Source organism: Terriglobia bacterium (assembly GCA_020073185.1).
GTDB lineage: Bacteria > Acidobacteriota > Terriglobia > Terriglobales > Acidobacteriaceae > JAIQGF01.
Window position 1 is genome coordinate 1 of sequence record JAIQFT010000019.1, and the last position, 57,671, is coordinate 57,671.

General features: G+C 62.2%; 38 protein-coding genes and 1 pseudogene (1 of these 39 running past the window's edge). 13 read left to right on the plus strand and 26 right to left on the minus strand.

From position 1 onward, the window contains the following. Positions 1-98, minus strand: a pseudogene (locus LAN64_08985) (DNA-directed RNA polymerase subunit alpha). A 120-nt stretch (positions 99-218) separates the two neighbouring features. On the opposite strand from LAN64_08985, the gene LAN64_08990 reads away from it, so the two are divergent. Then, positions 219-1,418 carry a prolyl oligopeptidase family serine peptidase gene (locus tag LAN64_08990; GenBank protein MBZ5567971.1) on the plus strand — a complete coding sequence of 400 codons (1,200 nt, stop codon included), beginning with the start codon at positions 219-221 and terminating at the stop codon, positions 1,416-1,418. Between the two features lie 50 nt (positions 1,419-1,468). On the opposite strand, the gene LAN64_08995 is transcribed toward LAN64_08990, so the two are convergent. From LAN64_08995 to LAN64_09010, 4 genes are all read right to left on the minus strand, one after another. Beyond that, entirely contained in the window at positions 1,469-4,780 is a 3,312-nt protein-coding gene (locus LAN64_08995; GenBank protein MBZ5567972.1) for an FG-GAP-like repeat-containing protein, read from the minus strand. A gap of 157 nt (positions 4,781-4,937) precedes the next feature. Further along, entirely contained in the window at positions 4,938-6,626 is a 1,689-nt protein-coding gene (locus tag LAN64_09000; protein MBZ5567973.1) for a CRTAC1 family protein, read from the minus strand. Beyond that, positions 6,626-9,475 (minus strand): tetratricopeptide repeat protein, encoded by a 2,850-nt coding sequence (locus LAN64_09005; GenBank protein MBZ5567974.1) that lies wholly within the window; start codon positions 9,473-9,475, stop codon positions 6,626-6,628. Before LAN64_09005 ends, LAN64_09000 begins: the two co-directional genes overlap by 1 nt. Before the next feature lie 105 nt (positions 9,476-9,580). Next, entirely contained in the window at positions 9,581-10,996 is a 1,416-nt protein-coding gene (locus tag LAN64_09010; protein ID MBZ5567975.1) for an amidase, read from the minus strand. Positions 10,997-11,226: 230 nt separating this feature from the next. Between LAN64_09010 and LAN64_09015 the strand changes: the two genes are divergently transcribed. The 4 genes from LAN64_09015 (at position 11,227) to LAN64_09030 (ending at position 19,207) form a co-directional block, all read left to right on the plus strand. After that, a complete protein-coding gene (locus LAN64_09015; GenBank protein ID MBZ5567976.1) occupies positions 11,227-12,255 on the plus strand; it encodes a tetratricopeptide repeat protein in 1,029 nt (342 codons plus the stop codon). After that, on the plus strand, positions 12,252-14,060 hold the full coding sequence (locus tag LAN64_09020; GenBank protein MBZ5567977.1) for a CRTAC1 family protein: 1,809 nt from the start codon (positions 12,252-12,254) through the stop codon (positions 14,058-14,060). The genes LAN64_09015 and LAN64_09020 overlap by 4 nt, the downstream gene beginning before the upstream one ends. Positions 14,061-14,450: 390 nt before the next feature. After that, on the plus strand, positions 14,451-18,116 hold the full coding sequence (locus LAN64_09025) for a carboxypeptidase regulatory-like domain-containing protein (protein MBZ5567978.1): 3,666 nt from the start codon (positions 14,451-14,453) through the stop codon (positions 18,114-18,116). A 107-nt stretch (positions 18,117-18,223) separates the two neighbouring features. Beyond that, positions 18,224-19,207 (plus strand): tetratricopeptide repeat protein, encoded by a 984-nt coding sequence (locus tag LAN64_09030; GenBank protein MBZ5567979.1) that lies wholly within the window; start codon positions 18,224-18,226, stop codon positions 19,205-19,207. A 121-nt stretch (positions 19,208-19,328) separates the two neighbouring features. Here the strand turns inward: LAN64_09030 and LAN64_09035 are convergent, their stop codons facing one another. The 3 genes from LAN64_09035 to LAN64_09045 all read right to left on the minus strand — a co-directional run bounded on the left by LAN64_09035 (position 19,329) and on the right by LAN64_09045 (position 24,296). Beyond that, the gene (locus LAN64_09035; GenBank protein ID MBZ5567980.1) at positions 19,329-21,293 is read right to left on the minus strand and encodes a sulfatase-like hydrolase/transferase; all 1,965 of its coding nucleotides are present in this window, start codon (positions 21,291-21,293) and stop codon (positions 19,329-19,331) included. 138 nt (positions 21,294-21,431) lie between these two features. Next, the gene (locus tag LAN64_09040; protein MBZ5567981.1) at positions 21,432-23,381 is read right to left on the minus strand and encodes a sulfatase-like hydrolase/transferase; all 1,950 of its coding nucleotides are present in this window, start codon (positions 23,379-23,381) and stop codon (positions 21,432-21,434) included. 75 nt (positions 23,382-23,456) lie between these two features. Next, positions 23,457-24,296, minus strand: a complete 840-nt coding sequence (locus LAN64_09045; GenBank protein ID MBZ5567982.1) for a DMT family transporter — start codon at positions 24,294-24,296, stop codon at positions 23,457-23,459. Between the two features lie 65 nt (positions 24,297-24,361). Here LAN64_09045 and LAN64_09050 point away from each other — a divergent pair, with 65 nt between their 5' ends. Next, a complete protein-coding gene (locus tag LAN64_09050) occupies positions 24,362-26,323 on the plus strand; it encodes a sulfatase-like hydrolase/transferase (protein ID MBZ5567983.1) in 1,962 nt (653 codons plus the stop codon). Positions 26,324-26,370: 47 nt separating this feature from the next. On the opposite strand, the gene LAN64_09055 is transcribed toward LAN64_09050, so the two are convergent. From LAN64_09055 to LAN64_09130, 16 genes are all read right to left on the minus strand, one after another. Further along, positions 26,371-27,633 carry an alkaline phosphatase family protein gene (locus tag LAN64_09055; GenBank protein MBZ5567984.1) on the minus strand — a complete coding sequence of 421 codons (1,263 nt, stop codon included), beginning with the start codon at positions 27,631-27,633 and terminating at the stop codon, positions 26,371-26,373. A gap of 175 nt (positions 27,634-27,808) precedes the next feature. Next, positions 27,809-28,531 (minus strand): phosphate uptake regulator PhoU, encoded by a 723-nt coding sequence (locus LAN64_09060; GenBank protein MBZ5567985.1) that lies wholly within the window; start codon positions 28,529-28,531, stop codon positions 27,809-27,811. A 161-nt stretch (positions 28,532-28,692) separates the two neighbouring features. Then, positions 28,693-29,334, minus strand: a complete 642-nt coding sequence (locus tag LAN64_09065; GenBank protein ID MBZ5567986.1) for a hypothetical protein — start codon at positions 29,332-29,334, stop codon at positions 28,693-28,695. 58 nt (positions 29,335-29,392) lie between these two features. Continuing rightward, positions 29,393-29,695 carry a cytochrome C oxidase subunit IV family protein gene (locus LAN64_09070; GenBank protein ID MBZ5567987.1) on the minus strand — a complete coding sequence of 101 codons (303 nt, stop codon included), beginning with the start codon at positions 29,693-29,695 and terminating at the stop codon, positions 29,393-29,395. Positions 29,696-29,701: 6 nt separating this feature from the next. Beyond that, entirely contained in the window at positions 29,702-30,388 is a 687-nt protein-coding gene (locus LAN64_09075) for a cytochrome c oxidase subunit 3 family protein (protein ID MBZ5567988.1), read from the minus strand. After that, complete coding sequence (ctaD, locus tag LAN64_09080) at positions 30,354-31,982, minus strand: cytochrome c oxidase subunit I (GenBank protein MBZ5567989.1); 1,629 nt, start codon at positions 31,980-31,982, stop codon at positions 30,354-30,356. Before ctaD ends, LAN64_09075 begins: the two co-directional genes overlap by 35 nt. Positions 31,983-31,996: 14 nt before the next feature. Further along, positions 31,997-32,998 (minus strand): cytochrome c oxidase subunit II, encoded by a 1,002-nt coding sequence (gene coxB, locus LAN64_09085; protein ID MBZ5567990.1) that lies wholly within the window; start codon positions 32,996-32,998, stop codon positions 31,997-31,999. 3 nt (positions 32,999-33,001) lie between these two features. After that, positions 33,002-33,829 carry an SCO family protein gene (locus LAN64_09090; protein ID MBZ5567991.1) on the minus strand — a complete coding sequence of 276 codons (828 nt, stop codon included), beginning with the start codon at positions 33,827-33,829 and terminating at the stop codon, positions 33,002-33,004. 290 nt (positions 33,830-34,119) lie between these two features. Beyond that, complete coding sequence (locus LAN64_09095) at positions 34,120-34,662, minus strand: hypothetical protein (GenBank protein ID MBZ5567992.1); 543 nt, start codon at positions 34,660-34,662, stop codon at positions 34,120-34,122. Further along, positions 34,655-35,863 (minus strand): hypothetical protein, encoded by a 1,209-nt coding sequence (locus tag LAN64_09100; protein ID MBZ5567993.1) that lies wholly within the window; start codon positions 35,861-35,863, stop codon positions 34,655-34,657. Before LAN64_09100 ends, LAN64_09095 begins: the two co-directional genes overlap by 8 nt. Next, on the minus strand, positions 35,860-36,477 hold the full coding sequence (locus tag LAN64_09105) for a cytochrome c (protein MBZ5567994.1): 618 nt from the start codon (positions 36,475-36,477) through the stop codon (positions 35,860-35,862). The genes LAN64_09100 and LAN64_09105 overlap by 4 nt, the downstream gene beginning before the upstream one ends. Positions 36,478-36,559: 82 nt before the next feature. After that, complete coding sequence (locus LAN64_09110; GenBank protein MBZ5567995.1) at positions 36,560-37,093, minus strand: DUF3341 domain-containing protein; 534 nt, start codon at positions 37,091-37,093, stop codon at positions 36,560-36,562. Then, positions 37,090-38,490: a polysulfide reductase NrfD gene (gene nrfD, locus LAN64_09115; protein ID MBZ5567996.1), complete on the minus strand. Its 1,401-nt coding sequence runs from the start codon at positions 38,488-38,490 to the stop codon at positions 37,090-37,092. Before nrfD ends, LAN64_09110 begins: the two co-directional genes overlap by 4 nt. Beyond that, positions 38,490-41,594, minus strand: coding sequence for a TAT-variant-translocated molybdopterin oxidoreductase (locus tag LAN64_09120; GenBank protein MBZ5567997.1), 3,105 nt, complete (start codon positions 41,592-41,594; stop codon positions 38,490-38,492). The genes nrfD and LAN64_09120 overlap by 1 nt, the downstream gene beginning before the upstream one ends. A gap of 122 nt (positions 41,595-41,716) precedes the next feature. Further along, positions 41,717-42,415 carry a cytochrome c family protein gene (locus LAN64_09125; protein MBZ5567998.1) on the minus strand — a complete coding sequence of 233 codons (699 nt, stop codon included), beginning with the start codon at positions 42,413-42,415 and terminating at the stop codon, positions 41,717-41,719. A 475-nt stretch (positions 42,416-42,890) separates the two neighbouring features. Further along, on the minus strand, positions 42,891-44,333 hold the full coding sequence (locus tag LAN64_09130) for an aldehyde dehydrogenase family protein (GenBank protein ID MBZ5567999.1): 1,443 nt from the start codon (positions 44,331-44,333) through the stop codon (positions 42,891-42,893). Positions 44,334-44,691: 358 nt separating this feature from the next. On the opposite strand from LAN64_09130, the gene LAN64_09135 reads away from it, so the two are divergent. Further along, positions 44,692-46,056, plus strand: a complete 1,365-nt coding sequence (locus LAN64_09135) for a carboxypeptidase regulatory-like domain-containing protein (protein ID MBZ5568000.1) — start codon at positions 44,692-44,694, stop codon at positions 46,054-46,056. A 112-nt stretch (positions 46,057-46,168) separates the two neighbouring features. On the opposite strand, the gene LAN64_09140 is transcribed toward LAN64_09135, so the two are convergent. Further along, positions 46,169-49,444, minus strand: a complete 3,276-nt coding sequence (locus LAN64_09140; protein ID MBZ5568001.1) for a DUF3857 domain-containing protein — start codon at positions 49,442-49,444, stop codon at positions 46,169-46,171. A 395-nt stretch (positions 49,445-49,839) separates the two neighbouring features. Here LAN64_09140 and LAN64_09145 point away from each other — a divergent pair, with 395 nt between their 5' ends. After that, entirely contained in the window at positions 49,840-50,658 is an 819-nt protein-coding gene (locus LAN64_09145; protein MBZ5568002.1) for a hypothetical protein, read from the plus strand. Positions 50,659-51,085: 427 nt separating this feature from the next. Here the strand turns inward: LAN64_09145 and LAN64_09150 are convergent, their stop codons facing one another. Further along, entirely contained in the window at positions 51,086-53,842 is a 2,757-nt protein-coding gene (locus LAN64_09150; protein MBZ5568003.1) for a bifunctional acetate--CoA ligase family protein/GNAT family N-acetyltransferase, read from the minus strand. Positions 53,843-54,297: 455 nt separating this feature from the next. Between LAN64_09150 and LAN64_09155 the strand changes: the two genes are divergently transcribed. From LAN64_09155 to tyrS, 5 genes are all read left to right on the plus strand, one after another. After that, the gene (locus tag LAN64_09155; GenBank protein ID MBZ5568004.1) at positions 54,298-54,453 is read left to right on the plus strand and encodes a hypothetical protein; all 156 of its coding nucleotides are present in this window, start codon (positions 54,298-54,300) and stop codon (positions 54,451-54,453) included. Positions 54,454-54,604: 151 nt separating this feature from the next. Further along, positions 54,605-55,657, plus strand: a complete 1,053-nt coding sequence (purM, locus tag LAN64_09160) for a phosphoribosylformylglycinamidine cyclo-ligase (protein ID MBZ5568005.1) — start codon at positions 54,605-54,607, stop codon at positions 55,655-55,657. A gap of 151 nt (positions 55,658-55,808) precedes the next feature. Then, a complete protein-coding gene (gene purN / locus LAN64_09165; protein MBZ5568006.1) occupies positions 55,809-56,438 on the plus strand; it encodes a phosphoribosylglycinamide formyltransferase in 630 nt (209 codons plus the stop codon). Between the two features lie 69 nt (positions 56,439-56,507). Beyond that, a complete protein-coding gene (gene dut, locus LAN64_09170; protein MBZ5568007.1) occupies positions 56,508-56,942 on the plus strand; it encodes a dUTP diphosphatase in 435 nt (144 codons plus the stop codon). A gap of 132 nt (positions 56,943-57,074) precedes the next feature. Further along, on the plus strand, positions 57,075-57,671 hold the 5' portion of the coding sequence (gene tyrS / locus LAN64_09175; protein ID MBZ5568008.1) for a tyrosine--tRNA ligase. It continues 729 nt past the right edge of the window; 597 of the gene's 1,326 nt are visible here — the first part of the coding sequence; the start codon lies at positions 57,075-57,077; the stop codon falls past the right edge of the window.

Sequence of the window (57,671 nt, forward strand, 5' to 3'; positions counted from 1 at the left end):
GCAGAGAGTTCCGCAAGAGACTTGCGGCCGAAATTTCGGAACTTCAATAGCTCCGATTCATTCCGCCGTACCAGATCGGCGAGGGTTTTGATGTTCGCTGGGTAGCCGACGCCGCCACGTGGAACGCCCGCGAAATCTGGCACAGCAACGACGACGCCAACGGATCATTCCCCAACCTCGTCGAGGAGGAGGCGTTTCGCTTCGCCGCCGGCGACCGCGTGATCTTCGCCAGCGAGCAGGACGGCTGGGCGCACCTGTACTCGATCTCCGCCAGCGGCGGCAAGGCAACGCTGCTCACGCCGGGCCAGTTCGAATTCGAAGATGTGGCGCTCAGCGCGGACAAGAAATCGGTGATCTACACTTCCAACCAGGACGACATCGATCGCCGTCACGTCTGGCGGGTGCCGGTCGCGGGCGGAACGCCGCGGCCAGTTTCGGGCGGGGAAACGATTGAATGGGCGCCCTTGGAGACGGGCGACGGGAAGTTCGTGGTCTGCCTCGGCTCGACCGCAACCTCGCCGGCCATGCCGTATTTCCTGACCGCGCAGGCCCGGCAGATGATCGCCAAAGAAGCGCTGCCCACGGATTTCCCCAGCGCCGAACTGGTCACGCCGAAGCAGGTGCTGTTCAAATCAGAAGACGGGCTGGAAATTCACGGCCAGCTTTTCGTCCCGCCGGGTCGCATAGCGCCTGGCCCCGCGCTCATCTTTACGCACGGCGGCTCGATGCGCCAGATGATGCTGGGCTTCCACAACATGGGTTACTACCACAACGCGTACGCCGAGAATCAGTACCTGGCGTCGCTCGGCTACGTGGTGCTCTCGGTGAACTACCGCACCGGGATCATGTACGGGCGCGCGTTTCGCATGGCGCCCAACACCGGCTGGCGCGGCGGAGCCGAATATCAGGATGTGGCCGCCGGGGCGAAATATCTGCGCTCGCTGGCCTACGTGGACGCGCAGAAGATTGGCTTGTGGGGCGGCTCCTACGGCGGGTATCTGACCGCGATGGGCCTGGCGCGCAACTCCGACCTGTTCGCCGCCGGGGTGGACATGCACGGCGTCCACGACTGGTTTTCGGAGGCGCGGCACTGGCACCCCACGCTGGGCGAAGACGCGCCTGACCTGGAGCAGGCCAAGAAGCTGGCGTTAGAGTCGTCGCCGATCTCGACGATTGCGCAGTGGCGCTCGCCGGTGTTGCTGATCCAAGGCGACGACGATCGCAACGTCCCGTTCGACCAAACCGTTGATCTGGTGCAGCGCCTGCGTGCCCAGAAGACGCCATTCGAAACCGTCGTCTTTCCCGACGAGATCCACGACTTCCTGCTGTGGCGAAGTTGGGTACGTGCCTACCAAGCGACGGCCGACTTTTTCGACCGCGTGCTGAAACGCGGCGAGAAAGTCGGAGTGCCGAACTAGATCGCCAGCAACTGCGCTGCGGGGTCTATTCGACCATTTGGCATATGGAGTCAGTGGGCCGACGCGCCGGGCTTGAGCGGATCGTGTGGCAAGGTCTGATACCGGAACCGGTATTCCGACTCCGCCGCTCCCCAGTAAAAACGCGTGTTGTATTCGAGCAGGTAATGGATGTAGGACGCGTCGCGGGGCGAGCTTGCCGGCGCGTAGGGATATTCCGGCATGGCGTGGAAGGGCAGCGGTTCGACCGTCTGCCCGTCAGCGGCGTAGAAATCCATGTCCTTCTCGAAGCCGTCGGCGAAGAAAAAGAAGTCGCGCTTCCAGCCGGGCGGTAGCACGGGAAGCTTGGCGGGATCAAACTCCAGTTGCACCTCATCGCCGGAACCGAAGACGACGTGGCGATCGTCCGCCGCCGACAGAAGTTCGCGCACCTCGCCCAGCCGAGTGTACGCGCCCGCCTGCCGCGCGTACGGTCCGGTGAGACTCACGTCTGCGTAGATATAGGAGAGGTCGCCGGGCGTGTTCCCTTCGATGGGACGCGGATAGCCGTGGAACGCAAGCTTCGCCTGCGCCAGCGGCACCTCCTCGGTGCGGACGGGAACGCCGGGCGCGGTGCGATCCACCAGGATCTGGTCCCAGTAAATCTGCAAGTTGGCGCCGATGCGAATGCGGCGCGTGCCAACGGGCAATTTGCCGGTGAGATCGGCCACCGTGGTACGCGAAAGACCGGCGGGGAAGCCCATGTCCTCGACGATTTTTTCCCAATGGCCTTCGGGATCGAGCGCTTCGACGTAGGGGGCCACCGGCGTGAGGCCCGCCTGGCCGGCGGCGTACATCGAGGTCGCCGTGAAGTATTCGATGTAGCCGTGCAGCAGCAGGCGCAGCGGACCGGATACATACGGCGCGCCCAAGTCCAGTTCCAGTGAATGCGGCTGAGTGAAGCCCTTGTAGGGAAGCAGTTCGAAGGCAGTGACGTAGCGGTGATCGCGTTCGCGCAACACGGGTAGCACATCGCGCCCGCGATCATCCCATGCGCCCGCCGGTGGCCGCGCATTGTGGCTGGCGATGACCTTGAACTCCGGAAACGGGGGATTCGAGGCGAAGTACTCGTTGGGATACACCTCGACGTCCGCGGGATGATCCACGGCGAGCAAGCGCACTTGGTCGAGGTACACCACTTCCTCCATCGGCTCCATCAGGCGGAAGCGCAGCCAGCCGCCGCGCGCGGCGACGTGGCCGACCTTGATGTACTCCGTCGGATCCGGCGCATTGCGCTGCCCCGGCCCGATCCAGTGGCCAACCACGCCCGCGCCGATCATGTCGGCGACGAAGCGGTACCGGCTGCCGTCCCAGGCAAACAGCAAAGGACACGAGCTGCCGCGGCGGTCAATCTCATCAATCTTCGCCACGCCCGCGGCGACATTGACTTCGTCCTGCACCACCCCGGTGGGCCAGAGCAGGCGCAGCATATCGACTTGCTTCTCCCGGCCGATGCCGATGTCCACCGTGGTGACGCTTTGGCCGAGGTAGCTCGATCCGGTCACCTCGCGCTTCTGCCACAGGGTTCCGGCAAACGCTTCGAGCTTGGTGCCGACGCCTGTCTTGTTGTCTGCCAAGCCTTTTAGCGCCACTCGCAGCGATGAATTCTTATTGCCGCCGCGGTTGCGAAACAACACCGGTGAAAATCCCCTGGCTTGCGTAACCAGGACGTCGTCAGCGCCATCACCGTTATAGTCCGCGATCACAATTGCGCGCGGGTTGGTGAGTTGAATTTTGTCAAGCCCGACCTGTGCGGTGACGTCGGTGAACCCGTTTGCTCCGATGTTGCGCAGCAGGCGGATTTCCCCACGACCGTCCGCGGTCTCGCCAACAGCGACCAAGTCAATCCAGCCGTCGTTGTCGTAGTCGAAAGCGGCAACACCCCAGGCGCGAGTCCAATGCATATCCGGGAGAGATACCGGCTCGAAGCGCTTACCCTCAACATTCCGCCACAGGGTCAACCCCGGCGCTGAGCGGTGCGTGAACGCCAGGTCCATCCAGCCGTCTTTGTTGAAGTCCAGTGCCGCCACGCCGACGACCGGCTCCACCGGCTGTGACCACGGCTCGACCGGCTTGAACTTCCCTTCCCGGGGATTGACCATCATGCGCGGCGGTTCGCCGTCGGTCGCAACCAACAGGTCAATCGCCCGATCGTTATTGAAGTCGGTGGCGACAACAGAAAAGCCTGGACCACCACCGAGTCCGGTTTGTTCCGTCCATTCAGTAAAGGTTCCGTTGCCATTGTTGCGCCAGAGCTGGCTGTTGGAAACTTTCCCGGCGCTGCCTGTAACCGGATTGCCGGAGACGTACAAGTCCACATCGCCGTCGTGGTCGTAATCAATCCACGCCAGACCGAATGGCGCGTGCGTGGCGCGAACGCCGCTGGTTTCGGTCACATCTTTGAAGGTACCGTTGTGCTGGTTGTGAAACAGGGCGAGGTGATCTTCGAAGCTGAGCGCAACATCGGTCCAGCCGTCGTTGTCGTAATCCGCAGCGGCGCAGCCAATCGCGTGAGCGCTCGGATCGAACCCCGCCGGGCGAGTCACGTCGGCGAAACGCCCTCGACCGAGATTGCGAAGCAGTGTTAGCCCGCCCTGCGGACCGTTGTCACCGAGCAGAAGATCGGGGAGGCCGTCTCCGTCGAAGTCGAGGAAGCAAGCGCCGGAGTCGAAAGGATTCGGCGAGACTGGTTTGGCCGGTTTTGCCGTTGTAGCCAGCCCCGCTTCGATGGTCACGTAAGCAAAGCGCACCGGAATCGCCGGCGGCGCGGACTGCAGCAGGGCCTTGACCGGTTCCGCCAGCGAAAGCGGACCCTGCTCACCGTAAGCCTGTCCGACAACCGAGCCCAGCTTGTTGCGCGTGAGGTCCTGGAAGCGCGCCAAGTGTGGCTTGGCTTCTTCGGTTTCGTTCACACGCAGATAGGCCCGCGCCAGTGCGAACTCGGCCGAGGCATGAAACGGATCCAGCGCCAGCGCTTGCTGCAGCGCCGCAATCGCTTCCTGCTCGCGATGCAACTGCGAGTAGATGGCACCGAGGAAATAAGCGGTGTCGGCGTCTGCGGGGGCCAGCTTGGCGGCGCGGCGGAAGTCCTCCAACGCGGCCACGTCCTGCCCTTGCGCGCGATCCAACAGGCCGAGGTTGTACCAGGCCTTGGCGTGGTTCGGATCGCGCTCGACGATCCCCCGTAGCAACCGCCGCGCTGGCGAGAAGCGCTGCAAATTCAGCAGCGCAATGCCTTCATTCAGCCGCGACAATTCCAACTTGGGATCAAGCTGCTGCGCGCGCCGGAACACGCGCAGCGCATCCTCCAACCGCTGCTGGCCCATGTAGGCCACGCCGATGTTGTTCAGGCGCAATGCTTCGGCCCGCGGATTCACCTTCGGCGCGGGTTTTCGAGACTGCGCTACGGCGCTGCCCACCGCCAAGGCGGCGGCCAGCACGCACGCCAGCCACTTCGAACCGGGCGTCCGTTCCAACAAGGTGCTATTCCGATCGCTTGGAGTACTTGCGAGAAGATATTACGCCGCGGCCTTGCTGGATAGTAACCGTCTGGTCGGCGGCGACGTTTTGCAGGCGGTCCACCTGCCCGCTGGGCCACTGCACTTCGACCTCGGAGGTTTGTGGATTGGCGCCCAGGCCGAAGGTCAGCACCAGCTCGCTTTGCGACAAGTAGCTGGAGCCGCTGCGCAGCATCTGCCACTGTTGGTCCTTGCCGGAATGCACGCGCACCACCGCGCCGATGCCGTCGCGATTGGATTTTGTTCCCACCAGTTTGACACGCAGGCTGTGGTTGGTGGCGCCGTCGTTGCGGAAGAGCACGGCGGGGCCGCCGTTGGTGGTGATCAGCAGGTCGAGGTCGCCGTCATTATCAATATCGGCGTAGGCGGCGCCGCGCGCAACCCGCGGCTTGTCAAAAGCGGCTCCCGCCGACGCCGCCACATCGGCAAACTTTCCGTTGCCGAGATTGCGGAACAGATGCGGCGGCTGGCGGTACTTGATGCGTTTCTGGATGCGCTCGATGTCGTTATCCAAGTGCCCGTTGGCAACGAACATGTCCAGCCAGCCGTCGAGATCGAAGTCGAAAAAGAAGCAGCCAAATCCCAGCGTCAGCAGGCTGGCGCGCCCGACCTCGGAGCGCGGCGCTTCGTCGACGAACAAGCCGTTGCCCTCGTTGTGATACAGCGCCATCATCTGGTTGGAAAAATTCGTGATGATGATGCTGGGCCGCCCGGAGCGGTCGTAATCGGCCGCATCCACGCCCATGCCGGAGCGCGCCACACCATCTTCGCTGAAGGCAATCCCCGCGGTGGTGCCGTGCTCGCTGAAGGTCCCGTTGCGGTTGTTCCGGTAGAGTTTGTTGGGCTGGGTATCGTTGGCCAGCAGCAGGTCAGGCCAGCCGTCCTGGTCGTAGTCGAGCACCGCGACGCCGAGCCCCTTGGAATTCGGGTCGTGCAAGCCCGCCTTGGCGGTCGCGTCCTCGAACTTTCCGTGACCCAGGTTGTGCCACAGCCGCAGCGACGCTCCCTTGTACGACTCCGGCGTGCAGTACGACTTGTGCGTCCCGTCCATCGTGCAGAACAGGTCCTTTTCGGGCGACCATTGCACGTAGTTGGCGACCACCAGGTCCAGCAGTCCGTCTTTGTCGTAATCCACCCAAGCCGCGCTGGTGCTGAATTCCTGGATGCCCCACAAGCCGGCGGCGCGCGTCACATCGGTGAAGGTCCCGTTGCCGTTGTTGTGAAACAGCCGACTCTGGCCCACCGCGGTGATGAAGATGTCGTCGTAGCCGTCGTTGTCGTAGTCGCCCACCGCCGCGCCCATGCCGTACATGCTGACCGCCAGCCCGGCCTTGGCGGTCACGTCGCTGAACGTGCCGTTGCGGTTATTGTGATACAGCTTCAGCGTGGTCGCGGCGCGCCCATGTCCCGGCCAGGCCGCGCCATTGACCAGCAGGATGTCGGGATAACCGTCGTTGTCGTAATCCAGGAATGCGCAGCCGGGGCCAAGCGTTTCCGGGAGATACTTTTTCCCGAAGGCGCCATTGTTGTGCACGAAGCGGATGCCCGCCTCTTGTGTGATGTCACGGAATTGAATTTGTCCCGGCTTGCTTTGCGCGACCGCCGAGGCCGCCAATGCCACTGCCGCCAGCACGCGCGCAGAAAGGATTTTCATCACTTGCCGCCGCCCCCATGCGCCGCATACCTCGCTACTTGCGCATGCTCGGCGTTGTAGGCGGACAGCACCGCAAGGGGCACGGACACGTGATCATGGATCGGCTGGCGCTCGTTGTTGTCCTCCGGATGCGTCCGCCGGTACGCGCCCGTGATCGCCTGCGATGACTCATCCGCCTTGAAACGCAGGTAGAGCATCTGTTCGCGCCGCGCGTCCGCCTCGTTCCCCAGCCCCTGATAGCACAGCATCAGGTTGTAGTGTGCCTGCAGGTCCTCCGGATCGATCGCCAGCACCGCCTGAAACTGCCCCACCGCTTCCCCGTACTTGCGCTGCAGAAACTGAACGCGGCCCAGGTCGTTGCGCGCCACGCGATCGCGGGGATATTGCGCCAGCACCTGCCGCAGATGCTTCTCCGCTTCGTCGTACTCGCCGACATTACGCAGCACCCGCGCGTAAAAATAATGCGCCGCCGCCAACTGTGGCTTCAGCGTCAGCGCCCGTTCCAGCACCTGGCGCGCGCGTCCCATGTCACCCTCCTGCACAGCCACGCGCCCAAGGTTCACCCAAGCATCCGCCTTGCTGGGATCAATCTCGGCGATCTTCTGAAACGCCGCACTCGCGCCCTTCAGATCGCCTTGCAGGAACAGGCCGATACCGTAATCGTTCCAGCGCGTCCAGTCATCGGCGAGTAACTGGGTTTGCGGACGCGGATTGGGCGCGCCGCGCGGCGCCACCCGCAGTGCCACCTCGTCTTCCGCCAGCGCCACGATGGGCAAGTTGGGGACGGACTTGATCTTTCCCGACACATCTGCCGTGCTGCCGGTGAACACCATGCGGCGATCGTCGTAATTGGGGGTGAATTGCGCCCCTTGCTGCTGTGGATCGGGAATCCCGGCAAAGGAAAACTGCGTGTTCCACCAGGAGAACTTGCGGTAGCACAACCGGGCATGCAGCTTGATCTCGCCTCCGGCGTTTTCCGGCACATGCAGCCGGAAGTGCACCGTATCCGCCGCGCCCGGCGGAATCAGGTGAACATACACCACCGCTCGCGCCGACCATGCGTTGCGCTTGTTAATGGGATTGCCATTGCCGTCAACCAACAGGGCGCGATAGAAGTGCGCTCCCTTCTCCACCGGGCCGCGGCCGTTGTCTCCCACCATGCCGCTCCAGAACAGGACCTGGCCTTTGCTGTCGATGGCTTTCAACTCCAGCCAGGTGTCGTAGGCATCCACGGTGCCACCAGGGAAGAAGTGTCCCACAGTTCGCGTGCGCACCACCACGTCCACGCGCATGGTGTCGCCGCGGCGCACTACGCCCCGCACGCGATTGAGCGGGGCCGTAACCGGCGCGGCTTCGAGGCCGGAGGGCGCAATGTTGGTTTCACTTTCTTCGCCCACGCCGAAGGTGGTTGCCATCTCGCTGGTGGGGCCGCCCGTAGCCTGCTCCGGGGGCAGCGCCGGAGACAGCGCGAAGATGTCCACCGAGACAGATTTTTTCAGGAAATTCTCCACCGCGGCCAGTTGCGCGGCGTCTTGATTGGCAGTCGGCAGAGCGGTGTTGGCGGCGGCAAAGGCATGCGAGCGAAGGATTCCCTTCACGTTCCCTGCCTCGTTCGACTTGACCGGCGGCATGTGGCAATCGGCGCATTGCGCCGGCTTCGGCGGATAGTAGAACGAGCGCGCGCCCTGGCCCGACACGCCGCTCGCCTGCCAGTTGTCGTATTCGTTGAAGCCGCGGATCCAGCGGTAGTGGTTCACCGGCACATCGAGATGGACCTTGTGGCAAGTTGAGCAGAACTCCGCCGTCTGGGTGCGCATGAAGGGCTTGAGAAATACCCGCCGGTGCGGTTCCGGGTTCAACTTCACCATGAAATCGTGTAGCGCGCGGACCACCGGATTCTTGCTCGCCGCCAAGTCGTGCAACTGCGGGTATTCCAGCAGGAAGTCGCCCTGCCCCATGGTGCTCTTTACCTTGGCGATGGAGTGGCACATCACGCAGCCCAGGCCCGCCTGCGCCTCCGGCTTATGAATGTTCCGCTTGATCGGGGTGTCCATCATGCCGCTGAATAGCACCGCCGGATCGTGACAGCCGCCGCACCACTTGGACGGCCGCGTGCCCACCACCTCCTGCATGTACTCGATACTCTTGCGGTACCACTGGTTGTTGAACGAGGAAAAATGGTGCGCCGAGCCGTACCACTGTTTGTAAATCGTCTCGTGGCAGCGTTCGCAGGCTCGCGATTCCAGGAAAAACTTGCCGGGAATCAGCTTGCCGTCGGCGGTCTGCGCCGAACTGGGGAAGAACGTGCCCTTGGGGCCGTCGCCCTCTCCGTCCATCGCCGCCGGCGCGGGACGGTTCTTGATGACGTGGCTGCGCAACCACTCTCCGTTGCGCCACGAGTAGCCGAAGCCGGAAATCGCCGCGACCGCGACAATACATATCGCGACACGAGCTACCGCTCCACCGGCCCCGGCAAACCAGCGGCGCCTTTCCCATCCATGCGCTGCCAGGGCCACAACCGCGGCCAGCGAAAGCAGGATGTGGAGGTACATCCAGTTCCACGCCGAGTGCGGCGTTCCCGTGAAAATCAGAAGCACGCCGAGAATTCCGCCGGCGCCGAACAGCGCCCACCCAGCCCAGGATAGCGCGCTCCATTCGCGAAAATGGCGCACCGCATACCACGCCAGCAGCACCATCGCTACTACGCCGGCAAGCACATGCAGCAGATCGATGGCCGGGTAAACCAGCGTGGGCGACGGGAACGTGTACAGGTAAACGGCGGAGAGAAACAGGAAAGCGACCAGCGCCGCCAGCACCGTGCGAACAGAATTAGGTCGCCTGACTGACATATCTGCCACAACCCCCACAAATTGTCGGCTAGCTTATCCGCTGGGCAGAGGTCATGTCCAGCGCCGGCGGACCGCAGATCTATCGCGGAGCGAGTAACCGACGCTTCATTCGGTGCGTGCTTCGCGCGTCCAGGTCAGCGGAGGCGGCTGCCATCCGAACGCCTCTTCGATCACCGACGCCACTTCGAGTACTACCTCTTCCTCGTGGGGCCTGCCGATCACCTGCACTCCGATCGGCAGTCCTTCCGGCGACTTCGTCACCGGGACCACGGCCGCCGGCAGACCCAGCAGGTTGAACCACTGCGTGAAGCGCATCGTCACCAGGTAATTCGCCGGGTCGCCCTCGGTCCATCCGCCTTCGCCATGGCGGAATGCCGGGCCGCTCGAGACCGGCAACAGCAAAACCGGCCACGTCTCCATCTGCTGCAGGAAGCGCGCGCGCAACAAGTCGCGGTTGATCAACGCCGTCAGCAGCCGCTCGCCCGACATCGGGGGTTCCGCCGAAAAGGTCGCGAGAAAGCGCACCAGCATCGGGCTCAGCTCGGCTTCGCGAGCCGCGGCCACGCCCCTCACCAGCATCGAACCCGCCTGGCAGAAGAATACGCGCCACAACTCGCCCGCTTCTTCCAATCCTTCCGGGCGGACGGACTCGACCGCCAAACCCGCGCGCTGAAGCGCGCTCGCGGCAGCGTGCACGGCGGCGCGAGTCTCCGCAGACGTGGTCCCCATCGCCTCGTCGGTCAAACATCCAATCCGCAAATGGCGCACCGTGCGGCGGTCCGCGGCGGCCGGGGCAAAGTTGGCGGACATGGGATCGCCGAGATCGTACCCACTCATGACGCTCAACATCAGGCGCAGATCGGCAACCGTCCGCGCCATGGGCCCAACCACGCCCAGGAAGGCGAACGGCCCCACGCAGGCGGGAAAATGCTGCGTCCCCGGAATCCGTCCCGGCGTCGGCTTCAGCCCGCAGATGCCGGTGAAATGCGCCGGCACGCGGATGGACCCGCCGCCGTCGCTGCCCACTCCCGCCGCCACGCATCCCGCCGCAATGGCCGCCGCCTCGCCGCCGCTCGATCCGCCCGGCGTGCGCTGCAGATCCCACGGATTGCAGGTCCGGCCAGCGAGGACGTTATCCGTCTCGTAGGCCATCAGCAGCTCCGGCGTATTACTGTTGCCGAGAACAATGGCGCCGGCGCGTTTGAGCCGCGCTACCAGCGGGGCGTCAGTTTCGGCAACATACCCCGCCCGCAGCCGCGAGCCCGCCTCGCACCTCAGCCCGGCAACATCAATCGAGCTCTTGACACTGATCGGCACGCCAAACAGCGGCGGCAGCTCCGCACCGCGTATCAGGGCCGCGTCCGCTTCGGCAGCCTGCCGCGTGGCGCGATCGCCATCCACTGTGACGAACGCATTCAGCCGCGGCTGCAGTTCGTCGATACGTTTCAAGTGCGCCGATACCAACTCCAGCGGCGAGACCTTCTTTGTTCTTACCATCTGCGCCATTTCAGCGGCGCTCATCGTCGTCAGGGAAGTCGTCAAGCGAATGCTCCGGAAGAACTGTGTTGGAACTGAGCAGACTACCGCAAACCTCGGCGACGCGGTACGCTTTGGTATCATGACGCGGTAAAGTGGTGCAAGCGCCGGGCTTCAGCCCGGCGAGACCGATGCCGCAACCGCAAAGGGGTTTAGCCCGGGTGGGCGAGGGCTAAACTTCGCAGGGGTGTCGTTTGAGGACTTGCAGTAGGCGCGTGGTGACGCTGCTCAGGTGGGTTCCCTTCGCCGTCATTGTCCTGATTTCCACAGCCGCTCTGGCGCAAGAATCAGGGGCCACCCTGATCCAGCAGGGCCAACAAGCGCTCCGGGCCGAGCAATTCAACCGGGCTGCGGAAATTTTCCAATCCGCGGTGCAGCGCGATCCTGCGAGCAAGTCCGCCTATTCCGGGCTTCTGCTCTCCTGTCTGAAATCCAAGCGCGCCGCCGATGCCATTCGCGTGGGCACGCAAGCGGCCGAGCGCTGGCCCCAGGACGCCGATTTCGCTCACTACCTCGGCCTCGCCTACATGCAATCCGGCGACCTGCAGCAGGCCATCCCGCATCTGCAGCGCGCCACCACGCTGGCGCCGCGCGACTTCGACTCGCATTACGACCTGGCGCTCGCCTTCCTCGAGCAAAACCAGTACGGACCTGCAGCGGAACAACTGGAGCAGGCCGTGCACATCGATCCTTCAGCGCCGCTGGCTCACATCCTGCTGGGGCGCGCCTGCCAGAACAGCAACCGCACGCTGGAAGCGGTAGAGCAGTTTCAAATCGCGCTCCGCCTCGATCCCAAAATCCCGCTCGGCCACTACCATCTCGGTTTCGCTTACGGCAGCCTGGGGAGGAATCGGGAGGCCATCGCCGAATATGAAACCGAGTTGCGCGGCGGCAACCGCGATGCCGAGGTCTATTACCAACTCGCTCACCTGCAACTGGAACTGGGCAACCTGCAGGCTGCGGTTTCCAACGACCGTGCCGCCCTGGCAGTGAAACCGCGCGCCGACGCCAACTACGACCTTGGTAAAGCTCTCGCGCTGCTCGGCGAGACGCAGGCCGCACGCGAAGCGCTGGAGCGCTCCATCGCCCTCAACCCGAACGACCCCAGTCCGCACTACCAACTGGCGCGCGTGCTGGCTCAACTCAATCAGCGCCCTGCCGCCGAACAGGAAATGAAGCGCTTCGCCGAGCTGACCCAGGCCCAGCAGCGCGCCGGAGGCATGGCCTCGGGCCGGCTGCAGTGACCACCCACGCTCACCTGTCATTCCGCAACGCGCACCTGACCGCAGCCGCCGTCCTGTTGCTGTGCGCCTTGCCGCAGTCTGCGCAAACCAAGTCCAAGCCATCGCATCCCATCAAGCCCGCTGCGGCTTCCGGCCGGTTGCGCTTCCAGGACATCACCCGCGCCGCCGGCATTGATTTTCAGCCCGCCTGCGGCACTGCCGACAAGCTCTACATCATGGATTCACTCTGCGGCGGCGTCGCCTTCTTCGACTACGACAACGACGGCTGGATGGACATCCTGCTGGTCAACGGTTCCACCCTCCCCGACCTCAAAGCCGACAAGTGCCACGCCTCCAAGCTCTACCACAACAATCACGACGGCACCTTCACCGACGTCACCGCCCGATCCGGCCTGGCGCACTGTGGCTGGGGCTTTGGGGTGGCCATCGGCGACTACGACAACGACGGCTGGGAAGACGTCTATATCACCGACCTCAAAGGCGGCGCGCTCTACCGCAACAATCGCGACGGCTCCTTCACCGATGTCACCGCCAGAGCCGGCGTCGGCAACCACGGCCAGTGGGGTACCAGCGCGGCATTTGGCGATTACGACAACGATGGCTACCTCGACCTGTACATCGCGAATTACGTGGATATCGATCTCGACCACCTGCCCGAATTCGGCAGCGGCATCTACTGCCAGTACCGCGGCATCCCGGTCTCATGCGGTCCCCGCGGCATGAAGGGCGCGCGCGATCGCCTCTATCACAACAACGGCGACGGCACTTTCACCGACGTTTCCGAAACGCTGAACATCGATGCCGACCTCGGCTACGGACTCGGGGTGCTCTGGCTCGACTACGACCGGGACGGCTGCCTCGACCTCTACGTGGCCAACGATTCCACGCCCAGCCTGCTCTACCACAACGATTGCCACGGCCACTTCCGCGAGGTTGGCGCCGAAGCTGGCGTGGCCTATAGCTGGGATGGCAAACTGCAAGCCGGGATGGGTGTTGATGCCGCCGACTACGACCATAGCGGGCTTCCCAGCATTGCCAAAATCAACTTTTCCGACGACACCAACAACCTCTACCACAATGACGGCAAAGGCCAGTTCACCGACCGCGCCGGTCCCAGCGGCTTTGGTCCCGTCAGCATTCCGTTTCTTGGGTTTGGCGTCCGCTTTGCCGATTTCGACGACGACGGCTGGCCCGACATTCTGGTCGCCAACGGGCATGTGAACCCGCAGGTAGACAATTACAAGTTCGGAGTTACCTACCGCGAACACCCGTTACTTTTTCGTAACCTCGGTGGGGGCAGATTGGAGGAGGACGGACTCCGGGCAGGATCCGCGCTGGCGGTTCCGCGGGTCGGCCGCGGTCTGGCCGTTGCCGATTTCGAAAATACCGGCCGCCTCGGCGCGCTTATCACCGACTTGGCCGGCCCAGCCGTCTTACTGCGCAACGTCGGGTCGGCCCACGGCCATGCGATTCGCATTAAGGCTGTCGGCACCCGATCTAATCGCGACGGCTTCGGAGCGCGCGTCGAGGTCCGCGCCGGCGACCTGGCGCAATCCGACGAAATCCGCGCTGGTAGCAGTTATCTGTCCGCCAGCGATCCACGCCTGCACTTCGGTCTCGGCCCCGCCACGCGGGCCGATATGATCGTGATCCGATGGCCTTCCGGGTGGGTGGACACCATCCGCAACGAGTCCGCCGATCAGGAATTGACCATCCAGGAGGGCCGGGGCGTGATTGCCCGGCGGCCGTTTGCTTCCCCTGTCCCTGCCGCGCCGAAGACCCACCAACACCCGGTCCGCAAGTAAGGCGGCGGCTGAATTGCGCCCGCTGATGTATTTACTTGTAAGTAAATTTACCTGTGTTGATGCCTCCCGCCATCCATTCCCATTTTGGTATGGGACAGGACTAGCAATATGGTTTTCTGTAGGAGCATCCCATCCCATCGGACCCAACTAGTTGATCCGCCTTGATTACGGGTTTGGGCAACAACGTGCCCTATTAAATGTCACTCAGGGGTGGGGTATTCCCGGTTAGTGACCAAATTGCTAATCTGCGAAGTGTTCTTCCCACCCAGCCAGGGCCCACGACTTAGGGTCCCAGTAATTTACTGGTTGTAAGCCGTTTGGTAGTGGGGTGCACGAACCACTGAATAATCAGCAATTGTTCTCAATGTTGTTCACTTTCAGGGGGTTGCGATGAGACTACCGTTTGGCCTAGGAAGGGTCGCATTTGCCTGCCTATTGGTTCTGCTGCTCACCACTATGTTGAGCCTTAGCGCTCTAGCTCAAATCCAGAACGGCACGGTGTCCGGAGACGTCACCGATCCTTCCGGCGCCGCCATCGCCAACGCCAAAGTTACCATCAAGAATCAGGCGACCGATTTCACCGCCACCGCCACTTCCAACCAGTCGGGCCACTTTACGGCCAACCAGGTGCCGGTCGGCGCCTACCGGGTGACGGTTGAAGCCCAGGGCTTCAAGTCGGAATCGCATACCAACGTTGTGGTGAACGCCGGTTCGATTGCGCACAACGACTTCAAGCTCCAGGTCGGCGCGGTCAGCGAAGTGGTGGAGGTTACCGGCGCTCCACCGGCGGTCAACACCGAGAGTTCCCAACTAGGACAGGTTGTGACCGGGACGCAGGTGGCCAACCTGCCACTCAACGGGCGCAACGTCTACGACCTGATCCAGATGGCCCCCGGCGCCGTCAACGTGCAGGGCGTGGTCATGGAAAACGGCCACGGCACAGTGGTCAACGGCCTGCGCGAGGACTTCAATGGGTTTCTGGTAAACGGCGTCTCGAATAAGGGTTTAAGCGGCGGCGTGGTCAACGTTCCGATTCAGGACACGGTGCAGGAATTCCAGCAGCTCACGCTCAACAACTCCGCCCAGTATGGCAGCAGCGCGGGCTCCATCACCAACCTGGTGACCAAGTCCGGTACCAACTCCTGGCACGGCAGCGGCTGGGACTTCCTGCGCAGCGACAAGGTCGACGCCAACGAGTACTTCCTGAAGCAGCAGGGAGTGCCGAAGCCCAAGCTGCGCTTCAACCAGTTTGGCGGCACCTTGGGTGGGCCGATTATCAAGGACAAGCTGTTCGTCTTCGTCTCGTACCAGCAGGACCACTTCAACACCATCGCGCCGCCCATCACCACAACCATCGAATCGCCGCAATTCCGCGCTGCCGTAGCCAATACAGGGGCCTTGGCGAGCAGCGTGTCAAACCTGCTGTATAAGAACTTTGTGCCTTCGATCGCCGGCAGCAATTGCACCACCCTTACGCCAGCGGACGTGACGGGGCACGCAACCGGGGTCCCGTGGGTTGATGCCCGGCTCACGGCGCTGGCGGCATCCATTCCGGCGGGTGGAATCCCGTACGAGTGCGACAGCGTCGCCGTCTTTGGCACACAGGTGCAGACGATTGGCAACCTGTTCCAAGGCAAGGAAGCTTCGGGCAGAATCGACTATCAGCCCAGCGACCGCAACCGCTTCTTCATCCAGTACAACTGGCTGCGCGAAAGCGACACCTACGGCCCTTGCACTGCGGCCTGTTCGCGCGGCTTTACCAATCCGACGCGCAACATCTTTCCCACCGGCCAGGCTGTCTGGGATCACACTATCAGCTCCAACATTGTGAACGAGGCCCGTGTCGGCTATACCGAGAACAACACCGGCATTGGCACGGCACTGCCCGGCGTACCCTCGATTTACTTTGACGACGGTACCACTGGCTTTGGCTCCTACAGCGGCTACCCCCAAGTCTTCAAGGAACATCAATACAGCTACGGCGACATGCTTTCCATCAGCCACGGCAAGCACAACTTGAAGGTGGGAGTCGACATCAAGCGCAACATCGAGAACAGCGAGTTCAACATTGCTCGTCCTTCGTATGAGTTCTCTGACCCGGTGATGTTCGCGGTCGACGCTCCTTACTTCGAGACGGCAGGTACCGATCCGGGCTTCATTTCCGGCACCAATTCCGCCCAGTTGTTCGACAATTACCGCCACTGGCGCAACCTGGAAGTTGGCGCCTACTTCCAGGACGACTGGAAGGTCAGCAAGACCTTGACCCTGAATCTTGGTCTGCGCTGGGACCTGTTCACCCGCCACGTTGAGCTGAACAACCAGCAGACGCAGTTCATCTATGGTACGAGCACAACCCTTACCGGCGGCGACGTCTTTAAGAACGGCACGGCATTTGCCGCAGGACTTCAGTCGGCCAATACGCCGTGCATCACGGTAGCGCCGTTCAACAACCGCGGAGTGCTGGCGGGAGAGTGCGGTTCGGGCGGATTCGCCGCCGCGAATTCTCTCGGTTCCGGCGACCACAACAACTTCGGTCCGCGCGTTGGCTTTGCCTGGGACGTCTTCGGCAACGGCAAGACAGCGTTGCGCGGCGGATTCGGCGTCTCCTACGAGGGGACCCTCTACAACCCGCTGTCCAACTCGCGTTGGAACCCGCCGTTCTACTCCTTCGGTGCGGCCGACGACGTGAACCTCGACGGCGGGAATGCCAACGTCATTTATGGCCCCATGGTCTGCACCGGCTCGCTCAACGCGCAGGCCGCCGGCCAATGCATGCCCAGCGGCGCGACCCCAACCTACCTAGGAGGGCCGACCGGCATCGGACAGGGCGTCGGCGTACAGGCCACCGGCAATATCAGCGGCTGGTATCCGGGGAACCCGGACTTCGCCAACCTGACCGGTATCGTGCCGAAGGACATCAAAGACCCCTACGTGTACAACTACTATCTCAGCGTGCAGCATGAAATCCTGCCCAAGCTTTCGCTCGAGGTGGATTATGTTGGGACCCAGGGTCACAAGCTGTTCCGCGCCGACAACACCAACCGAATCCCGGGTGCTCGCTTGCCGGTCGGAAGCTGCGTGACAGATAATATCGGACAAACCCTTTGTGGCTACCCGGGACACGTAATCAATCAGAACTACGGGACACTGCGCACCTGGTTGAACGAGAACTATTCCAAGTACAACGCCCTCCAGGTCGCGGTGAAAAAGCAAACCAGCCACGGACTGTTGTTCAACCTGAACTACACCTGGAGTCACAGCCTGGATGATGGTTCCAGTTGGCATAGCGGTGCTACCACGGCGAATGCCGCAGCAGCCGGCGACTCTTACACTACCGAGTGGATGAATCCGTCGTTGGACTACGGCAACTCCATCTTCGACATCCGCCACCGCGTGGTGTTCAATTACGTGTGGGATATTCCGCTTGGCCACCACAACGGTTTCATGGGGGCCATCCTCAACGGCTGGCAGTACAACGGCATCTGGTCGTTCCAGACCGGCGCGCACTGGTCGCCGTTCAACAAAGCCAGCGCCGTTCTGCTCAATGCTGCCGGAGCGACGTGCACCGCGGCTGATGTCAACAGCGGCAACTGTTTCAACCATGGCGGCGACTTTACGCTCAGTTCCATCGGCTCAACCGATCGGAACGCCCGTCCTAACTTCGTCGCCAGTGGTTTCGGCAGCGCCACTCACGACATGTGGGCCAACGGCTGGGGCGGCGCGTTCGTGTGCACGAGCGGCGATTGCGCAACCTCGACGATGTTCTCCGCTCCCTGCCTAGGCTGCGGCGGAGACCTCCGCCGGAACCAGTTCGTTGGGCCGGGACAGTGGGATGCTGACATGTCTCTCTTCAAGAACTTCAAGGTGACGGAGAGGGTCGGTCTGCAACTGCGCGCCGAGGGCTTCAACGTGTTTAACCACACCAACTTCCTGCTGGCCAGCACGGCTGCTGGGGCCAACGGTCCACACAACCGTATCGACCAGAAGAGCTTCGGCCAGGCAGGGGCGACCTTGAATCCTCGCAACCTGCAGTTTGGGGTGAAGCTGAGTTTCTAGCATTAAGACTTGTGCGGGGCTTACCTCGAAAGGGGTAGGCCATTTTTTTCTGGCCTGGAGGCAGGCCAGCGGAACTGTGCTATAAATCGGAATCTTTGGGGCACCCAATGCGAGGCCGAATCTTTATCCGATTTGCCGCTCTGGCCTTCCTGTTCGCAATTGTTCCGCTTGCCTGGTCACAATCCATGGGGTCCATTGTTGGGGTCGCGCGTGTGGTTCGCGGCAGTTTCCCTGAGCCGGTGCTCGTCAATCTTCAGGTGCGGGGCGCAACGATTCAGTCCACCTATACCGATGCCGAGGGACGATTCGGGTTCAATGCGATCTATGCCAACATGTATCACGTGATGATCAACGACGATCAGTATCAGTCGGTGGATATAGCTGCCGAACTCAGGCCTGACATCCAACCCGTCTACGTGATGCAGGTGATGCTCATGGAGCGCGCGGGCAAATCGCCTGCGACCAGCGGCGCTTATATCGTAAGCGCTCCCGATTTGACCAGGATGTATTCCAAGAAAGCGGTTAAGGAATTCGAGCATGGCGTTAAGTCGGAAGCTCAGGACAAACCTGACGAAGCCATGGATCACTATCGCAAGGCCATCAAGGAGGCCTCAAATTTCGCGGACGCCCACAACAACTTGGGCGCCCTGCTCATTGGCAGATCCCAGTTCGCCGATGCGCAAAAGGAGTTAGAGCAAGCCGTCCGGCTCGCCCCAGCGGACCCCAAGGTCTACTTCAACATGGCCAATCTGCTGCTTCTCACCGGCAGGTTGCCCGACGCGGAGCACTATCTCCAGGAAGGTTTTCGCAAGCAGCCCGACTCCGCCTTCGGCCTGTTTGTGCAAGGATCGGTGGAGGAGCGCAAGGGCAAGTATGCCGACGCGGAACGCGCACTCAAGCGCGCACTGGAACTCAATCCCAAGATGACCCGCCCCCATCTGGAACTGGTGAATCTGTACCTGCTGCAGCAGCGCTCCGACGATGCCATTTCTCAGTTGCGGGAGTTTCTCCGGGTGGCGCCCGCCGATCCGCTGGCGCCCAAAGCGCGGGAAGTCCTGCAGAGACTGGAAACCCCATCGTCGCGGAAGTAGCTTCGGCCGTTCCATCGTTGTTATATCCGTATACGGTGGAAGCACCGGCCTTCAGGCCGGTGGATTGCTTTCCACCCGCAAAATGGGCTTTAGCCCTGGATACACCAACTGTGGATTCGCGCTAGCGCGGGTTGCATAATTTCACATCGAGCCGGCAGGCGGTGGCGTATTCTTGGGCAGCGCGCGCGCCCTGTTGCAGGCGCTCGTAGGCAAAGCCCAAGTTCAAGTGCGCTTCCGCCAAGTCGGGCATCTGCTGCAATGCCGCGCGATAACTGGCCACCGCTTTTTCGAGCTGTCCCGTCTGGCTGTAAGCAATTCCCAAATAATTCAGCAGGACGGGCTTAGACAACCCAAGGTCGACAGCTTGCTGCAGATGTTGCGCCGCTTGGGCGTAATCGCGCGCTTGGAACTCGATCATGCCAATGTCGCGATATGCCAAGGCAAAGTTGGGCTGGATTTCAATCGTTTTATGCAACGCGACCAAGGCTTCTTTCGGCTTGCCGCGGGCCTGGATCCACCCCAGCTCGTACCAAGCACGGAAGTTGCGTGAATTCTTCTCAATTGCCTTCTTCACCCACTTCTCTGCGTCCTCGTCTCGCCCCTGCTCGTGCAGGCTGCGCGCCACCGCGGTCATCGCCTGGTCGAATTCAGGGTTGAGCTGCAGCGCTTTTTCAAGCTGCGTGGTTGCTTCCGCCCATTCCTTCCGGTCTAGCGCCTCCTCGCCGATCATGAACGGAACAACGTACAGGTCGGGATCCTTCTCTAGCACCTGCCGCAGCAAGGCTTCGCCCTCTTTGGGCTTGCCGGCGCGAAACGCGTCGGAGGCTTGCAAGATCGCCTCCAGGACCTGAATTTTGTCTTTGGGATCGGGCAAAGGCTTATCCAGCGCGGACGCCGGCACTGGCGAACGATAAGCCAGGTAGCCCAACGCGCGCAGCTTTTCCGTGACCGCATCGTCGGCGCCGGCGCGCGTTCCGGGAGCCTGCGACGGAGCTCGCGCCACGCGCTCGCTCAACCGTTGCTTCAGCGCCGCCGCGGTTGCGGGTTGGTCGGCGAACAGGTTGTGCAGTTCGCGCGGATCGCTGCGCAAGTTGTAGAGCTCAGGCCGAGGCGCTTCGATGTAGTGGAAGTCGCTGGTCTCGACGCTGCGCAGCGGGTTCCAGCCAAAGGAGCTGAAAGGATAGAACGTCTCGCTATAAGCCGCGTCCAGCCTGGGTTTTGGCAGCAGTGGCGCGGTGTCGAATTGCGCCGAAATGCGATCACTGATTCCCGCCAGCTTGAGCAGCGTCGGCGCCACGGCGGTAATCTCGGCGACATCGTCCAGCCGCCGGCCGCGCTCCGCTCCTCCCGCCGGCTTGATCACCAGCGGCACATGCAACGTGGCGTTGTAGATAAAGAACCCATGTTCCCTCTCGCCATGCTCTCCCAGTGATTCGCCGTGGTCGCTCAGCACCACGATGATGGTGTTGTCGTACAAATGGTTCTGCTTCAGCCACGCGATGACGCGCCCCAGTTGCGCGTCGGCATAGGCGATTTCGCCGTCGTACAGGTGATCGTGATACTCGGAGCGAAACGGTTCCGGCGGATCGTAGCCGCTGTGTGGATCGTAGAGGTGCAGCCAGAAGAAAAACGGCTTCGCAGGGCGATGGTTGAGCCAGGCCAAGCTGTGGTTGACACTTTCCTCCGCTTTGCGCTCCACCAGGCCGACACCGGTCTCCAGAAACGCGTTCCCGGCAAACGCATCGTCGTAGTGGGCAAAGCCGCGCGCCAGTCCCCAGCTTCGATTGAGCACAAACGAACTGATCACGGCCGCGGTCGCGTAGCCGTGATCGGCGAACGCCTGCGCGATGGAGCGGAAGTCCGCCGCCAGCGGCTGTCCGCTGAAGTCCTGCACGCCGTTGTGAAAAGGATAGGTTCCGGTGAGGATCGCAACGTGCGAAGGCCAGGTCAGCGGCACCTGCGAGAGGGCGCGCTCGAAAAGCACTCCGTCCTTGGCCAGTGCGTCGATCGTCGGCGTCTTGACGCTGGTTGCGCCGTAGCATCCGATGTGGTCGGCGCGGACGGTATCAATCGTGACCAGCAGCACGTTGGGGCGAGTTCGCGCTGGCGCCGCTGGCTTGCGCGCAGGAACGTGTCCCGCATTTTGAGCTGCCGCGACAGCGCAGGCCAGCAAAAGTACGAGCCATACGCATCGAGTCGCTTTGGCGATGGACATCATGCTGGCTTACGGGTTGGGCGCTCCCCCCCGCTTCATCTCCTCCACCGCTTCGGCGTGACGGCCCTTGGCCTCCAGCGCCTTCGCCAGCGAGGCGTGCGCACGCGGATTCTCGGGCTGGAGCCGCACCGCATTCTGCAGTTGCTGCAGCGCGTCATCGACCTTCGACTGGTAGAGCAGCACTTCGCCGAGGGCGAGATATCCCTGCGCATATTCGGGATAAATCGTGACCGACTTGCGGAATGCGTCGACGGCTTCATCCATGTGCCCCAGGCGCAGCTCGGCCGCACCCATGTTGAAGGCGGCCGAGAAGTTCGTGTCATCGAGCTTCAACGTCTGCTGGAACGACGCAATCGCGCTTTCATACTGACCCGTTTCCGCATACGACAAACCCAGCCAATAAACCCCCAGCGCGTAGTCGGAGCTGAGCTTCACGACGCGCTGAAACTCCTCCACCGCTTCGGAAAATTGTTTCATGCGGTAATAGTTCGAGCCCAGCAGATAGCGCACCGGCACGGATTCGGGCTCCGTCTTCAGCAGTGGCTTGAGTTTCTCGACCGCATCGGTGTAGCGGTGATGCTGGCTGTCGTCCATCGCGTCGGCGAACTGCTGGTAGAAATCGAGGCGATCCTTGGCGTCGGGGAGATTGCGATTGCTCACCGCCGGATCGCCGCCGCCGGCAAACGCGGTGTAACCGAGCGCTCGCAGCCGCTCGGCGAGTGCGGGATCGAGCGGGGTTTTCTCCGCCATGCCCTGGCCTTGCGTGTACTTGGTTACCACCGAGCCGAGGCGCAACTGCAGTTCCTGCGACACCGCGGGTTTGGCGGCGTACAAATTGTGGAGTTCGCCGGGATCCGAGGAGAGATCGTACAGTTCGGGCTTCGGCCCGTCGATGAACTTGTACGATTGGTCCTGCAAGCCGCGCAATTCGCTCCAGTTGAAATGCAGGCGCGGCAGGAAACTCTCGCTGTAGATCGGACTCGCATCGGCGGTTCTTCCGCGCAAGGCCGCCGCCAGCGTGCGTCCCTGCACCGCCTTGGGGACCGCGATCTGCAATTCGCCAAGGATGGTCGGCAGCACGTCCACCGTGCTGACCGCCTGCGTTACCTGGCGACGCGCACCCGCCGCGGGCAGCTTGAAGATGAGCGGCACGTGCAAGGTGGAGTTGTAGATGAAAAAACCATGGTTCTCTTCACCGTGATCGCCCAGGCCCTCGCCGTGATCGGCCAAGAAGACAATCAGGGTATGGCCATACACACCTTTTTTCCGCAAAAAGGCGAGAATGCGCCCAAGCTGCGCGTCGGCGAAGGCGATCTCGCCGTCATAAGGTTGAGCCTTGAAAGTTTCGCGATAAGGTGCCGGCGGATTATACGGATGATGCGGATCGTAAAGGTGCACCCAGAGCAGAAACCGCTTCTGATAGTGCTGCTCCAACCAGCGCAGGGCTTGGTCGACAACCACGTTGGCCGGGCGCTCCATGGCATCGAGATTGGTTTCCAGCAGGCGGTTGAAATCGAAGTGGTCGTAGTAGAAGTCGAAGCCGCGATTCAGGCCAAAGCGCGAATCGAGCACGGCGGAGGCGATCACCGCCCCGGTCGTGTATCCATTGTCCTTCAGGATGGAAGCCAGCGTCGGCTGGTTCGGGCTGACGCGGTTGCCGCTGAAGTCGTGCATGCCACTCAGCATCGGGTAGGTGCCAGTGAAGATCACCGTGTGCGACGGAAGCGTAATCGGGACCGGCGTGAATGCCTGCTTGAAAAGCACGCCATCGGCGGCGAGGCTGTCAATGTTCGGCGTCTGCGCTGGCTTGTAGCCGTAGCAGCCGACGTGGTCGGCGCGCAGCGTATCGATGGTAACGATCAGGACGTTCGGCTTATCGGAAACCCCCGCCCAGCCGGCCTGTGCGGCGAGACAGCACAAACAGAGGATCGACGCCCGAATGAAATTGCGGAGACGCATGACAGGAAACACTGCAAGTGCGCTTTATTATATATGGTCGTGCGCGCCACGGGCGGCATGGAGCGCGCGCCGGGCTCATCTTCCGGCGATCATGGCAACCGCGAAAAGCGCGAGCACCATGCCGGCGAACTGCAACCGCGAAAGATGTTCCTTCAGCACCAAGCGGGCCAGTACGACCGTGCTGGCGGGATAGAGAGAGGAGAGCACGGCAGCCACGTCCAGGCGGCCGCGATGGGCGGCGGCGACGAACAGCGCATTGGCGCCGGAGTCGAAGACGCCCGCCAGCAGCATCCAGGACAGCGCGGCGTGGCCCATGTTCCAAGCGCCGCTAGACAGCAGAAAAATGGCCAGCATCAGAAGCGTCGAGGCAGCGCGGGCGGAGACCAGCGGCCAGAACACCGATTGCGATCCCGCCAGCTTGATGCAGAGAAGAAAGCCGCCGAAACCGATGCCGGCGAGCACGGCGAGGGCGAGGCCTTTGGATTTACCGGAGGCGCCGTGCGGCGAGGCGATCATCCAGATACTCAGCATCGCCAGCGTAAACCCGATTATCTGAACCGCATGCGGCAGACCTTCGGTGATGAAGCTGAACAGCAGTGGAACCAGCGCGGTGATCACGGCTGAGAGAGGCGCGTTGATGCCCATGGTACCGATGGCCAAAGCCTTGTAAAAGGCCGCCAGGCCGATGCCGCCAATCACGCCCGCGACCGCTCCCCAAAGCAGGGTGGTTGAACCCGGAACCGGTTCGCCGAACAGCAGGGCCAGCGACAGCATGAACACCAGGCCTGTGGCGTGCGCGACCACCACAACGTTGAAAGCGTTGGCGGTCTTGGCGGCAATGCCACCGCTGAAGTCACCTGCGCCCCAGGTGACGGCGGCGGAGAGGCTCAGAGCGGGAGAAGTGAGGTCGGGCACGCGTCAGGTCTTTCGAGTTTGCAGGAACGGCAGTATAACGCGGTTTGTGCTAGCCTGACCCACTGATGCGTGCCCGTTTCTCCCACCTCGCTTTGTTTCTCAGCGCAGCGACGCTGCTGCAAGCGCAAGCCAAACCTGGCACCACAGCCGAGCCGCGGCCGCGCCCCGACGTTTATCTGATCACCATGGATACGCTGCGCGCGGACCATGTCGGCTGCTATGGCTACAAGCGGGTGCAGACGCCCAACCTTGATGCCGTGGCGGCGGACGGCGCGCGCTTCACCGAGGCGTTCACCGTCAGCCCGATTACCAACAGCTCTCACGCCAGCATTCTGACCGGCGATTATCCCTCCACGCATGGAGTGCGGGATTTCGGCTCGCCCCTGGCGGCGAAATATCCGACCTGGGCGGAACTGCTGAAGGGAAATGGCTATCACACGGCGGCGTTCATCGGAGCGGTGATTCTCGATAGCAAAGCGCTGGCGCCGGGCTTCGACCGCGGCTTCGACTTCTACGACAACTTCCCCGAGAAAGCTCCCGGCAAGTCGCGTTGGGGGCGGGTGGAGCGCCGCGGGATGGAGGTGGCGCAGCGCGCGGAAGACTGGCTGCGAGCCCATCGCGCCGCCCCGCAGTTTGTGTGGGTGCATTTCTACGACGCGCACGATCCCTACGAGCCGCCGGCGCCTTACAGCGAAAAATACAAGGACCATCTCTACGATGGCGAGATTGCCTATGCCGACGCTGCCCTGGGGCATTTCCTTCGCTTCCTGCGGCAACAAGGCCGGTACGACAACGCGCTGGTAATCATCGTGGGCGACCACGGCGAGGGTTTGGGCGAGCATCGCGAGGACACCCACGGCATCTTTCTTTATGACTCGACCACGCATGTGCCGCTGCTGATCAAATTGCCGGGTAGCGCGCGTGCAGGCCGGACCATCGCTGCGCAGGTGCGCACCACCGACCTGCTGCCCACGGTGCTGGACGTGCTGGGCATCAAGGCGCCGTCGAAGTTCGATGGAACGTCGTTGAAGCCAGACCTCCAGGGCAGCGAAACTGCCGATCGGCCAGCGCTGGCGGAAACGGAGTATCCACTGCACTTCGGGTGGGCGCCGCTACGGGCGGCGCGCGCCACCGGCTTCAAGTACATCGAAGGGCCGCAGCCGGAGCTGTACGACCTACACGCCGATCCCGGCGAACTCCACAGCCTGTACGCGCCGTGGGACGCGAAAGTCCGGGAACTGCGCGCGATGGTGGCAACGCTGCCGCCGTTGAACCCGACCTCGGAGGGAGCGGTGGGCCCAGAGAAGATCGCCGAGTTGAAGGCGCTGGGATATTTTCCCGAGACCCGCGGCTCGACAACGGTTCCCGAGCCGTCGCTGCTGCCCGATCCCAAGGACAAGATCGAAATCCAAAATTTGATTCACAAGGCCGATCTTGCTATCGAGGATGGCAGGACAGAGGAAGCACGCGCCGATTTGCAGAAGGCGGTTGCGCTGGATGCGTCGTCGGCGCCGGCGCTATCAGAGCTTGGGCAAGTGGAAATCAAGGCGGCGGACTACCCGCAAGCTGCCGAACATCTCGCGGCCGCAGTCAGCCTGCGCCCCAGCGACTCCAACGCTCTCTACTACCTGAGCGTGGCGCGCGCGAAAGCCGGAGACCAAGCAGGCGCGGCGGAGGCGCTGGAGCAAAGCCTCAGGTTGGCGCCGACACAATTCGAGGCCCGATGGCTGTTGGGTGAGGTATATGGTCGAAGCGGTCAACGGAAGAAAGCAGCGGACGAGTTGGAGGCCGCGGTCCTGATGCAGCCGGAAAACAGCGGAGTCAGGCTGGAGTTAGGACGCATTCTGCTGGAGGACAAAGAATATTCCGCCGCCGTCCGCCAGCTTGAGCAGGTAACGCGCCTGCAGCCGAAGAATGCCGCGGCGTACACCCTGCTCGAACAAGCCTACCGTGCCACCGGCAATGAGGCCGAGGCCCGCAAAGCGGCCGCCAATGCCGCGCGCCTGGGGCCGAAGAGAACCCCATAAATAAAAAGCCCGGCCTTGGCGGGACCGGGCTCGTGCAACCAAGACGCTCAGTGCGAGTGTTCCGCCGACGCCGGTGCCGCCGAAGCGGTTTTCACCGGGGCCACGCCGCCGGTAAAGATCTCCGTCAGCACATGACCCTGCATCTCCGGCCCAGGCTTGATGCCGTAGATGTACAGCAAGGTGGGAGCGATGTCGAACACGCTCGCCTCCAAGCCCATCAGCCGGTTGTCCTTCTTGATGTTCGGTCCCATGGCGATGATGGAGCCGGGAACGTCGTCGCCGTCGGCGAAGTCATGCTTGGCGATCACCGGCGTCGTCTTCTCGTGATCCATGTGCGCGTGCGGGTCGGTTTGTTCGAACTCGCGCAGCGGCTTGATGCCATGGTCGGAGATCATGAACACGTAGGTGTTCTCGTCGGTGTGCTTCAGGATCGTCCCCAAGACCTTGTCCATGGCGATGTACTGGTTGGGGAATGCATTGAGGCGCACATCATTGATCTTCGGGTTGTAGCCAGCGTTGAAGGGCTGGATGGGATAGAGCCAGTGTCCGACGCGGTCCTCGCAGGACTGGCCCAGGAAGGTGAAGTCCTTGGGATGGTGAGTCAGCAGATAATCGAACAGCTTGGTCTGCTGCGCGCGAATCAGGTCCACCTTGGCCAGCCAGGCGTTGACTACCTGTGCTTCCTTGCCCTTGAGTTCCTCGGCGGAGGGCATGCGGGAGCAATCGATGTAGTAATCGCCGACGTTGGTGAGCAACTCCTGCTTCAGGCTGTCGGGATAGACCGCCTTGCCGCCTTCGACCTCCGTCAGCTTGGGAGCGCACAGGACGCCGTCTTCGCAGTCCTTGCCGCGGGTAAGCATGCCGCTAACCATATAGCCGTTGACCGGCATTACCGGGAAAGTCGCCGGGACGTTGGCCATGCCGACCGTCACCCCCGCCTTGGAGAGGAAGGACCAGATGGGCTCCTCTTTCAGCATGTGGGTGTTGGCGGTGATGCCGTTCACCAGGAAGCCGGTGACGCCATGCTCGGCCGGCGGCGTGCTCGTAAAGATGGTGCTGTAAACCTTGGGGCAGTTAGGCGCCTCGACGGTGCGCAGTTTTCCGTAGGTGCCGTTCTTGATCAGGTGCGCCAGGTTGGGCAGCTTCCCTTCTACCAGGAGCGGACGAATGATGTCCCACTCCATGCCGTTCACACCAAAGACAACGACGCGCGGACGTGTGGAAGCATTCGCATTCTGCGCCGCCACGGGAAGCGCGGCCAGGCATAGCACAGCCAGGCAAATACCGATGCCGGTCAATGTCCTTTTCATGGGAGAAACCCTCGTCTTCTAGAAAAATTGCCGCAATTCGAGGAACAATTCACCCCAAAGATATGCACGAATTATACTCCATAGCGGGCACGAGAAGAACCCATTGCTGCCCGAGATAAGCAGGTTTTTTCCAGTGAGTTTCGGGACCGGCGGTAAGGCCAAAACCCGCGCCCCGTCAGCGTTTTGCGCTCTGGCGGCGCATGAAGTCTACGAACATCTCCTCGAAGGGCTTGTCGGCAGCGCGCAGCAGGTGGCGCACGCTGCGGCCAGTCAGCAGATGGCAGACTTCCTCCCCCATGTTCTTGGCGTGGTCCCCGGCGCGCTCCAGGGTCTGGGTCATGAAAACCAGGTGGAAGCTCTCCAGGCACACGTGTTGTTCGGGATTATCAATGTGGCGCACGAACATGAGGTTGCGCAGGCGGTCCATCTCGGCGTCGGCACGCAGGACGGCAAGGGCACGTTGCAGGTCGCGATCACGAAATGCGATGAGGGCGTCCGAGAGCATCTGTTGCAGCAGCACGGCCATGTGCTTCAGGTCGGATGCGTCCAGTGGCTCAATGCGCGCGGCGACGGCAGCGGCGCGGTTGGCAACGTTCAACAGCAGATCGCCGATGCGCTCCAGTTCCAGGATGAACTTCAGGCATGAGAGAAGTTCGCGGGCCTCGCCTTCGCTTACGCCGGCAATGGCGGTGGTGACACCTTCATTGACCTGACGATCCAGCGCGTCTAGATCTTCCTCGTAACCGCGGACGGCATCGAGCGGTTCAGCGGCGCCGGTGGCGATGCCCAGGGCTGCGGCGGCCGCCGCCCGGCGCGCGATTTCGCAGCCGCGCAGCGTCAGCTCCCGCATCTGTTGGGCGGAGGGTTGGGGCATGTCGCTCGATGCTGCGGCGTTCATCAGCGACCTCCGAGTGCTGCCGTGAGTTTCTACAGTATGCGCTGCAACAGCCCGTTATGGGTCGGATGCAACACAAATTTTCCGGACTGCGCGCAGTCCATATTGGTCCTGAACTACCACCCAACGCAAGCAGTCTCCGCCCGTTTTTGCTCGCAATCCTCTCAGTTGGACTTTGGGGTCTCATCCGTGCCCTGAGCAACTCCGCCCACACGGGCAATCTCGATCAAGCTGCCGTCGCCGCGCGCGCGCACCTTGATGGTGACCATGCCTTGGTCGCTGCTGAACACCATGCTGTTATCGGCGCCCACCACCCGGAGCGCCGCCTGCGGATACTTCCGCCGATAAAACTCGATAATCTTCTCCGGGGTGGCGTCGCTCTCAAATTTCGCCGCCGCCACCTGCATGCCGCCGAAGCCGACCGCGGCGCTGCCCTTGATGCCGCGCGCTCCCGGATACACCTCCACGCCGAGCTGCTTGGCGACGGCCGTGGGCTCATCGGCCGTGATCGTGCCGAACGGAGTCGTGACCACCGCCGAATTCGACCCCGCCTCAACCCGCACCCGGCGCGCCATTTTCTTAAGGGCGAATACCGTCCCGACGGTGGCCACTGCACCCAGCGCAACTATCACCGCCAGGACAATGAGGACGATGCTCAGCGCATTACGGCCGGTGTTTTGGCGCACCATGGGCGCCGCCTGAGCCGGGGCTGACGCCACCGCCGACGCAGCGACGCCGGCGCCACATTTCGCGCACACTCGCGCGCTATTGTCCAGGGTCGCGCCGCAAGCCGTACAGAAAGCCATGCATTCACCTCGGGAAACAGTTCATGATAGCTGAAAAATGGAACAGCGGGACGCGCGCTCAATGCCCGGCCACACCCAGATATCCGCGGCTCAGGTAGTCGGTCATGCTCAGCGCCAGCAGGATCCCCAGCCAGAAGAAGCCGGCAATGACCACCACCCAGGTAATCTTCTGGTCTTCGTAGCGCACGTGCATGAAAAACAGGATCACCAGCAGCGCTTTGATGACGGCGATTACCATCGCCACCACGGTGCTCCACTCGCCCAGGTCAATGCGCGACAACCCGGCGGTCAGCACCATCAGCGCCATCAGCGCGACCCAGACCACGATGTACGTCTTGCGCGATACTACGTGCTCAGCCATGTCCTTCTATGCCTTCTTGTGCGCGATCAGGTAGAGCAGCGGATAAAGGAAGATCCACACTACGTCCACGAAATGCCAATACAGCCCACTGACGTGCACCGGGCTGTAATACACGGGCGAGTACCGTCCTCGGGCGGCCCGCCAGCCGATCACCGCCAGCAATCCAACGCCGATCGTCACGTGCAGCGCGTGCAGCCCGGTCATGACGAAATAGATGTAAAAGAACATCTGCACCGCCCGCGGATCCGGCACCGCCAGCTTCCACAGCGCACCCGGCACAGCGCCTTCCACGAAGTGAGCGTGGTACTCGATTCCCTTCAGCACCAGGAACGCGACGCCCATGGCCGAGGCGATCCACAGGTAGGTGGCGCACATCCGGTTCTGCCCCACCTGCACCGCGTGCACCGACAACGCCACCAGCAGGCTGCTGCACAGCAGGATTACGGTGTTGATCGTCCCGAGCCAGAAGTTCATGTGCTCGCTGCCGATCACCCAGGCGTCGTAGTGCGCGGTGCGGTACACCAGGTACGCCGCGAACAGCCCGCCGAAGAACATGATCTCGGTAACCAGGAACACCCACATGCCCAGCGTGGAGCTGGCGCGCTGCTGTTCCATGTCGGCGAAGTGGTGCCGCAGGCCGTGCGTCGCGACTGCCGAGCTATCGTGCAATCGGGACCTCCGCCACCGTGGCATAGTCGTAGGCTTCCCAGGTCACCACCGGGGTTTCAGGGAAATTTTCCGTCGGCGGCGGCGACGGCGTGCGCCACTCCAGCCCGGTAGCGGCCCACGGGTTGTCGGGTGCGACTTCACCGTAGCGCAGCGACCACAGCAGGTAAATCAACGGCAGCACATATCCCACCGCCAGAATGGAGGCGCCCGCTGTCGACATCACGTTCAACACCTGGAACTCCGGCGGATACGCGTGGTAGCGCCGCGGCATCCCCAGGTAGCCGAGCACGAACTGCGGGAAGAAGGTCAGGTTGAAGCCGATGAAAATGGTCGCCGCCGCGATCTTGCCCCACGCCTCCGGGTACATGCGGCCGCTGATCTTCGGCCACCAGAAATGGATTCCGGCCAGGTAACCCATCACCGCCCCGCCCACCATGATGTAGTGGAAATGGGCGATCACGAAGTAGGTGTCGTGCACGTGGACGTCAATGCCCAGCGCCGCCAGGTACAGTCCGGTCATCCCGCCCATGGTGAACAGCCCGATGAAGCCCATGGCGTAGAGCATAGGCGTGGCCAGTGACACCGACCCTTTGTACATGGTCGCCATCCAGTTGAACACCTTGATCGCCGACGGCACGGCCACGAAATAGCTGAGCAGCGAGAACACCAGCGCCGCGTACGCCGATATGCCCGCCACGAACATGTGGTGCGCCCACACCAGGAACCCCAGGACGGCAATCGCGATCGAGGCCAGCGCCACCGCGGCGTATCCGAATACGCGCTTGCGCGAAAACGTCGAGACCACTTCCGAGATCACCGCCATCGAAGGCAGGATCATGATGTACACCGCGGGGTGCGAGTAGAACCAGAACAGGTGTTGGAACAACAAGGGGTCCCCGCCCAGCCGCGGGTCGAATATGCCCATGTGGAAGGCGCGTTCCAGCGCCACCAGGGTCAGCGCAATGGCCACCACCGGCGTGCCCAGCACCATGATCACCGAGGTCGCGTAGTGGCTCCAGATGAACAGCGGCAGCCGGCTCCAGGTCATGCCCGGGGCGCGCATACGGTGGATGGTGACGATGAAATTGAAGCCGGTGAAGATGGAGGAAAAACCGGCAATGAAGATCGCCACCACCGCCGTGATCACGTGGGTGTTGGAATAGGTGCTGCTGAAGGGCACGTAAAACGTCCAGCCGGTATCTACGCCGCCGGTCAGGACCACGTACATCATCAGCCCGGCGCCGGTGATGTACATGTACCAGCTCGCCAGGTTGATCTTGGGGAACGCCAGGTCCTTGGCCCCGATCATCATGGGCACCAGGAAATTTCCGAGGGTGGCGGGAATCGACGGGATCAGGAAGAAGAACACCATGATGATCCCGTGAATGGTAAACATCTTGTTGTAGGTGTCCGACGACATCAGGTCGCCGGCCGGGGTCAGCAGTTCCAGCCGAATCATGGTCGCTGCGAAGCCACCCACGAAAAACATCGCGGTGATGGAAAGCAGGTAGAGAATACCGATGCGCTTGTGATCGGTGGTCAGCAGCCAGCTCCCGACCCGGAAATCGGTGTTCAGGTAGTTCTCGCGTTCGACTGCCGGTGCGGCAATAGTGGCCATAGATAAAAATCGCCTCAGCGGCTCCTCGCAGGGGCCAATGCAGGATGCGGCGGTGCAGCCGGGCGGGTACTGCCCGGCTCGCGCAGCTCCGGTTGTGACAACGACTTGATGTAGGCGGCCAGCGACAGCAATTGCTCCTCGCTCACGATCCCCTGGAATGTCGGCATGATCGGCTTGAAACCCGCCACCACCTTCGCTCCCGGGGTGAGGATGGATTCGCGGAGGTAGTTGTCGTTGGCGGTGACCGTGCGCCCGTCATCCAGCAGTACCGGCTTGCCGTACAGCCCCACCAGGTTCGGCCCGCGCCCCGGCGTGTCGAAGCGGTGGCAAGTGGTGCAGCCGAGTTGCTGGAACAGCTTCTGCCCGGTGGAGGCCAGCGATCCTTCCGCGTTCCCGCCCGACAGCCACGCCTGGTACGCCGCCGGCTCCATCACCACGACCTCGCCGATCATGCCGGAGTGCATGGTGCCGCAGTATTGCGTGCAAAACAGGTGATAGCTCCCCGGCTTGGTGGTCTGGAACCACGTCGTCGTGTAGCGTCCCGGCAGCACATCCTGCTTCACCCGGAACTCGGGCAGAAACAGGCTGTGGATCACATCCTGGGAAATCATCGTCAGCCGGATGGCGCGTCCCAGAGGCACGTGAAGCTGGTCGATCTCGCGCTGTCCCTGCGGGTGCTCGAACTTCCACATCCACTGCTTGCCGACCACGAAGACTTCCTCCGCGTCCGGCGACGGCTGCGCCCAGGTCATGTAAATCCCCGCGCTCCAGAGGAACATGACCATGAAGATGCCGAACGGGATCAGGGTCCAGGCCGCCTCCAACGCGTTCGACCCTTCAATGTGCGTGGCAACTGGGTTCCTGGTCCGCCGGAACTTCAGCGCGAAGATGAAAATCAGGATGAAGATCATCAGCGTGAAGAAGCCGGTTACCGCCAGCATGAAAATCATGAGCGCGTCGGTGCGACCCGCCAGCGTCGAGGCCCGTGCCGGCCACAGGGGTAGCGTCTGCCACATCGGCTAGCTCCCTCCCGCCCGGCGGCTTCCGCCGCTCTTCACGTTGTGCCTTGGTTCCAGCCTGAACATCGCGATCAGAAATCCGCCCAGCACCACCATGGTGATCACGCCCACGACCTTCAGCACCCGCGAGATGATCGCGCCGTACCGCCCAGTGCGCGGGTCGTAGTGGTAGCAGTACAGCAGCACCTGGTCCACCATGGTCCCGATGTGTCCCTGCGAAGCCTCCACCATCCCCAACCGCAGGTCCTTCGGCGAATATTCAACTCCGTAGTAGTACTGCGCGATTTTGCCCTGCGGCGTCAGGACCATGATGGCGGTCGCGTGTGCGAACTGCTGCGTCTGCGCGTCCCACTGATAGTGGAAGCCGACCGCCTTGGTCAGCGCATTAATCGAGGCCGGCTCCCCGGTCAGAAAATGCCAGCCCTGCTCGGCGCCGGGACGTCCGTAGCGCCGCAGGTAGGTGACCTTCTTTGCTCTTGCCAGCTCCGGCTTCTCTCTCGGGTCGAAGCTGACCGCCACTACGTCATACTCTTTGCCGATGTCGAACTTCAGCACGGAGAACGCGCTCACCATCCCGCTCAGCACTTCGGTGCACAGCATGGGGCAGTCGTAGTACACCAGCGCCAGCACCACCGGCCTCCTGCCGAAGTAGTCGCCCAGCTTGACCGTCCTGCCGTCTTCATCCTTGAACGCGAGATCAAGCGGTACCGGTGCGTTCAGCTTCTGTTCGATGGCGATGTTGTTGAGGATTTGCGGCGGCGGCGGCGCCGGCGTCACCACGGGCGGCCCCATCCCCTGCCCCGCCGCCAGCGCGCTCATCATCAGCACGCAGACTGCAAGCAGTTCCCTACGATTTATTCCGACTGCACAAATCACGATTGCTCCAACTCCTTGGCGGTTGTCGGTTATCGGTGTTCGGTAGCCGGGTTCGCAATTGATCGATGACCGAAAACGATGACCGACAAATAAATCCCACGCCAACTCCTAAGGAAACTCTGATCAAGCACGTCGTCAGTCCCTGAGCGGCTAAAGCCGTGCTATTTCTGCGGCATTTTCGGACGGCCTGAAGACCGTCCCCTTCAAAAACCGGAGTTGATCAGACCCTCCCTAACTACTCACTACTGGTTTCCCTTGGGCTCGGTTCCTCCACCCTCTCCCGCCGTGGTGCCGTCACCGCTGCCGAAGCTTGCCCGCGGCGGCAGCATCGGCTGCGGACGCACCGGCAATCCTCGTTGCAACACGATCTCCATCGCCCGCTCGATCGGGATGTGCGCCACGCCGTTTTTCTGATCCACCCAGCCGTAGCTGTTCAGTTGTTCCTCCTGCATGGTGCGGAACTTGTTCAAGTCCGTCACCGGATCAGGCTGCAACTGCGGCGCCGGAAAGCGCAGCACCGGGTTGCTGGTGGAACTCCACGATGGCGGCACGACCACCGCATTCCGTGGCGCCGGCGTCAACTGATTGCGCGCGAAGTACCGCAGCAGCCCCCAGGAGATCAGGTGAATCGCCACAATGGTGACAGCCAGCGAGATCAGAAACCACACGATGCCGCGCGCCGCCAAGTCGCTGCGGTCGTACATGGTTTCCGGATGGCGCGCCGTCCCCTGCGGAATCTCGGGTTCCGTTTCCGGCCGCCTCGACTCGTCTTTCGCTTCACTCATGCTGCTTCGCCAACAACGCCGCCAAGTGCGGATCATGCAACGCGACCAGCGGCCGCCGTCTCAGGTTCCACAGAAAATATCCCAGCCACAGCGCCGACATCGCCAGCGGCAGCACCGCGTCCAGCCAGCTATAGTGCAGTTTCGCCGTGTCGAAACTGGGTTTGATGTTCCAGTACAGGTCCAGGTACCGCATCAGGATCAGCCACACCGCAATCCACATCAGCTTGCGCGAATTTTGTTTCAGGCCGCGCGACAGCAACAGCGCGAACGGAATCGCGAAGTGCCCCACGATCAGCGCCAGCCCCATCGCGCCCCAGTCGCCCTTAATGCGGTCCTGGAACCAGTGGATCTCCTCCGGCAGGTTGCCCGACCAAACGATCAGCCACTGCGAAAAGCTGAAGTACGCCCACAGCATCACGAAGGTGAGAATCAGCTTGCCGTAGTCGTGGAAGCTCCGCGTCGTCAGCACCTCCGACATGGGCCCACACGACCGCAGCCTGTGTCCGACGATCGTCGCCAGGCACAGCGCAATCAGCCCCTGGCCCACCATGAAGATCAGCCCGTAAATCGTCGAGGTAAACTCCGGCGTCAGCGACATCACCCAGTCGATCACCGCGAAGGTCAGCGTCCACCCGTAAATAATGATGCCCACCGCGCTCAGCGCCTGAAAACGCTTGTCCGGCGGGCGTTCCGGCGGGCGGTCCTGGGCCGCCGACCACGTCAGCAGGAAATACGCCATGACGCCCCACGCGATGAAGTACAGGACCCCGCGCGCCAGGAACAGGTTCGGATTCAGGTACTGCGACGCCTGGTGCATCAGGTGCTCGCTGCGCTTCAACTCCTCGGGATTCGCCCACGGATAATTCAGGTGCAGGTACGCGCCGAGGACGATGGGAATGAACGCCGCCGCCAGCATGGGCAGCGTGCCCATGGCGGCTTCCAAGATGCGCCGGATTCCCACGCCCCAGTCTCCGCCGGTCAGGTGACACACCATCAACAGCGCCATCGCGCCTAGCGTCGGCCCCAGGCAGAGCATGAACGCCAGCAGGTAGGAATGCATCGCCTGCCGCGGCTGCGCCACCAGCCCGGCGAGCGCTGCCAGCGCCAACACCGCACCCACCAACAGCGCGCGCTGTTGCAGCCTAGCGAAGGTCGGCGGTGCGGTGAAGTCCCGGTTCTCGAGGCGCACGTCGCTGCTCATTCCTTCCTCTCCGGCACGCCTGGCGCTGCGCCTGGAGGCAACGTCGCTCCGCTCGGCGCCGCGCTCGGAACCTGCACCTGCTGTGACGGCATCTGCTGTCCCGCCGGTACCGCGCTTGCCGGCGCGTTCTGGCTGAACTGCAGCACCCGTATATACGCCGCGATCGCCCAGCGGTCGCGCGTGTTCACCTGCGCCGCGTAATCCGGCATGACGCCGAAGCCGTTGCTCATGACGTCAAAGAAATGTCCCAGCACCGCCTGCCGCAACCGCGGCTCGTGAAACGACGGCGGCCTGCGGAACCCGCGCTGCACGATCATCCCGTTCCCGTCTCCCAGCCGCGAATGGCACGGCGTGCAGAAGATATCGAAGCGCTCGCGCCCGCGCTCCAGCACCGCCCGCGTGGCCGGGAACGGCATCGTGTCGCCCGGTTTCCCGTTGATCATCCCGGTGTGCAGGTAAGTGTCTTCGCGCAACTGCCCGCGCGCCACCGTGCCCTCCGGCGGCGTTCGCGACCCGCGCCCGTCCGCGAAAAAATCGCTCTGCCGCAGCGGCAGGATCTTGGGCTGCACGTGCATGTCGTTGCGGCAGGCGGTCAGCATCGCCGTTGCCATCATGACCAGCAGCACGCAGGCAATTCGCAAATTCGGCAATTCGACAATTCGACTATTGTCAAGGCGCCGCCATTTCAACTCGCCCCTAATGCGGCACCTCCGTGATCATTCGCGGTCCCAGGCTCGACAGGAACTTATAGGTCGTCTCCCGATCGAATTTCGGATCCATCGCCTCGATGCACAGGAAAAACTTGTCGCGCGAGGCGAAGCTGAAGCTGGGCACGTTGAACAGCGGGTGATACGGCATGGGCAGCCCGTTGATCGCCAACATCCCGAACGCCGCCGCCAGTCCGCCGAACAATACCGTCATCTCGAAGCACACCACGATGAAGGCCGGCCAGGAGTGGAACGGCCGCCCGCCGACGTTGGTGGGATACGCGATCACGTTGATCCAGTACTGCATCACGTATGCCGTCGCCAGCCCCAGCACGCCGCCCACCAGGCAGATCAGCGCCACGCCGTCCTTGTGAAAGCCGATCGCCTCGCTCAATCCCTCCACCGGAAACGGGCTGTAGGCGTCCATCTTGCGGTAGCCTTCCTCATGCGCGCGCCGCGCCGCCGCCACGATTTCCGCCGGCGTGTCGAATTCCGCTACCAGTCCATAAATCTGCGGCTTCATGACTGCGACTCCAGCGGCGCCTTCGCTTCCGAGGAGGGCAGCAGGCTTTTCATCTCGGCGATGGAAATCATCGGCATCACGCGGATGAACAGCATGAAGCACAGCGTGAAGAACCCGATGGTTCCGATGAACGTCATCCAGTCCCAGCGCGTCGGAATGTAAATCCCCCACGACGATGGCAGGAAATCCTGCGACAGGCTGACCACCACGATCACGAAGCGCTCCAGCCACATCGCCACCAGGACGACCAGCGAGACGAACCACAGCAGCTTGGGCGTGAACCTCACCTTCTTCGTCCACAGCACGTTGACGAACCCGACGTTGATCGCAATCAGCGCCCAGTACAGCGCCCGGTACGGCCCGTGCATGCGGTTCCAGATCAGGTGCTTGTCGTAGAGGTTGCCGCCGTACCACGCCATGAAGGTCTCCATGATGTAGCCGTAGGCGACGATGAGCCCGGTCGCCAGCATGATCTTGGCGCAGTTGTCCAGGTGCCGGTCGGTGATCATGTCTTCCAGGTTGTAGATGTGGCGGATGGGAATCGCCAGGATCAGCACCATGGCGAATCCGGAATAGATCGCGCCGGCCACGAAGTACGGCGGGAAGATCGTGCTGTGCCATCCCGGCACGATGGCGATGGTGAAGTCGAAGCTCACCACCGTGTGCACCGAGAGCACCAGCGGCGTGGCCAGGCCGGCCAGCAGCAGGTACGCGGTTTCATAGCGGTGCCAGTGGCGCGCCGAGCCTCGCCATCCCAGCGCCAGCACGGCGTAGATCATGCGCGCCGCGCGGTTCTGCGCCCGGTCGCGCAGCGTCGCCATGTCCGGCACCAGCCCGATGTACCAGAACACCAGCGAAATCGTGAAATAGGTGGAAACCGCGAACACGTCCCAGACCAGCGGGCTGCGGAACTGCGGCCACACCGTCATGGTGTTGGGATACGGGAACAGCCAGTAGAACAGCCACGGACGCCCCAGGTGGAGCAGCGGGAACAGGCCCGCCTGCATGACCGCAAAAATCGTCATCGCCTCCGCGAAGCGGTTGATCGAATTGCGCCACGACTGCCGCAGCAGCAGCAAAATCGCCGAGATCAGCGTGCCCGCGTGGCCGATTCCGATCCACCACACGAAATTCACGATGGCGAAGCCCCACGCCACCGGGTGGTTGATGCCCCAGATCCCAACGCCCTGGTACATCAGGAACCCGATCGCGTACAGCAGCACCGCCGAAAGCATTCCGGCGATTCCCACGCCCACGAACCAGCCCAGCGGCGTCTGCTTGGTCAGCACGATGGCGCTGATTTTGTCGGTGATCGTGGCGAAGGTGTGTCCCGGCTGCAATACCGGCGGCTGCTCTTGCCCGACCGCCATCGCCTCGCCTGGATCTTTATGCGCCATCAGAAATTCTGCTCCGGTTGCTGCTGCCTGTTGGTGGCAGGAATTTCGGGATTCGGGTTCAGCACCGCCGCCATGTACGTCGTCCGCGGCCGCGTATTCAGCTCTTCCAGCACCCCGTAATTGCGCGGGTGCCGCTTCAACCGGCGCACCGAGCTGTTCCGGTCATTGATGTCGCCGAAGATGATTGCGTTTGCCGGGCACACCTGCTGGCACGCCGTCTGGATCTCGCCGTCGCGCACACGCCGGCCGGCTTCTTCCGCCGCGATCCGCCCGTTGGTGATCCGCTGCACACAGTAGGTGCACTTCTCCATCACCCCGCGGCTGCGCACCGTGACCTCCGGGTTGCGCACCATCTTGGTCTGGGGCGTGTTCCAATCGTTGAACAGCAGGAAGTTGAACCGGCGCACCTTCCACGGGCAGTTGTTCTGGCAGTAGCGCGTGCCCACGCAGCGGTTGTAGACCATGTCGTTCAGCCCCTCGCTGCTGTGCACCGTCGCGCCCACCGGGCACACCACCTCGCACGGCGCATCCTCGCACTGCATGCACGGCAGCGGCTCGAAGTACATGCGCGGGTTCGCTGGGTCGCCCTCGTAGTAGCCGTCCACCCGCAGCCAGTGCATCTTGCGCCCGCGGAGCGTCTGCTCTTTCCCCACCACTGGAATGTTGTTCTCCGCCTGGCACGCGACGATGCAGGCGTTGCATCCCACGCACGAGTTGAGGTCGATCTCCATCCCCCAGGCGTACTCCTTGTACTGGTAATCCGGATAGAGCGTGTCCTGGCGCGGCGGCGCGATGTTGTTTTCGTGAGCGAAATTCGGCATCTCCTGGTAGGTCTCCAGGGGCGCCGCGCGCACGATGTTGCGCCCTTCCAGCGCCTGGTAGCCCTGCAGCGACGCCACCTTGTACGTCGCCCCGGTCTTGCTGACCTTGGCTCCGCTACCGAAGTTCAGCGCATCGGACGGACGCACTTTGTAAGCATTGAAGCCGTGGTCGTTGCCGGTCCGGCCCGCGCGCGTGCGTCCGTATCCGAAAAACGCGGTCAGGCATCCGTCCGGCTGTCCCGCCTGCGGCCACAGCGGCGCCTCGACCTCCCGGCCGCGGTAGCTCAGCTTCACCATCGTGGTGTCCTGCCCCGGCGGCACGCCGAGCCTCTGCGCGTCAGCCGGGCTGATGAACACCACATTGTCCCAGGTCAGCTTGGTGACCGGCCTTTCCAGCTCTTGCAGCCACGCGTTGTTGGCGAACCGTCCGTCGTACACGCAGGGATCGTGCCGAAACGCGATCTCGAATGAACTATCCTCCGGCTTCGACATATCAACGCCGGGCAGCGGCAGCGGACCTTGCCCAGAAAGCTCGGTCCGGAGAGAAGAAATCAAGGACGTGTTATTGGTGATCCGCAGCGTCTTCGGCTTGAACTCCGTACCCTCCATGAAGCCGTCGTGCACCGCGCGCCGCCAGAATGCTTCGAAGTCCGCGCCCTTGTACTGCGATTTCCAGAACGTCCGGACCAGGTCGTAAGACGATGTATCCGGCTGGCCGTTGAACACCGCCAGCACCTCGTGCGCGCTCCGCCCGCCGTACAGCGGCGCGATCAGCGGCTGCACGATGCTCACCATCCCGTCGATCGCTCGCGTGTCGCTCCACTCTTCCAGAAAATGCGCCGCGTTCACGTGCCAGTGCGTGTACACCGAAGTCTCGTTCTGATAGATCCCGTGATGGATGCGCAGCGGCACCTTGCCCATGGCCGCGGTGATGTCCAGATCCGCCGGCGCATCGAACACCGGGTTTCCGCCCAGGATGAGCAGCAACTCCACGTTTCCGGCGCTCATGTCGGCGACCAGTTCCTTGATGGACTCAACCTGGCTGACCGGCCCTTCCACGATCGGGTCGGTGTAGATCACCGTCGTACCCTGCGCGCCCAGTGCGTCGTTCATCGCGTGCGCCAGCGCATGCACCACCGCCGGCTGGTATTCACCGGGAATGATCACCGACTTTCCGCGATGCTGTTGCAGATCTTTCGCCAGCGCGTCCAGCCACGCGCTGTGCTCCGGGCGCACCGTTCCGCCGGCGCTTACTCCCAGCCGCGAAGCCAACGCCCGCGCGTACTGCTCGATCTCCGAAGCGCGCACCGGCAGCCGGTGGTCGGCCTTGAAGCCCGACGTCGTTGGCGTGCTCTCGATGGCGTAGGTTCGGTTCATGCCCGCCGGATTGTCCGGGTTGCGCCGCTTCGCCCACGCGCGCGTGTGCATGGTGAACCCGGGAAAGCCGGCCATCAGGAAGTCGGCATCGAGGGAGACCACGATGTCGGCGTTCTCCAGCAGGTAACGTGTTTCCACCGGCTGCCCAAAGGCCATCTGCGCCCCGCCGCGCGCACCATCGCGGTTCACCGGCTGCCACTGGCTCCACTTCATCTGCGGGAAAAGTCCTTGCAAGCTGCGGATCTGGGCGAGCAGCGTCGGTGACGAGACGGACTGCGTCAGCAAGCGGAATCCTGCGCCGCCGGCCGCTTTCTGCGCCGCGATCGGCCCCTGCATCGCGCCCACGAACGATGACCATGGCCGCACCTCGCCACCGTAGGTGCTTGTCTGCGAGCGATCGGGATCGTATAAATCCAGCAGCGCCGCCTGTGCGTACACGTCGGTCGCCCCCCCGCTTGCCGGATGCTCGGGATTGCCTTCCAGCTTGGTCGGGCGCCCCTCGTAGCTGCACGCCAGCAGCGGCTCCGCGTAACCGCCAAAGTCCATTGCCGTCGCGAAAAACAGTGGCCGCCCGGGAATGATCTCTTCCGGCTGCCGCACGTAGGGGACAATGCTCTCCACCGGCAGCTTGGTGCAGCCGCTCAATCCGGCCAGCGCCAGCGACGCGCTCATCAGTTTGAGAAAATTCCGCCGCGAAAAGTCGCCGCCCGTCCACTCGCTCGCCTGCCGCGGAAATTCCCGGTGCAGCAGTTCTGCGAAGCCCTCGCTGTCTGCCAGTTCCTCCAGGCAGCGCCAGTACTGCGGCCCCTGCGCCGCCTCCAGCTTCGCCCGCACCGCATCGAGATCAAGCGTTGTACCGCTCGCCGGCCGAATCTGCACCAACTCGTCTTGTCTTTCTTCGCTCATCCGCTTTCTATCGAACCCGATTAGCTTTTGCCTAGCTCAGAACTCACACCTCACCAGCAACTCGCAACTTTCTTGCCATCGACCATCGGCCATCGACGCTATTACCAACGACTAACGACACTTCACCGATGGCACGTATCGCAACTCGTGATGGCGTACACGCTCCGCACCCGGAACTTGGACTTCAGATACGTCCCCAGCGACTGCTGGTCGGCAAATTTCTTCCCGTCCATCTCCAGCGGCCTTTCCCCGCTGGGCGGCTCATAGCGCATGTTGAAAATTTCCGCCCGCGGACGCAGGAACTTTTCCGGCGCGCGATGGCAGTTCAGGCACCACTCCATCTGCAGCGAAGCTTCCGCGTACATCAGCGGCATACGGTCCACCGGCCCGTGGCACGACGCGCATCCCACGCCCTTGTTGATATGAATGCTGTGATCGAAATACACAAAGTCGGGGATCTGGTTGGCGCGCTCCCACACCAAGGACTTCCCCGAGCGGAAGCTCTCTCGCACCGGCGCCAGCATCGCGGCGTTGGTCCAGATCTGCGCGTGGCAGTTCATGCAGGTCTTGGTGGGCGGGATACCGGCAAAGCTCGAAACCTCCACCGTCGTGTGGCAGTAACGGCAGTCGATGCCCAGCCCTCCGACATGGTGCTGGTGGCTGAACGGCACCGACTGCGTCCGCGCCACCCCCCGCCAGCTCGTGTACGGCGACCTCTGCACCTGCTCGGCCACAAAAAAGAATGCCGCCACAGCCACCACGCTGAGCGCGATGGACATTCTCGAAATTGTGTTCGTGCTGCGGTGGAATACCTGGGCCATCTATCCGCCCGATCCTCGTCTTGCTGGGTTGCGGGTGCAGCGGTGGAATACATTCCGCCGTAGTCCATCACACGTTATCGTGACGTAGGTCACGAAAACCCGTGATTGTAGCAAATCGTCCCACGACGTTTCTCCGCCGCGGGGCCGCCCAAACGCGCGCAGGAGCCGCCCCCGATGCCGCCATCCGCGTGCTTTCGCCGGCGCCGTTTTGCACCGTTAGGAGAGCCGAAACTTCTTACCCCTGATCAGCAACCGTTGGCCAAGGAAAAATACCGGGCACTTTCCGACGCCAGTTAACAGCCGACGCGCAGTTCGCATCCCACGGTTGTATTGACGCAGATGATCCAGGCCGCTCTGACGCACCAAGAAAATTTCATTCAGACTCGCATCTCTGGCGGATAGTTGCGGAAGATAGAGCGCGGTCCGGTGGGGGGTGTGTTCGCGCTCTTGATTTTCGCTAATGCCCGACTCCGAACTACTGGATGTTCATCACCAGCAGTTTCCTCTCCGTCATCTCCTCGATCGCGTACTTCAGCCCTTCGCGGCCAAGACCGGAATCCTTCACACCGCCGTAGGGCATCTGGTCCATGCGCCAGGTGGGGATGTCACCGGCGATGACGCCGCCGACCTGCAGTTCTTCAAAGGCGCGGAAGATCAGGCGCGCGTCGCGGGTGAACACTCCGGCCTGCAATCCCCAGGGCGAATCGTTGACGCGGCGCAATGCTTCATTGAAATCATCGTAGGGTTCGACAGTCACGACCGGGGCGAAGACCTCCAGACAATTGACGCGCATACCCGGCTTGCTGGCGGTGAGCACCGCCGGTTGCACGAACGAACCTTGACGCTGGCCGCCGCACAGCAGCTTGGCGCCGCCGGCGACCGCTTCCTGGATCCATTCGGCGGCACGGACGGCGTCGGCTTCGCGGATCATCGGGCCAACATCGGTGCCAGCGTCCAGCGGATCGCCGATTTTCAGATCTTTCGCGCCCGCGACCAGGTGGTCGGTAAACTCCTGCATGACTTTGCGCTCGACAAAAATTCGCTGCACCGAGATGCACGTCTGTCCGGCATAACCGAATCCGCCGGTGACGCAACGCTCAGCAGCCTGCTTCAGGTCGGCATCGCCGTGCACGATGCAACCGGCATTGCCGCCCAACTCCAGCACGACGCGCTTCTTGCCGGCTTTCTTCTTCAGCTCCCAGCCAACGGCGGAACTGCCGGTGAAGCTCAGCAGTCTGATGCGCTCGTCGGTGACCAGCGGCGCAGCGTCCTCGTTGCTGAGGTTGAGTACGTTGAGCGCGCCGTCGGGCCAGCCGGCCTGCTGCACGAGCTCGGCGAGCATGAGCGCACTGAGCGGGTCCTGCGGCGGCGGCTTCAGAACGACGGTGCAGCCGCAGGCGATGGCGGGCGCAACCTTGTGCGCCACCAGGTTCAGCGGGAAGTTGAAGGGCGTGATCGCCGAGATCGGGCCCAGAGGAAAGCGCTTCACAATTCCCCAGCGTCCAGTGGCGGCGGGCGCGGTGTCCAGCGGCAGAACCTCACCGTTGATGCGGGTACTCTCTTCGGCGGCGATGAAGAAGGTCGCGATGCCGCGCTCGACTTCGGCGCGAGCCTGCTTGAGCGGCTTGCCGGCCTCGCGCGCCAGCACGGTGGCAAACTCGTCCTTGCGCGCGGCCAGCGCTTCGGCAACGGAGCGCAGCACGCGCTGGCGTTCGTAGGCGGGCAAGCGGCGCGTGGTCTCGAAGGCCTTCACGGCCGCCGCGATGGCGGCCTCGGCGTGGCGCCGCGTGCCGTACACGACGGCACCGACGATCTCCTGATCGTAGGGGGCGCGAATCTGGTGCAGTTCGCCTTCGGAGATCCAGCGTCCGTCGAGGAGGAATCCGAAGCTCTTGACTGGCGTCAGTGTGGTGCTCATGGGGAGATTTTAGTCTCTTCGCGGGTTGTCGGTTTTCGCTCGTTGGTTATCGCTTTTCGATGTCTTGGTACGTAAGTGGTCGGACCAGGAGATACCCCCCTCCCCCTACCTGATCTCTTAGAATCACTATTTTGCGCAGAGTTGGTCTGCAAAATATTGAACAGCATGGACTTATAAGCAAAATCTCGAAAACAAAATGATTCGCTCTGCAACGATAACTTGGGAGAACGATTCGGCGGGAGCGAGCGGACTTCATTCCAGTTCGAGGGTCAGCAAGGCGGGGCAAGAAAGGGAACGTGCACCGATTTCCATTAACCGTTCCGAAGGTAGGAACTGCGTCCAGTGCTATGCTGCCACCGTGAAAAGGCTGGTGTTGACAGCGGCGCTGGTCCTCCTGGACGTGGCGATGGCGTGGGCATGTTCCTGCACGACGCCCGGTCCGGCATGCCAGGCATTTTGGCATACCGATGTTGTGTTTATCGGCGAGGTGACCGCGATCGAGACGACTACTGTGCCTATGGACGTGATGGCAAAGAGTTACCAAGTGCCACAGAAGGAGGTTCATTTCCGGGTGGTTCGAAGCTATCGAGGAAACGTGGGCGCGGAGGCAACCGTGCACACGGGCCTGGGCGGTGGTGACTGCGGCTACAAATTTGAACTCGGGCACTCATATCTGGTTTATGCGTCGCAACGTGACGGTGACATCCGCACCGGCATTTGTTCGCGAACCGCCGAGGCGGAAAAGGCGGCGGACGATATCGCGTGGCTGGATTCGTTGCCGTCACTTGCGAAGAGCGCAACTGCCTTGGGAACAGTAACAACTCAGATCGTGAAAGATCAGGCCTATAAACGGCAACCCATGCCGGGGGTCGGAATCACCGTGACCGACACGAGTGGTCAAGTAACAAGGACAACGACAGATGCAGGGGGCGCGTACTCTGTCACGGGTCTTGCCGCAGGCGAATACAGTGTGGCCGCGATACTGCCGGACGGATTCGTTTCCTCCGGGAGCCCGCGCAAAATCAACCTGCATGAACAAGGGTGTGCTCAAGTTTCATTCTATGCGGCGCCGAACGGAACGATCCGGGGCCGAGTGCTGGATGCGGAGGGCCAAGGAGTAAAGGGAATGCCGGTTGCCCTGAACTTCCTTGAAGACCCGTATCAGATTCGCGACCGGAAGTACCTGACCACGAATAGGATCGCGACGACTGCTGCCAACGGTGAATACGAATTCGATACGCTTCTGCCGGGCAATTACATCGTCATAGCCAATCAATTTGGCGCCACGAAGGAACATCCTTTCCCACGACTGTTATATCCGGGCGTAGAGGATCCCGTGAATGCAAGTCCGGTTTCGATCGGTTTCGCAACAGGAGCACATGACATTGATTTCCGGTTGCCGCCGAAGCTGACGCTCACCTCTATTGAGGTAGAAGTGAAGGACGCCAGCGGCAATGCGGTAGCGAACGCGCGGGTGTTTGCACACGATCAGGAGCTGACCACTTCAGTGTTGTCGCTCACCGGCAACAGCAATGCGATCGGACTTGCCAGCCTGGAGGTGTTCGAGGAGCGTGCCTACTTCATTACTGCAACACTCAACGGAGCCAAAGGCGGTCAGCGCTGCGGTGGGCCCGTCATGTGGAAGAAAGGCATGAAACGGGTGGCTGTGACGATTGAGCGGCTCTACGGCAACTGCATGGCAAGTTTGAAAGACGCACATTAACGGTGGGACAACCGCAAAGGCGCCCGGACTTCAAAGGATTTGCCCTCAGCGGCTAATGCCGAATCATCCTAGGTGCGCGATTTCGCCGGGCTAAGGCCCGGAGCTTCCACCGCTATTGCGCGCCGGAGAGGTCGTCGGCGGGGAGAAGAACGAACTTGCAGTCGGCGGCGGGGGCGCAGGAGAGCGTGCCGCGGCGGAGCAGGCGCGTGGGGGTACTGTCGGGGAAGCTGAACTTAACTTTGGCGGCGCGGAGAGCGTCGGTGAAGGGCTTGAGCTTGTCGCTGCCGCTGATGAAACGCGCGTCTTCGACTTTCGGGCCGGGACCAACGATGAGATAAAAATCGGCCTGCGCGGATTCTTTCACCAGTGGTCCAAGGCCGACGGTGCGCAGCGCTTCCAGCTCGTGGCGGGCCTTCTCTACCAGCGCGTCGATCTTCCCATCAATCATCGGATTCTGGATAGCGCTTTTGCCGGCGACTTTCCCGGCCACCGGTTTCGCGACCGGCTTATCCAGAGTCTTGTCGTCGCTGGACGCGCCAGCTTGCTTATCGCCGGAAGGGGCGAGCAGGGCGGCGAGGCGCTGACGGGTTTCCGGCAGTGGCTTATAGGCGGCGAGGGCCTGGGCATACATGGCAATAGTCTTCTCCTTTTCGCCGCGCTTTTCGAAAATCTGCGCCAGGTGATCGCCGACCTCGCCGTGTTGTCCCAAGAGCCAGGCGGCGGCGATGAATTGTTCGGCCTTGTCGAGATTGCCGCGCTGGAAATACACCCACCCGAGAGTGTCCCACTGCGCCGCCAGCCCGATGACGAGCGCCTGCTGCTCGAGCTGCATGGTGTCGGCGGTGAGATTGCGCAGCGCGGCGGCGGTGGAGGCGACGGCGGATTCGGCGTATTGCTGGGCGAGATCGAGGTGCGTGTTCCTCAGGCTGAGCTGGTAGGCGATGTTGTTCCAGATGCCGGGAGCGGGTGCGATCTTGACGGCGCGGTCGAAGGCGGCGAGCGCCTTGGCGTCGTCGCCGAGTTCGAGTTGCGCCTGCCCGAGGCTGACGAATGCCTGCGCGTCCTGTGGGTTGAGGGACGCGGCTTTTTCCAGTTCGGGGAGCGCCTCGCGGTTTTTGTGCTCCTCCAGGTACATGGCGCCGAGGTTACGGTGGGCAAACTTGTCGAGCGGGTAGACGTCGATCTGCTTCTGAAATGATTCGGCGGCCTTGGCGTAGTCGCGCTTGTCCCACCAGGCGCGGCCAAGATTGTTGAAGGCAAACTCGTCGAAGGGGTTGATCTCGATCTGCTGGTTGTAGGCCTTGATGGCTTCGTCGGTGCGGCGCTGCGCGAGGTAGGCGTTGCCAAGATCGTTCCACGCCGATTTGTGCCGGGGTTCGAGCTCGACGACGCGCTGCAACAAATCGGCGGCGCCGCGATAATTCTGCGCCTGCAGGGCGCTGAGCCCGGCTTCGTACAGCTCCTGCGCCTTGACATTCTCGGGCGGCTTGGGCGAGCCCTGCTGAGTGTTGTCGAGGGCAAGCTGCTGGGCTTCGTCGGCGACAATGGCGCGGCGGAAGGCGGCGTAATCGCGCAGGCGGGCAGCGGGAATTTCGCGGGCGCGCAGGATCATGGCGCGCTCGGTCGTGAAGGTGTTGCCCTTGAGGTCGTAAGCGGCGCGGTACTCAGCGTAGTCGCGCTTCATCTGGAAGGGCAGTGGAGCGCGCGCGGTGAAAGTGGAAGGCAGCTCGATCTTCAGACGCACGGTGATGCTGCCGGGAGCGCCGATCTCGATGGGCTCGGCGGAATTTTCGTCGGCGTCGGAGAGATCGGGCAGGCGCAGCCGGGCGAGCGGCAGGTCGAGCTGCGACTGGCGCTTGGACCAGTCAAGGAAATTGGACTGCGCGATATCGAATTCGAGATGGAGGGGGCCGCGGTTGTCAGAGGGATCGTCAGCTTTCAAGTTGCTGACATCGCCGCGGAGGCCTTCGAGTTGAGCCACCACCTGCGCCAAATCCTTCCAGCGCGCATTTGGCACCTGGCGAAAACCGAGGCGCAGCGGGAGCTCGCTGTCCCCGCTGAACGCCAGGCGCACGTGGGCGGTGAGCTTGCCCAGATCGCTGACCTTGCCTTCGGTTTCGATCACCTGGACGTTGGCGACGGTCGCCTCGGCGGGCGTTTCCACCAATTGCGCTGCGCCGGTAGGAGGAATCACGAGCGCCTTCTTTTTGCGCAAGTTGTAAGTGATCAGGCGGAAGGGCGCGATTTCCGTGGTGGTATCCAGCCAGACCATTTCCTTGCCGATCGGTACCACGCTGATGACGTGATCGAACTGCGAGGGCGAAGGCAGGTCGGGATCGATCTTGCGCTTGGAATTCATCAGCGCGGAGGAAGCGTGAATGCCGATGGCTTCCAGCAGACCTTCGAGCAGGGTGTGCTTGTCCTTGCAGTCGCCGTACTGGTTGGAGAGGACTTCATCAGCGGAGTGCGGCTGATAGCGGCCCAGCCCGAAAGACAGGCTGACGTAACGGAAATCCTTGGCGACGTAATCGTAGATGGCCTGCAACTTCTCCATGTCGGTGTTGTGGCCCTTAACCAGTTCCTCGGCGCGGGCGCGCACGGCGGCGGAGGGCTGGCGGCGGTCGCGTTCCAGGCCGGCATACCAGCGGCCAAGGCTCTCCCAGGAGGCAAAGGTAGTCATTTGCACATCGGGGGGTTCGGGCTGCGCTTTGCGTTTCTTCTTCTTGTCCGTGTCGTCGTCCTCGCGTTGTTTATGCGAGGAAACCCAGCGGTAGATGCGGCGTCCGCCTTCCTCCGTGATGGTGGGTTCGTGACCGGGGAGGGTCTTCAGCTTGACGGCACGGTCGCGCGGAATGTTGACCTCGAGCTGGTCGTCGAGAATGATGCCGGCGTCGAAGAAGTGGTGCTCCATCCAGAATTCGCCGGGCGCCAGCGCCGTGGTGATGGCGGTGACAACCTGGTATTCGAGCACTTCGCCGGGACGGAGGCCGGGAACGGTGACATGCTTCTGATGGTAATCGGTGTAAACCGGCGCTTCGCGCGCGACCGGAGCCGTGAGGTCCTGGACCGCGCTGGCAGACGCGGTGACGACCGTGCCGTCGGACTTGAGGACGCGCACGTAGGGGATCTGCATGCTCTCGTTGGCGGAGTTGTAGCCGAAGACGAGCTGGCCGAGAAGTTCGACCCCAGACTCGCTCTGCACGCGGATACGCGCGGAGGTTTCCTTGCGACCAGTGCCGTCGTTTTCGAAGCGATAGACGGTGCGCTGCAATTCGACGACGTAAGGCTCCTGCGCATAGACATCCTTCTTCGCGGCGTCCGGCACTGGGGGAACGCTTTGGGAGACAGCGGCGGAAGCGAGAAGGAGAAAAACGGCAAATAGCTTCATGGGTATAAAGCAGTTGTATCGCAAATCGTGGACAGTGGCCAGTGTCCAGAGGTCAGTGGTCAGTGGGAACACCAGCCTGCGAAGCGGGCGACAGAATGTGTAGCCCACGGCGTAAGCCGTGGGTGGCAGAACATTTGGGTCGAGCCCGCTTCAGCGGGCGAAAGAATCCTTGATCCGGGCCGTTTTCCCGAGCCGCTGGTCTCAGTTTCACTTCCAGAAATAATTCCTCTGTCCTGAACCGAAAAATGCGCCACCTCGCCGTTCACTCGCGCCGAAGGAGGAGAAACCATGCCACGAACGGGCTTCATGATGGAAGTGGTGATAGGCTTGGCTGCAGTGCTCGTCTTGTATGTTGCCTTCGTGGCAAACGAGTTTCTCCAAGCTGGGAGCAGGGCATGGCAAGCAAAGTCTTCGGTAAGTCGGCGGTACGTGCAGTCTTTCACTTTCTTCTATGTTGCGGGCTGCCGACGGGCATCGCCCGCTGTCAATCGGCGCAACCGCAGGCTGCAAACGAGAGTCCGGCGGAAGTAGCCGATGCGATCGCGAAGGTGAAGTCGGGGAAATTCAACGGCTACCATGTTGAAGTCATCGGCGAAGCGCGGGCGGTTGTAGCCATTCCCGACCTGGAAAAGCAGTTCACGCTCGTATCCGAGCCACTTGAGAGAGCAAAGATTGCCCAAGTTTTACTTCTACTCGGAGATAAGAAGGATGAGTATTGGGATTACCTGGCTGGGTTGATGAAGCCTATACTGGACAGTGATGCACCTTCGCCCGAAGGTCATGACGCACAAGGCAAACTCATCCGACCTCCTTCGCCAGAATTTGTCGAATGGGCACGAAAACATGGGCGCTCTCCCGGCGAAGCAGCCGAGGATGCCGTTTACCGTTTGCCTGGTATTGTTGGGATCGTCGGAATGACTGGCGATTCGAGGGCACTGCCCTTATTAAGGCGCGCCCTCCTGTCGCCGAACTTTCACATCGCTTTTGCAGCCGCGTTCGGACTCGCCGAGATGCAGGATACGAGTTCAATACCGCTGATTATTTCGAGGTGCAAAGAGGCCCCAGCCGAGGCGTCAAGCCTGATCGCGGAGTCGCTGGTGTACTTTGACGATCCCGAGGGACAGAAAGCCGTAGACCGTTTCATTCCGAAGGAAAAGGCGAAGCTACTACGGGATGCAAGATCGGCAGGAGAGGGCCCGTTGCACGCCAGATAGCGTGTGAGATGGAGCGCGGCGCGCGAAAGAACATGTAGCCCACGGCGTAAGCCGTGGTGGCAGCCGCGCCGAATACCCTTGACACCCATTAACTAATTACTTACAATGTATGTTAGCTGGATAGTTCAGCTACATATCCGGGGCCGCAAGGGAGGGCGACCACCTTGCGGCCCTTTGCTTTGCTTCTAAACCACTACAGGTTGTGGTATATGTGGCCATCGCTCCTTGACAACGCAATATGTTTGGTATTCCAGAAAACTCGGACGTAAGCTATTGATTATACACAAAGCATCCACGGTAACCGTCGAATTTCCACGGTATACCGTGCGTAAGCTTCTGATTCCGTTACAGGGCAGGGGGAGGGGGGTATATAACCCGACTAAGGTTTACCGATTAGTAATAATATCGGTGCTGTCCCCGTGGCATCTCACCTCAGCGTGGCGCGAGCGTTGACGAGGTTCTCTTCCATGTCCAGGCTGAGCTGGAAGTTAAGGCGCTTACAGATGGCACGCATCTCGCGGTTGACGCCGAGCATGGTGGAAACGACGTACTGGAGCTTTTCGTCCTTGGCGATTTGCATGAGGCGGCTGACCAGTTCGGTGCCCAGGCCCTTGTGCTGGAATTCGTCGCGAACCAGGACGGCGATTTCCGCCTCGTTGCGGCCGTGCAACTTGCTGAGGCGTCCCACCGCCAGGATTTCGCCGTGACCGTCGGGATGCTTGAGTTCGGTGACCAGCGCCATTTCGCGGTCATAGTCAATGAAGCAGATTCGGGTCAGGCGCTCATGCGCGGTGCGCTGCGTCAGCTTGAGCGGCTGGAAGTAGCGCAGGTATACGCTGCGGTCGGAGAGACGGCTGTGGAAGTCGATCATCAGCGGCTCGTCTTCGGGGCGAATGGGCCGGATGGTGACCTTGACGCCGTCCTTCATGGTGCATTCGCCGACGTATTGCTGCGGATAGGGACGGATTACCGGGCGCGGAAGCTGCTCTTCGCGCATGTCGGCAGGATGCAGGACAACGCGCGCGTCGAGCGCTATCAGCCGATCGCCGCCGGCAAGCAGCGGATTGATGTCAATTTCCTTGATCCAGGGCTGCTCCACCACCAGCCGGCTGAAATTCACCAGCAGCGTTTCCAGGCCCGGGAGGTCGGCGCCGGGTAGGCCGCGCACGCCCTGCAGGGCTTTGAAAATCCGGGTCTGCTCCATCATGCGGCGGGCCAGCGTGGTGTTGAGCGGAGGGAGGGCGAGGGCGCGGTCGCGCTCGATTTCGACCAACAGGCCGCCCCGCCCGAACAGCAGCACCGGGCCGAACTGCGGGTCGATACTGCTGCCGAGGATGAGCTCGTACCCGTCGCGCGCAATCATGGGCTGCACGGTCACGCCGAGAAAATGCTCGCCGCCGGCACTGGCGCGGACATTGTCCTCGATCTTGTGGAAGGCGGCGCGGACGGCGGCCGCATCCTTGAGATTGAGCTGCACACCGCCGACGTCGGTCTTGTGCGTGATGGTGTACGAGTGCAACTTCAGCACGACTGGGTAAGCGATCGCCTCGGCATGGGTCACGGCTTCGTCGGCGCTGGTGGCGACTCGAGTTTCGACGGTGGGAATGAAGTAGGCGGCTAAGAGCTGTTTGGATTCGGCTTCGGAAAGCAAGGAGCGTGTTTCCTGACGCGCTTTCTGGATCAGTTGAGCGACGGTGTTGCGATCTGGCTCGCGCTCGGTCTGGCTGCGCAGCACCGGAGTTTCATAGAGCCCGCGCAGGTTGTAACTGTAGCGCCACATGAAGGTGAAGGCGCGCGTGGCGGTATCGGGAAACTGGAAGGTCGGAATGCCACCGCGGTTGAGGATTTCGTTGGCCGCGACGATCTCCGCGCCCCCCATGAAACAAGCAAGGATCGGCTTTCCGGTCGTGTTGGCATAGGGCTTAAGCAGTTCGGCAATTTTGGTCGGCTCGGCCAGGCCTTGCGGCGCGGTCAGGACAAGGACGCCGTCGGCGTTGGGATCTTTGAGTACGATCTCAAGCGCCTGGCCGTAGCGGTCGGGACCGGCGTCGCCGAGAATATCAACCGGGTTGCCGTGGCTCCAGTGCGGCGGCAGGATTTTGTTGAGCTCGGCGTGGGTTTCCGCGGACAGCTCCGCGAGTTCCCCTCCTTGGTAGGCGACGCCGTCGGCGGCAAGCACGCCCGGGCCGCCGGCGTTGGTCAGGATCGCCAGGCGCGGCCCGCGTGGGCGCGGCTGCTTGGCCAACACTTCCGACATGTAAAAGATGTCGGAGATGGCATTGACGCGGAGCACGCCGCTGCGCCGGAAGACAGCATCGAACACTTCGTCGCTGCCGACCATGGCGCCGGTATGCGAAGCGGCGGCCTTGGCGGCGGCTTCGGTGCGGCCGGCCTTGATCACGATGATCGGCTTGTTGAGTGAAACTTCGCGCGCCGCGGAGAGGAACTTGCGCGCGTCACCGATGGATTCCATGTAGATGAGGATGGACTGGGTACGGCTGTCGTTGCCGAGGTAATCAATGAGGTCGCCCCAGCCGACGTCGATCATGGAGCCTACGGAGACGAAGGCGCTGAAGCCGACCATCTCGCTGAAGCTCCAGTCGAGAATGGCGGTGCAGAGGGCGCCGCTCTGGCTTAGGAAGGCGACGTTGCCGGGCCGCGCGATCTGTTGCGAGAAGGTGGCGTTCAGGCCGATGAGCGGGTTCATGACCCCGAGGCAGTTGGGGCCAACCACGCGCAGGCCAGTGCCCTGGATGCGGTCGGCGATCTGGCGTTCCAGTTCCAGGCCAGCCTCGCCGTGCTCCTTGAAGCCGGCGGAGATGACGACGGCGGTTTTCACGCCTGCCTGTACACATTCACCGATGATGCCGGGGACGGTGATGGCGGGCGTGGCGATGACCGCCATGTCCACGGATTCCGGAACGGCTGCGACATACGGATATGCCTTGATGCCGAGGACACTGGGGCGGTCCTTGCTGACCGGAAATACGACGCCGCCGAAGGGACTGCTGAGCAGGGCCCAGAGGACGCGGCGCCCGATGGAGCCGGGGCGCTCGGTGGCACCGATGATAGCGACGGTCTTGGGATGGAAGAGCGCATCCAGAGGTTGACTCTCGGTGCGAAGGACGTCGTGCGCTTTGTCGGTGGTGGAGAGCCTGATGGCGGGCTGCGCGACCTGGTCCATGGCTGATCGGCTCCTGCGGGCGAACTACCGAGTGTAACCGTTTCCGGCACGGAGAGGGAGCCGGGATAATCACATTCCCGTGTGACGGGAGACCTGCCGGTAGCGGCCACGCGGTGGCGCGCTTAAAGGCGCGCTCAAAAAGGAAAGCGGCCCGGCGGGGAAAAATATCGCGCTTGGGCGCCGCAGGGCTTTTTGTTGACCGTCGTAGCCGCGAACATCGTTCCGTGGCCGCCTTCGCGTCCGTGGCGGCCTTTGCAGTAAGGGGTAAGTACCGGCAAAACCTCGCCGGAACATGTTTTTGGCGGCAGAAGCTCGGAAACAGGAGTAGAATCGCGCTATTCATGTGGGGTGCCCCGGTGTCGAGAGCCGCGGGTGCCGGTTGATCGCTTTTCATATGGCCTCATCGTGAGGTTTCCCGGTGCGACCGGGGAAACAGGTATGCGGCTGGAGGCCAAATGCAGCAGGCAACTTCTCCCAACAACCCGCCGACGCCGGCGGCACCGAAGGTGGAGAGCAATCGGAATTTCTGGATCTATACGGGATACGCAGCGGCAGCGCTGGGCCTGCTGGGAATGGTGGCCTATCACTTCTCCGGGTATCTCCTGAAATAGGCTGAGAGGCACGGCTGGTACGGCCTGGGTGCGTGTGCGCCCTGCAGGGACGCCAATTTCGTGGGCCAGCCGCGCGCGGGTTGGTGCGTGCGCAATGGTAGAATGAAGCGTTCTGCCCGGCTCTGATTCCCTCGTAACGGACGTCACGCCCTTGCCCGAGAACGATCCCAACCGCACGACGGTCACCTACGCCGATGCCGGGGTTGACCTGGAACGCGCCGCCCGCGCCAAGCAGCGCATCCGGTATCTTGCCCACAAAACCTTCACCAAATGCGTGCTGAGCGAGATCGGCGGCTTTGGAGGAATGTTTGCCCTGGACAAGGAGAAGTACAAGGACCCGGTGCTGGTGGCAAGCGTGGACGGAGTGGGAACGAAGTTGAAAGTCGCCTTCGAGATGAACCTGCACCACACCATCGGCGGCGACCTGGTGAACCATTGTGTTAACGACATCGCCGTACAGGGCGCCGCACCCCTATTCTTCATGGACTACTACGCCACCGGCAAACTGGACCCGGAGATGGCCGAACGGGTGGTAGCCGGGATCGCCGATGCTTGCAAGCACAACGGCTGCGCCCTAATCGGCGGCGAGACGGCGGAGATGCCCGGATTCTACGAGCACGGCGAGTATGACTTGGCGGGATTCATCGTCGGAGTCGTGGAGCGGGAGAGGGTGATCACCGGAAAAAACGTGCAGGTCGGAGACGTACTGGTCGGATTGCCGTCAAACGGGCTGCATACCAACGGCTATGCCCTGGCTCGCAAGCTGCTGTTCGAGACCGCGCACTACTCGCCGGAGACCTACGTCAACGAACTGAAGAACAAGGTCGGGAACGAGCTGATGCGCGTGCACAAGAGCTACTGGCCTCTGCTGAAAAAGCTGCTGGACGGAGAGGCGGTCTCGGCCATGGCGCACATCACCGGCGGCGGCATGACCCTGAACCTGCCGCGCGCGCTGCCCAAGGGCACGGCGGCGGTGATTGAGATGGGCACGTGGCCGGAACAGCCGATCTTCCAGCACCTGCAACAACTCGGCGGTATCCCGCAGGACGAGATGATGCGCACCTTCAACATGGGAATCGGCATGATCCTGGTGGTCCCACCTAAAAAATTCAAGAAGGTGCAGACGGTGCTGGAGCGCGCCGGCGAGAAGGGATACACCATCGGCCGGATCGTGAAGGGCGAGCGCAAAGTGCTGTACTCCTGAGTTCCTTTTCACCACCGAGAGACAGGGGCAGCGAGTAACACCGAGAAACATGGGTATTCTTCCGTTATTGAGTTAAGAGACTCTGTGATCCTGGGTGTTCTCGGTGACTCGGTGGTAGATTTTTCCGTCAATCCCCTACAAAATACCTCGCATGAAAAAGCTGGGAATCTTACTTTCCGGACGCGGAACGAATTTCGCCGCCATTGCGGAATCGGTAAAACAAGGCCGCATCAACGCGGAGATTGCCATCGTGATTTCCAATCGTCCCGAGGCGCCGGGCATCGAGCACGCGCGCAAGCTCGGGCTGGACGCGCGCGTCATCCCCAGCAAGGGACGTCAGCGCGAGGAGCACGACGCCGACGTGGTCGCGGCGCTGAACGAAAAGCAGGTTGATCTCATCTGCATGGCGGGATACATGCGGCTGCTGTCGCCGCTGTTCATTCGCGCATTTCCCAACCGCATTCTCAACATTCATCCGTCGCTGCTGCCGTCGTTCCCCGGCCTGGAGGCGCAGAAGCAGGCGATCGAGTACGGCGTGAAGGTCTCCGGGTGCACGGTGCATTTTGTGGATGAGCACCTGGATCACGGGGCGATCGTGGTGCAACGGGCGGTGCCGGTGCTCGACCGCGATGACGATCACTTGCTGGCGGCGCGCATCCTGGAGCAGGAGCACATCGCCTACACCGAAGCGATCAACATCGTGCTCGCCGGAAATTACCAGATCGCGGGAAGGCGCGTGGTGCAGAAGAAGGCCATGGCAGCGGCAATCCCAAGCTCTTAGCTCTTAGCTCATGGCCGTTAGCTGGCCCGCATTTGGCGATTTACTCTGCGTGTGGCTTACACTCTCCCCATGCTCAGGGTACAGCTGCTGCTGCCCACGGCGAAGGCGCCCACGGTTGCCCATCCCAGTGAAGACCTCGGTTACGACGTCTACGCGGCGGTCGAGATCACGATTGGCGGGCGCAGCCATGCTGTCGTGTCCACCGGGATCGCCATCGAGATCACCGACGACCACGGCCGGCCCATGGGCGCGCTGTTGCGCGACAAGTCATCGATGGCGGCTAAGCGCGTCGTGTTGACCGGCGGCGTGATCGACGCCGGATATCGCGGCGAGATCCGCGTGTTGATGGAAAACCTTGCTGACTGGCCGGCGACCGTCCATGTCGGCGACAAGATCGCCAACCTGATTCCCTACCCGGTGCTGACCGGCGAGGTCCGAGTGGTGGAGGAATTGGCGGAGTCGAAGCGAAAAGGCGGCGGCTTTGGATCTACCGGAAGAAGCTAAGCACGGATTTACACCGATGAACACGGACCGGAGAAGAACAAGAAAAGAATCCGTGAAAATCCGCGCTAATCCGTGGTTAGGTTTTTCTTTCCTTTGCGTTGCCTTGTGTCCTTTGCGGTAATCTGTTCGCTTATGCCTTCGTTCCGCCCGGTTGACGAGCAGCTCGCCTACATCAAGAAAGGCGCGGCGGAGATCATCCGCGAAGACGAACTGCGCGAGAAGCTCAAGAAATCCTACGACTCCGGCAAGCCGCTGCGAGTCAAGATCGGGCTGGACCCGACCGCGCCCGACCTTCATCTTGGCCACACCGTGGTGCTGCGCAAGCTCAAACACTTTCAGGACATGGGGCACACGGTAATCTTCCTGATCGGCGATTTTACCGGCATGATCGGCGATCCTACTGGCAGGTCGGTCACGCGGCCGCCGCTCTCGCGAGAGCAGATCAACCAGAACGCCACCACTTATCTCGCTCAAGCGCACAAAATTCTCGATCCCAGCAAAATCGAGATTCGCTACAACAGCGAGTGGCTGGACAAGCTGGGCTCGGAGGGATGGATCCGTCTGGCGGCGAAGTACACAGTGTCGCAGATGCTGGAGCGCGAGGACTTCCACAAGCGCTTTCAGGAAGAAAAACCGATCGCGCTGCACGAGCTGCTCTATCCGCTGGCGCAGGGGTACGACTCGGTAGCGCTGGAGGCCGACGTCGAACTGGGTGGCACCGACCAGAAA

What these genes read in the sequence shown, in the direction of transcription:
- LAN64_09120 (MBZ5567997.1), bottom strand. Translation starts at nt 41,594, where the DNA reads ATGAGCGAAGAAAGACAAGACGAGTTGGTGCAGATTCGGCCGGCGAGC.
- LAN64_09095 (MBZ5567992.1), bottom strand. Translation starts at nt 34,662, where the DNA reads ATGAGTGAAGCGAAAGACGAGTCGAGGCGGCCGGAAACGGAACCCGAG.
- LAN64_09140 (MBZ5568001.1), bottom strand. Translation starts at nt 49,444, where the DNA reads ATGAAGCTATTTGCCGTTTTTCTCCTTCTCGCTTCCGCCGCTGTCTCC.
- dut (MBZ5568007.1), top strand. Translation starts at nt 56,508, where the DNA reads ATGCTCAGGGTACAGCTGCTGCTGCCCACGGCGAAGGCGCCCACGGTT.
- LAN64_09125 (MBZ5567998.1), bottom strand. Translation starts at nt 42,415, where the DNA reads ATGGCCCAGGTATTCCACCGCAGCACGAACACAATTTCGAGAATGTCC.
- LAN64_09145 (MBZ5568002.1), top strand. Translation starts at nt 49,840, where the DNA reads ATGGCAAGCAAAGTCTTCGGTAAGTCGGCGGTACGTGCAGTCTTTCAC.
- coxB (MBZ5567990.1), bottom strand. Translation starts at nt 32,998, where the DNA reads ATGTGGCAGACGCTACCCCTGTGGCCGGCACGGGCCTCGACGCTGGCG.
- LAN64_09050 (MBZ5567983.1), top strand. Translation starts at nt 24,362, where the DNA reads ATGCGTGCCCGTTTCTCCCACCTCGCTTTGTTTCTCAGCGCAGCGACG.
- ctaD (MBZ5567989.1), bottom strand. Translation starts at nt 31,982, where the DNA reads ATGGCCACTATTGCCGCACCGGCAGTCGAACGCGAGAACTACCTGAAC.
- nrfD (MBZ5567996.1), bottom strand. Translation starts at nt 38,490, where the DNA reads ATGGCGCATAAAGATCCAGGCGAGGCGATGGCGGTCGGGCAAGAGCAG.
- purN (MBZ5568006.1), top strand. Translation starts at nt 55,809, where the DNA reads ATGAAAAAGCTGGGAATCTTACTTTCCGGACGCGGAACGAATTTCGCC.
- LAN64_09105 (MBZ5567994.1), bottom strand. Translation starts at nt 36,477, where the DNA reads ATGATGGCAACGGCGATGCTGACCGCCTGCCGCAACGACATGCACGTG.
- LAN64_09055 (MBZ5567984.1), bottom strand. Translation starts at nt 27,633, where the DNA reads ATGAAAAGGACATTGACCGGCATCGGTATTTGCCTGGCTGTGCTATGC.
- LAN64_09000 (MBZ5567973.1), bottom strand. Translation starts at nt 6,626, where the DNA reads ATGAAAATCCTTTCTGCGCGCGTGCTGGCGGCAGTGGCATTGGCGGCC.
- LAN64_09100 (MBZ5567993.1), bottom strand. Translation starts at nt 35,863, where the DNA reads ATGAGCAGCGACGTGCGCCTCGAGAACCGGGACTTCACCGCACCGCCG.
- LAN64_09130 (MBZ5567999.1), bottom strand. Translation starts at nt 44,333, where the DNA reads ATGAGCACCACACTGACGCCAGTCAAGAGCTTCGGATTCCTCCTCGAC.
- LAN64_09110 (MBZ5567995.1), bottom strand. Translation starts at nt 37,093, where the DNA reads ATGAAGCCGCAGATTTATGGACTGGTAGCGGAATTCGACACGCCGGCG.
- LAN64_09005 (MBZ5567974.1), bottom strand. Translation starts at nt 9,475, where the DNA reads ATGTCAGTCAGGCGACCTAATTCTGTTCGCACGGTGCTGGCGGCGCTG.
- LAN64_09025 (MBZ5567978.1), top strand. Translation starts at nt 14,451, where the DNA reads ATGAGACTACCGTTTGGCCTAGGAAGGGTCGCATTTGCCTGCCTATTG.
- LAN64_09040 (MBZ5567981.1), bottom strand. Translation starts at nt 23,381, where the DNA reads ATGCGTCTCCGCAATTTCATTCGGGCGTCGATCCTCTGTTTGTGCTGT.
- LAN64_09065 (MBZ5567986.1), bottom strand. Translation starts at nt 29,334, where the DNA reads ATGGCTTTCTGTACGGCTTGCGGCGCGACCCTGGACAATAGCGCGCGA.
- LAN64_09150 (MBZ5568003.1), bottom strand. Translation starts at nt 53,842, where the DNA reads ATGGACCAGGTCGCGCAGCCCGCCATCAGGCTCTCCACCACCGACAAA.
- LAN64_08995 (MBZ5567972.1), bottom strand. Translation starts at nt 4,780, where the DNA reads ATGGGCCAGCAGCGGTTGGAGGATGCGCTGCGCGTGTTCCGGCGCGCG.
- LAN64_09060 (MBZ5567985.1), bottom strand. Translation starts at nt 28,531, where the DNA reads ATGAACGCCGCAGCATCGAGCGACATGCCCCAACCCTCCGCCCAACAG.
- LAN64_09010 (MBZ5567975.1), bottom strand. Translation starts at nt 10,996, where the DNA reads ATGAGCGCCGCTGAAATGGCGCAGATGGTAAGAACAAAGAAGGTCTCG.
- LAN64_09075 (MBZ5567988.1), bottom strand. Translation starts at nt 30,388, where the DNA reads ATGCCACGGTGGCGGAGGTCCCGATTGCACGATAGCTCGGCAGTCGCG.
- LAN64_09155 (MBZ5568004.1), top strand. Translation starts at nt 54,298, where the DNA reads ATGCAGCAGGCAACTTCTCCCAACAACCCGCCGACGCCGGCGGCACCG.
- LAN64_09070 (MBZ5567987.1), bottom strand. Translation starts at nt 29,695, where the DNA reads ATGGCTGAGCACGTAGTATCGCGCAAGACGTACATCGTGGTCTGGGTC.
- LAN64_09030 (MBZ5567979.1), top strand. Translation starts at nt 18,224, where the DNA reads ATGCGAGGCCGAATCTTTATCCGATTTGCCGCTCTGGCCTTCCTGTTC.